Origin of the sequence: Desulfotruncus arcticus DSM 17038 (assembly GCF_900113335.1) — a bacterium.
In the GTDB taxonomy this organism is placed as follows: domain Bacteria; phylum Bacillota; class Desulfotomaculia; order Desulfotomaculales; family Desulfallaceae; genus Desulfotruncus; species Desulfotruncus arcticus.
The window spans coordinates 115,344-170,927 of the sequence record NZ_FOOX01000012.1; the positions used below are offsets into that span (position 1 = coordinate 115,344).

The window sequence follows — 55,584 nt, forward strand, 5'->3', positions numbered from 1 at the left end:
CCCGTTAAAGTTATTTGAAAAGGTATCTTCTATGATAATTTTATTAGGAATTCGCATACATCGTCACCCCTGCCAATCGAACGTTTAATCTCAACCTGTACCGTTTTTTTCGCTGCTTTGGAAAAAACCATCTCCATCATTCCCTGAGAGCAATAGCATTGGACAGGATGAAGATCGATCATTCCCGAACGAACAAGCGGGCAGCCACATTCGTAGAAGGTGCCTCGGACTATATCCCCTTCAAATTCCCATCTTCCTTTCAGGTTCCGTTTCTCTCGCAGAGTATTCCAACCATTTATAAGATCTTCAGTTGTAGCTATTTTATTTCTCAAATAGCTTTCACATAATGAGAATAGGTCTGAAGCGCACTGCATACCAGCTGGTTTCATAATTGCGGCTTGCAAATCTTTACCGAGTTGGTCAATGCTTTCGTGCAACCCTGTTATCCACCTTTTGTTTTTGTCAATAGGCATATGCATAGTCAATTGCTGCTCCCTTCAAGGGCCTGCTCCAAGTCTTGGATAAGATCGCTGGCGTCCTCAATTCCTACCGAGAGCCTCAATAAAGCGTCGGTAACCCCGATTCGTTCCCTCTCGGCGGCAGACATTTTCGCATGTGAGGTAACCGCCGGAGCACAAATAGTTGACTCCACACCTCCCAGGCTCACCGCTGGACTGATCAGGCGAAGCCGCTTGACAAATTTTGAGGCGTCCAGTTGTCTCTTGTCCAATTCAAAGGATAACATGCCGCCATAAGCCTTCATCTGTGATTTGGCGATTTCATGGCCGGGGGAATCGGGCAAACCGGGGTAATGCACCCTGCTTACACACTGATGTCCTTTGAGGAATCGGGCGATCCGCATAGCGTTCTCCGACTGGCGACCGACTCTCAAAGCCAGTGTTTTCAGACTTCGCTCAAGTAAATAGCAGGTCATGGCGTCAAGACTGCCACCCAGGTGCCGCGCCAAGGTGCGCACTCGCTCCGTTTTCTTTCGTGAAGTCACTACCAGGCCGCAGCACATATCGCTATGCCCACCCAGGTACTTGGTACCGCTGTGCACGATGATGTCTATACCGAGTTCGATGGGATTCTGATTCATCGGAGAGGCAAAGGTATTATCAATGATCGTTGTGATTTCCCGCTCCCTGGCAAACGCCGCCACTTTTCGAATGTCGATAACGCTCAGCAGGGGATTTGTCGGAGATTCGATTACGATTACCTTGGTGCGCTCCGTAGCCGCTGCGCATATTGATTCGGCGTCGGTTGATGCGAAAGAGTATCCAATCCCGATCCTTTGGAATTCACCGGTTGCAAAAGCGTGTGTTCCTCCGTATAACTCGTCCATCAACACGATATGGTCACCTGAGCCGGCAAACGAGAGAATCGCGGTGCTCATCGCCGCCATCCCCGAGCTGAAAACAACCCCGTCTTCGGCTCCCTCAAGGGCACATACCTTTTTCACAACCGCATCCTGGTTGGGAGTATTGAAGTAGCGCGGGTAGGGAGTGTCGTCCCGGTCCAAATAGTCAAAGGCCGAAGAGGTGAAAATCGGCGTATTGATTCCCCGTGTTACGCCGTCCCGGTAGCTGCCGCTGTGTACGCATTGGGTTTCTTTTTTCATAGATAATCCTCTCCTCGTACTTGTAATTAATACCTATTTCGTTAATTGGGAAAAAAACCTTTATTTTGCTTCAAAACATCCTTAGTATGTTATTGGGCGCAGCATGTTTGGATACCGGTTAAGGTTTGATTCAATCTATTATTTTTCGCTCTATTATTTTTATTGCCTCCTTCGCAGCATCCCGGGCAGCAAAAAAGTCATTTCCTAATGTTAAGGTGAATCCAAAAGTTATAAGAAATTAGCATTACAGGGTTATAATTACAGTAAAAAAGGTGAGGATTAAAAACATTGGCTATTAAGCAACATTATGATAACTTCCTGGCGAAATATTATTCCTGGATGTTCGGTGAATTTGACCTCAAGGTTAGGGAAAATATAGACTTATTTAAGGAATTTAAGCTAACTCCCTGCTTGAGCGGGCGTGCCCTCGACCTGGGTTGTGGTTCCGGGTTCCAATCTATAGCTCTGGCGACCCTTGGATTTAAAGTTCTCAGCATTGATTTGAGTTCGGTGCTGGTCACTGAACTGCGGGAAAGGTCAGTGAACTGTGATATTCAAGTTGCTCAGGACGATATTATTAACTTTCCGCGGTACCTTCAATGCGAACGAGTTGAAATTGTTGTTTGCATGGGTGATACTTTAACCCATTTGGAGACCTTTGATAAAGTTGTGGATTTACTCGAGAAAGTCTATCAAAGCCTTGAGAATAGCGGTAGTTTTATTTTAACCTTTCGGGATTATGGGGAAGAGCTTAATGGTGTAAACAGATTTATTCCTGTCCAAAGTGACGAGAATAGAATTTTGACTTGTTTCTTAGAATACCAATCCGGACATATAAATGTTTATGATATTATTTATACAAAAACTGAAATGGGATGGAAAATGACTGCTAGTAGTTATAAAAAACTTCGAATAGGTGTAGATTGGGTGAAAGAAAAGTTGCAAAAACTAGGTTTCCATTTATCCTATTGTGAATTGAGGAAAGGTTTAACTACCTTGGTTGCAGTGAAACAAAGTTGGAAACAAGGGTAGATAATAATATATAATCAATTTTCCTTTTAATTTGAAATTTAGCCGGTTTTCTATTTTAAGAGGATGTTCGAAAAGATCGCTCTCAGGCATGGTCCCTCCGCGCCCTTCTATCTGATCTCGTAAGTCCCGGGCGATTTCAGCAGCTGCCACGCCGGTGACAGGACCGGTATGCTAAGGTATATAAATTAGCCCTGGGAATTACAGAGGCAATGAAAATGATGCTAAAGATAATATCCTTTGGTTGTTTCAGAGGAACCGGGCAAAGCGTACCGTGAAATAGCAGAGCGGGATATGCGGGAGTTGATTGCCGGCACTCATACACTCGACCCCGGACGATTTCCATTAGGGTGACGGTTACAAGGGGAGAATAACCCGAACTTCCGTCCCCTGTCCGGGTGCACTGTCAATGATTAGCTGTCCCCGGTGCAGTTTAACGATTTCATCACAAATGGATAAACCAATTCCGCTGCCTGCCGACGCTGTTCCCTTGTAAAATTTTTGTTTCACTTTGGGCAGTTCCGTTTGTGGAATACCGTTTCCGGTATCGGCTATCCTGATTTGGATTTGCTCATCCCCGGCCCGGGCGCTAACCCTGACAGTTCCTCCGGAAGGGGTAAATTTAAAAGCATTATCCAACAAATTGATGAAGACTTGTTTCAACCTGTTGGAATCAGCCTTAACCACCGGTAAATCCTGCGGAGTTTCGCATAACAGGTTAATTCCCTGCCGCCGGGCTCTGGGATTTAATTGTTTTACGATGGAGTCCAACAGTTCCGGCAGGTAAACCGTATCCTGTTGCAGGGTAATTTTCCCCGCAGACAGTCTGGAGAAATCCAACAGTTCATCTACCAGCAGGGTTAGCCGGTCACTCTCTCTTTCAATAATGCTCAGCCCGTCGTTTAGCTCAGCCATGTTTTTTAATCCTCCGGACCTGAGGGTCACCGCCCATCCTTTTATGGATGTTAACGGGGTGCGCAGCTCATGGGAGATGGACGCAATAAACTGGTTTTTCAATTGATCGTAACGTACTATTTCTTCCGCCATGTAATTTAACGTATCGGCCAGCTTACCCACTTCGTCGTCATATTTTTTGACAGCCCGGGCACTAAAGCGGCCTGCGGCCATTTCCCCGGCCACCCGGGTAATTTTCTCCACCGGACCGGTGATGGTTGTAGACAACAGCACGCTGACCGCTGTGGCCAGGATCAGCACCAGCAGTCCCGTAACAATCAGTATTAAGGCTATATTCTTAACGACTCCGTGTATCCCGGTGAGGGATGTTACAAAGCGAACTGCTCCCACCACCTGGGCACCGGATTTCAGGGGATAGGCCACAGACATGGCGGGTTCGCCGGTAACCGGCAGGTTGCCTTGCCACTGACCCAATTCTCCCGCTAGGGCCCTTTGGGTATCGGCAAAAAGCGGGTTTGGGGCAGTTGGTGCGCCCTGTGAGTCGGCCAGTACCACTCCCGGGGCGTTGATAATTTGCACCTGGGCCGCGGTGGTTGAGGAAAAAATCTCCAAAAGAGCCCCGGCTTCTCTTGCCAGATCTTTATCGGACAGATAACGTCCGTAAAAACTGCCCGCTACCTCTGCTTGTTTTTTAAGTATATCCTGTACATTATCATAATAATATTGCCTGACCCCCAACAGCAAGAAGGTGTCCATTATGAGTACCGTGAGTAAAATCACCAGCAGGTAGCTGCCGACCAATCTTTTTTTAATGCCCTGCAATTTTATCCTCCTTCCGCCAACGGTAACCAAGCCCCCATACGGTTTCAATATAAGCCGGCTTGGCAGGGCTGTCCTCGATTTTTTCCCGCAACCTCCTGATATGTACGTCTACGGTCTTGGGATCGCCGACGAAATCTTCACCCCAGGCCAGATTCAACAATCGGTCACGGCTTAAGGCCCGGTTGCCGTTTTCCAGGAAAATCTTTAACAGGCAGTACTCCCGGGGGGTCAGGTCCAATTTCCGGTTATTTTTGTAGATGCGCCGGGCTTTGTCATCAAGTCGGAAGGGACCCTGGCAGAGAATTTGACTGCTTGCCGGCTGGACTATTTGCATCCGCCTGAGCACGGCCCGGATTCTGGCTACCAGTTCCAGCGGGTTGAATGGTTTTATTACATAATCGTCTGCCCCCAACTCCAGCCCCATCACTTTATCCATATCCTGACTACGGGCCGTCAGCATGATCACCGCTATGCCGGGAGACTCGACCCGCAGCCGGCGGCAAACTTCAAAACCGTCCATACCCGGCAGCATGATATCCAGCACCACCAGGTGAGGCTGGAATGTCTTAGCCCTGGCCAGGGCTTCTTCCCCGCTGGCAGCCTCCATAACCTGAAATGAATTTCGTTCCAGGTTAATGAGAATAAACCGGCGGATGGATTCTTCATCTTCCACCACGAGAATTCTTTCCTGCCCCTCCATTGTTTCACCTCGCTTATGAAAAATGGAAAACCTGTGTAAAAAGTTCACTGCTTTTTACACCAGGTTTCCCCTGCTAAAATTTGCATTAGCAACCGGCTATTTAATTAAGAAGACTTGGTTCAGGTGGGGTTTTGACCCCATCTGAACCTTGGTCGCACTTATTTCGAGCTTACAGGCTGTCTGAAGATAAACTTCCGGCTGATTACTTGTCACAAGCTATAACTTTTCTAAAGCGCGTTGCACCATTGGCTGCTGTGAATAGCCGGAGTAGTTGTACCGTTTTTCGTCCTGTTTAATGATCTCCAATGATTTTTCGTAAGCAGCTTTAGCCTTGTCAGTTTCCTTTAAGCCCGCATAGCTTTGCCCCAAATTAAAGTAGGCCATGCTTAGGTTGCCGTTTCCCTGCTCCAATACTTCGGCCGCATTGGTTAAGGTTGATCTGGCCTCCTCATATTTACCCAGCTTGTTCAGGGCTTCTCCCTTCACTATAAGCCAGTGTGAGTTCTTGGGGGCGTCGGATTTTATAGCTTCGCCTTCGGTGATGGATTTCAAGGCGTCTTCGGCTAAATTGGCCTTTACCTGGATACGGGCCAGGTTATACCAATAAAATGGATCTTCGGGTATTTCCTTGACGTTCTCCCGGTAGAAAGCGACGACTTTCTTATAATAATGGGGGTAAAGATCTTCGGCGGGCGCCCATCCTGTATCCGAGCCAAACTTTTCCCAGCGCAATACTGCACAACCGGGATAATAGTGTTCTTCTCCGGAATCAGAATTATAGACTTTTTCTCCGCGGGAATCAAGGTGGTGCCACAGGGCCAGAGCTGCCTTTTTGCCGGTATCTTCCTGGTCGGGTGCATTGAGGACATCCATTTTTTCATAACCCCTGCTAGATTCCTCCATAAGTGTCAGGGTGCCTTGCCATTGCCCGTTTCTAATCTCATTCCCGGCGGCGTCAAAAGCCACACCGCCCCCGCCACCCGACTCGTTGCCCTGCCAGGCAAAGATGTCCAGGCCACAGTGTTCCACGCCATTCGCATTTTGGGGGTCCATTGCCCAACCCAGCAGCAGTTCCGGCCGGCCGTCCCCGGTGATATCGGCAAAGCTGGCATGGTCTAGAGCAATTCCCAACGCCTCGTTTAGCTCCCAGACTTTTTGCCACTTGTTTTGCTGTTCCTGTAACAGAACCGCTCCCAATTCGCCGGGGTTTTGCCCCACGCGGTAGGTGGCCAGCAGTTCGGCCTTACCATCGCCATCCAGGTCCCGCTGCTGGATGGACTTGGTCCCGCCGGGATTTTTCGGCGTTTCCAGCTTGGCTCCGGACGGCAAAAACTTTTGCACCACGGTTTTTAACGGGTCGCTGTCCAGGGTTTGCGCGCCGGCCAACTGGGGCGCCATAATCGTACTTTCCGGCGACGGCAACATCGAGCAGCCGCTGACCAACAAGCCCCCTGATAATAGCAACCCTGACAGCAATAGTTTCCAGTTCATATGTATCCCCCTCTTAACACTATTTTTTCAAACTGACTTTCCGGTACCAGAAGTTACCTTAAGTATAAATCCTTTGAAGAAAAAAAGGGTTATGGAAGGGTTAAAAATGGTTACTAAAAGATTACACTGAGGCACCATGTCATATTTTTAATTAAGTAAAGTATTAAAAAACAAACCTTGACAGATCTATCCGGCCTTCATATAATGTTATGGATAAAAGCAGAACAATGGGCACTGCGAAAAGCTTTTTTTTGCAGTGCTTTTAAAATAATCTGGAAGTTTTAACCGCAGCATACTTTATTCTCCAGGTTTTTATAGAATAATTAAAAGCGAATAACATATATTGTTCTGTAAATTGACTTTAAGGAGATAGAATTTATGACCAACAAGGAAGTTATTCTCACTATAGAAGGCCTGAAAAAGCTTGAGGAAGAACTTGAAAGTTTAAAATCTGTAAAAAGGCGCGAGGTTGCGGCCAGAATCAAGCAGGCTATTGAATTTGGCGATATTAGTGAGAACTCTGAGTACGAAGACGCCAAAAATGAGCAAGCTTTTATCGAAGGCCGGATTTTAACTCTTGAAAAAATGCTGCGCAACGCTAAAATAATAGATGATGAAAATCTTGGCACCGAGGTTGTCTCCATCGGCTCCACGGTGCTTTTGCGCGATATGGAATTCGGCGAGGAATTTAAATGTACCATTGTTGGTTCGGCAGAAGCCGATCCCGGTAATAATAAAATTTCCAACGAGTCCCCGGTGGGCAAAGCCATACTGGGCATGCCCAAGGGTGAAACCGTAGAAGTTTCCGTACCGGCCGGGTTTTTGAAATATCAAATTGTTGATATTTTTTAATTTTTTCAGCTAAAGTTTGTGAACTACCGGAGGTTTTAGACAGATGTCCAAAGATAGCCCCAAGAATACCGGAACTGAGCAGGAATCGCTTGATTTTAACGAGTTAATGCGAGTAAGGCGGGAAAAACTAGCTGAGTTTAAACATCAGGGAATTAATCCGTTTGGTGAAAAATACGAGCGAACTCATACTGCCTCTCAGATTAATTTAAATTATGAAAGCTTTGAGGGAAAGATTGTATCCCTGGCCGGGAGAATAATGGCCAAGCGCGGGCATGGCAAGGCCGGTTTTGCCAATATACAGGACAGCACCGGTCTTATTCAGATATATGCCAGATTGAACGATGTCGGTGAAGAGACTTACGATTTGTTTACCAAACTGGATATTGGCGATATTATTGGCGTTACAGGCAAGGTTTTTAAAACCCGGACGGGGGAGACTACTGTTGCAGTTGAATCACTTCACCTGTTAAGCAAGTCAATGCGGCCGCTGCCGGAAAAATGGCATGGTTTAAAAGATGTTGACCTGCGCTACCGTCAGAGGTACGTTGATTTAATTGTCAATCCGGAGGTTAAGGAAACCTTTGTCAAACGCAGCAGGATCATCCATGCCATTAGGAATTACATGGAGCAAAAGGGTTTCCTGGAAGTTGAAACGCCGATGATGCATCCTATTGCCGGCGGGGCCACAGCCCGCCCGTTTGTAACTCACCATAACGCGCTGGATATGAATCTTTATTTGCGCATTGCACCGGAATTATATCTGAAACGGCTGTTGGTGGGAGGGTTTGAACGGGTATATGAGATTAACCGCAACTTCCGCAACGAGGGGATGGATACCAAACATAATCCCGAGTTTACCATGCTGGAATTATACCAGGCGTATGCTGATTATAATGATATGATGGATCTAGCCGAAGATTTGTTTGTCACCGTGGCCGAGGAGGTGCTGGGCACCACCACGATCCAATATGACGATCAACAAATTAAGCTGGCCAAGCCCTGGGCCAGGGTGCCAATGCTGGAAGCCGTCAGACAACACAGCGGCGTTGACTTTGAACAGCTGCGCACCGGGGATGAAGCCTATGAGGCTGTTAAGCATCTTAACCTGGAAGTGGAACGCGGTGAAAGCTGGGGTTCCATCCTAAATAAGGTTTTTGAAGAAAAGGTGGAGCCAAAATTAATTCAGCCTACTTTCATTTACGACTATCCGATTGATATATCACCGTTGGCTAAGAAGAAAGAGGACAGGCCCGACCTGACCTACCGCTTCGAGCTGTTTATTTATGGCCGTGAAATGGCCAACGCCTTTTCTGAGTTAAATGATCCGATGGATCAAAAGGAAAGATTTTTAAAGCAGCTGGAAAAAAGGCGGGCCGGTGACGATGAAGCCCATATGATGGATGAAGATTACGTCAATGCCCTGGAATATGGTATGCCACCAGCCGGTGGTATGGGAATTGGTATTGACCGGATGGTGATGCTGTTAACCGACTCCGCATCAATTCGTGATGTGATTCTTTTCCCGTTGATGAAACCCCGGGATATCTAGTGCAGCGATTACAAAAGTCCTGAAACGAAAACTAACGGCTTTAAAGCAAAAGTGATTTACGTATATAGCACTATCGGTTGATAACTAAATTCTCGTCAGGGCTTTTGTGTCAAAGCTGTACGTTCTCAATCGGACTAGTGCATTAGTTGGGGACATTCCTCCGACCTCAAAGCTATAACCCCGGAGAGGAGGTGTGTCCCCTATCCTTATTAATGAGTGTTTTACCTAATAAGATATAAACTAATTACATTGCCCAAAAGCGTGTGAGAATTTATATGTCAAGGCACTAGTGGCATAAACTGTTATTGACAACCCGGGTGCACTATGATAATATTTAAAACCGAGGCGCCAACAAGTTATCCCACCGTATGGGCGGGTAATGGCAACGGGTCCGGGCTTGTAGCTCAGCCGGTTAGAGCGCACGCCTGATAAGCGTGAGGTCGGTGGTTCGAGTCCACCCAGGCCCACCACACATTGGAAATTGGAGTTTGGAAGTTAGAAGTTAGAGATTGAGAATTGAAAATTGGATGTTGGATACTATAAATAGTGTCCGGCCCCGGTTACGGGGGTGTAGCTCAGTTGGGAGAGCACCTGCCTTGCAAGCAGGGGGTCACCGGTTCGAGTCCGGTCATCTCCACCATATTCCTCGATAGCTCAACGGTAGAGCATCCGGCTGTTAACCGGAGGGTTGCTGGTTCGAATCCAGCTCGGGGAGCCAAAAAAGAGAGATTAAAGGTTATTAACCTTTAATCTCTCTTTTTTTGTGCAATACTATAAACAAACCAATATATTGCAGCTGCTCGGCACCAGCGCGCGCAGGGAGTCCGGGAGCATCGGGTACAAGCAGCAGGAGAATTTTTCGGGATAAGACAGGTAATAATAAAAATAATTTACTGGCTTGAAAAACAATTAATAATATATTATGATTAAGGTTAGAAAAGGTCAAAGTCAAAGTCAGTTAAATGGTTCTGATTATTTCAGCAGAGGAGGTGGCTCCAAAAAACTTATGTCCAGTTTATCAAACTTAATTGAAAAATATTTAAATAAGCTGATTGAACACAGCAGTGGGCAGTTGATCGAGATACAACGAAATGAGCTGGCGGAAAAATTTAATTGTGCGCCTTCCCAAATTAATTACGTTTTAACCACCCGTTTTACCATTGAACGGGGATACATGGTGGAAAGCCGGCGGGGCGGCGGGGGGTTTGTCAGAATAGTGAAAGTTCCGCTGAGCACCGGAGAATTGGATCTGGTTAGTGAGGTGGTAAATCTGGTGGGTGATAGGATTTCCGAGCGTGGCTCAGATGCAATTTTAGCCAGATTAGCTGAAGAAGAAATTGTCACTCAACGGGAAACTGCTATTATTGGCGCAGCATTAAGCCGCAACGTCTTGCGTATCGGCCTGCCGGCCAGGGACCAGCTAAGGGCGAATATACTTAAAGCAGTTTTAATAACGGTTTTAAAAAATCAGGGAGACCGGTAATAGGGAGACCGGTAATTTTGATGGGGAGTGAGTACATTGATGTTATGTGAAAGATGCCAGGAAAGACCGGCAACAGTATTTTACACGGAAATAATCAATAATAAGCAGAAAAAAATGCAGCTTTGTGAAGTTTGTGCGGGACAAATGCAGGCCGAGGGTCTGGGCGGGTTGCCTCAGATGAATCTCCATAATTTTTTGGCCAGCTTTTGGAATCAGATGTCGGGAGTTCATCCCTTTGCTCCCAAAACAAAGGAAGAAACCTGTCCGTCGTGTGGAACCCCGGAAAGCCTGTTTGCTCAAAAAGGGTTGTTTGGGTGCGGTGATTGTTACAAGCACTTTGGTGAGCGATTAGAGCCGTTATTGCGCAGGATTCACGGTTCAAGTGCTCATACCGGCAAAGTGCCCCTGCGTTCGGGCGGCAAGGTGCTATTGGCCAGACAGATAGAAGAATTGAAGGCCGGTTTAAGGGATGCGGTAGTCCGGGAGGAGTTTGAAAAAGCGGCTGAACTGCGGGACAATATTAAAAAGCTGGAGCAGCAGCTTTAGGGGGGTTGGATGATGAGTATCAGGGAAACGGTAAACTCGGCTAAAAGCGGCTGGATGAAGGCGGATAGCCCGGCCGGTGATATAGTTGTCAGCAGCAGGGTAAGGGTGGCCCGCAATATCAATGGTTTTTCTTTTCCTCATCTGCTGGAGCAGGAAAAGGCGGAGCAGGTGATCCACGGGATTCAAACGGCATTGGACAATTCCAATCTTAAAACTGAACTGGAGCTAAACCGCATGACCGAATTGAGCCCCGTTGAAAGGCAGATACTAGTTGAAAAGCACCTGATCAGTCCCGATCTTTTGCACAACCATGAAAAGAAGGCTGTTACACTGCGTGATGATGAAGCTATCAGTGTGATGGTTAATGAAGAGGATCACCTGCGCATTCAGTGCCTCCTGCCCGGGCTGCAGCTGGAAAAAGCCTGGGAACTGGTTAACAGGGTTGACGACGGTCTGGAAAGTACCCTGGATTACGCTTTTTCGGAAAGATACGGGTACCTCACCGCCTGCCCAACCAATGCCGGAACCGGCATGAGGGCTTCCGTGATGCTGCATTTACCGGGCTTGGTGCTGATTAACCAGATCAAGGCGGTGATAAATGCTGTATCCAAACTGGGTTTTGCTGTGCGGGGTTTGTATGGTGAGGGTACGGAAGCTCATGGAAATTTGTTTCAGATTAGTAATCAGGTAACCATGGGCCATGCTGAAGAAGAAATAATTAACAGTTTAAATTCAGTTACAGGACAATTATTGGCCCAGGAAAGAGAGGCGCGCAAGGTGTTGATCAGAGAGCGCCGGGAGCAGCTGGAAGACAGGGTTGGACGCTCGTATGGGATTTTGAAATTTTGTCATGTCATATCCTCTGAAGAAACTATGCGGCGGCTGTCAGATGTGCGCCTGGGAGTTGATCTTAGTTTGATTAACGGTGTTAATCCCGATCAGCTGACCGAACTAATTGTTAAAACTCAGCCCGCCTACCTTTTAAAACAGCACGGCGGGGAGTTGTCGCCGGCCCAGCGCGATGTTTTAAGGGCGGAGATTATCAGAAAGGAATTCAACCGGGAGGGTTAAATTATGCTATTTGGAAGGTTTACGCAGAGAGCGCAAAAGGTGCTGATGTTGGCCCAGGAGGAAGCCAGGCGGCTATCCCATCCATATGTGGGCACAGAGCATATATTATTGGGGTTAATCAGGGAAGGGGAGGGTGTTGCCGCCAAAGCCCTGGCCGGCCTGGGGATTGATGCGGAAAAGGTTCGTGAGCTGGTGGAGAAGTCCATTGGCAAGGGCGAAGGTGCGGTGCAGGAAATGTCTTTGACGCCGCGGGTTAAAAAAGTGCTGGAACTATCGGTGGACGAGGCCAGACGTATGGGTACAAATTACGTGGGCACCGAGCACATATTGCTGGGTTTGATCCGGGAAGGCGAGGGAGTTGCCGCGCAGGTTCTGGGCGCTTTGGGTGTAGAACAGGAAAAAGTACGCCAACTTGTAATTAGTATGCTTGGCGGTCCCGGGGGGATGCCCCAGGGGCAGCAGTCGCAACCGGGCTGCGCCGGGGGTGCCTGCGGAGCCAAAACTGTGACGTTGGACCAGTTCGGCCGCGATCTCACCGCCCAGGCCCGGGAAGACCATCTCGACCCCGTGGTGGGGCGGGAAAAGGAAATTGAGCGGGTGGTTCAGATTTTGAGCCGCCGCACAAAGAACAACCCGGTTCTGATCGGTGATCCCGGGGTTGGTAAAACGGCTATTGTTGAGGGGTTGGCTCAGCGTATCGTAGCCGGCCAAGTTCCGGAAATACTCTCTGATAAACGGCTGGTAACGCTGGACCTGGCTTCCCTGGTGGCCGGCACCAAATACCGCGGTGAATTTGAAGACCGGCTGAAAAAAGTTGTGGATGAAATCACCACTGAAAAAAATATTATTGTGTTCATTGATGAATTGCACACGATCATCGGAGCCGGGGCGGCGGAAGGGGCCATAGACGCCGCCAATATTTTAAAACCGGCTCTGGCCAGGGGCGAGCTCCAGTGCATTGGTGCCACTACGCTTGATGAGTACAGAAAACACATTGAGCGTGATTCCGCGCTGGAAAGACGGTTTCAGCCCATTACCGTCGATGAGCCCGGCGCCGCCGAAGCGGTGGAAATTTTAAAAGGGCTGCGTGATAAGTACGAAGCCCACCACCGGGTACGGATCACTGATGATGCACTGGACGCAGCGGTGCGGCTCAGTGACAGGTATATTACCGACCGCTTTTTGCCGGATAAGGCCATAGACTTAATGGACGAAGCAGGTTCGCGTGTCCGTCTGCAGGCTTTTACGGCTCCGCCGGACCTGAAGGAATTAGAGAAGCGGATAGAAGAGGTGCGTAAGGAGAAAGAATCCGCCGTTAACAGCCAGGAATTTGAAAAAGCCGCTCAAATGCGTGATGAAGAAAATAAATTGCGTACTGAGTTGGATAATATGCGGGCCAACTGGCAGCAGCAGAAGGGTGGCGTGGAACTGGAGGTTACCGCGGAGGATATTGCCCAGATCGTAGCCAGTTGGACTGGCATACCGGTGCGCAAGCTTGCTGAAGAAGAATCCGAGCGCTTGCTGCGCATGGAGGAAATTTTGCACCGGCGGGTTATTGGGCAGGAGGAAGCTGTTTCAGCTGTGGCCCGGGCAATTCGCAGGGCCAGGGCGGGCTTGAAGGATCCTAAACGCCCCATTGGATCATTTATCTTTCTTGGCCCTTCCGGAGTGGGCAAAACCGAACTGGCGAGAGCCTTGGCCGAAGCTATGTTCGGTGATGAGGATGCCATGGTGCGGATTGATATGAGTGAGTATATGGAGAAATTTGCCGTAAGCAGGCTGGTGGGCGCCCCTCCCGGTTATGTGGGTTACGACGAGGGCGGGCAGCTTACCGAGGCTGTACGGCGCAAGCCGTATTCCGTGGTGTTACTTGATGAAATTGAAAAAGCCCACCCCGACGTATTTAATATACTGCTGCAGGTGCTGGAAGACGGCCGCCTTACCGACTCCAAGGGGCGCATTGTGGATTTTCGCAATACCGTTATCATCATGACCTCCAACGTTGGCGTAAGTACCATTAAGCGTGAGGCTACCCTGGGCTTTAAAACAGGTGATGATAAAAAATCCGGCTACGCGGATATGAAAAAGAAAATTACAGATGAACTGCGACGCACCTTCCGGCCGGAATTCTTGAACAGGGTTGATGAAATAATTGTTTTCCATCCATTAAGCCGGGAGCATATCAAAGACATAGTCGGCTTAATGGTGCAGGAAGTTGCCAGACGGCTCGCTGAAAATGAAATCGAGGTTGAAGTTGGCGAATCCGCGAGGGAGTATCTGGCCCGGGAAGGGTTCGACGAAAATTATGGGGCCAGGCCGCTGCGCCGGGCGATACAAAAAGAAATAGAGGACCGGCTGTCCGAGGAAATGCTGCGGGGCGCCATTAAAAAAGGCGACCGGGTGCGCATTGACGGTACGGCTGACGGAGACCTTAAAGTGGCAACTGTCTCAGGTAAGGATTAAAAAATCCTTACCTGTTTTTTCATGGCTTATTTATGTTATAATTATTAGATCAATTTTCGAAGGGATTTGCTATGTCTGCCAAAAAAACAAGATATTTTTGTAATGTTTGCGGGCATATAACCTCCCGCTGGCTGGGCCGCTGCGCCGGGTGCGGTGAATGGAATACTTATGTTGAAGAAGTAGTTGTTAGGGGGACAAGCCCAAGGAGCACTGAAGCCGGAGGCGGCAACCGCCCGCTGCCGGTTACTGAGGTAGCTCCGGTTGAGGGAGAGCGTAATTCCACGGGTATGGCTGAACTGGACCGCGTTTTGGGCGGCGGACTGGTTCCCGGTTCCCTGGTGCTGCTGGGCGGTGACCCGGGAATCGGAAAATCGACGCTGTTGCTGCAAGTTGCCGGGCTGGTCGGGGCTGCCGGAAAAAAAGTGCTATATGTATCCGGGGAGGAATCTGTGCGTCAGATCAGGCTCAGGGCCGATCGTCTGGAAATATCCTGCCCCGGGCTTTATGCCTATGCCGAGACGGACCTGCAAGTTATTGAAGAGCAGGTTAATTTGGTGGACCCGGCGCTGCTGGTGATAGACTCGATTCAAACTATGTACGGGCCGGATATAACGTCTGCTGCAGGCAGCGTCAGTCAGGTGCGGGAATGTACTGCAAGGTTGATGCGTCTGGCCAAAGAACGATCACTTTCCATATTTGTCATTGGTCACGTAACCAAAGAAGGCATGATTGCCGGTCCCAGGGTAATGGAACATATGGTTGATGTAGTTCTGTATTTTGAAGGGGAACGAAATCAGTCATTTAGAATATTGCGGGGTGTTAAAAACAGATTTGGTTCCACCAATGAAATAGGTATTTATGAAATGTCCGGTTATGGTCTTAAAGAAGTAATTAATCCATCTTCATTTTTTTTGGATGAACATGCCGGCAGGGACGTGGCCGGGGCGGTTGTGGTGCCGGTAATTGAAGGGACCCGGCCCCTGCTGGTGGAAATCCAGTCGCTGGTATGCCCGACTTCTTTTGGTGTGCCGCGGCGCATGACGGCCGGGGTGGATCATAACCGGACAGCCTTAATTATTGCTGTGCTGGAAAAAAGACTGGGATTAATGATGGGCAACTGTGACGCATATGTCAACGTGGTTGGCGGTGTTAAAATTGATGAGCCGGCTGCGGATTTAGGGGTTGCTGCAGCGCTAACCTCCAGTTTCCGGGAACGGGTTATTGATCATCATACTTGTGTCATGGGAGAACTGGGCTTAACCGGTGAATTGAGGCCGGTTGCGGCTTTGGACAAAAGGATTCGTGAGGCGGCGCGCCTGGGCTTTAAAAGGTGTATCGTGCCTCAGCAAAAGGGTATTCCGGATAACGTTAGTGAAGTAAAAATTTTTGAAGCCAAAACATTGGCTGATGCATTTGACCATATGTTTGTTTAAAGAATAGAATAAAATATACATAAAGCGTTTTGTGCTATATAAAGGGGGAGCAAAGTGGACAGCAGGTTGCTTAAGGTTTTGCGCACCGTCGCGCCGGGAACTCCGCTTCGGGAAGGGCTGGAGAATATATTACGGGCTAAAACCGGTGGATTGCTGGTAATTGGCGATAATCCCGAGGTTATGGAACTGGCGGAAGGCGGGTTTGCTGTGAATGCCGAGTTTACACCGGCAAACCTGTATGAGCTGGCCAAAATGGACGGTGCCATTATCATCAGTGAAGATATTTCCAAAATCATTGCCGCTAATGTCCAGTTGATTCCCAACCTTAGCATACCATCCAGTGAAACAGGTATCAGACATCGTTCCGCGGAAAGGGTTGCCAAGCAGACTAACGCGCTGGTAATTTCCATATCTCAGCGCCGCAGCGTAATAACAATTTATAAAGGTAATATTAAGTATGTCTTAAAGGATCTGGGGGTTATCTTAAATAAGGCCAACCAAGCCATACAGACCCTTGAAAAGTATCGTACCGTGCTGGACAGGGTGGTGACAAACCTCAGTATTCTGGAATTTGATGAGGCTGTAACCCTGTTTGACGTTACCAAAGCCATTCAGCGTACGGAAATGGTTTTGCGGGTGGTCAAGGAAATTGAAAGGTATATTAGTGAACTTGGGACAGAGGGACGTTTAATTACGATGCAGCTGGAAGAACTGATAGTCAGCGTTGAGGATGAGGGACGCCTGATGGTACAGGATTACGCCACTCAAATCGGGGATAAATCCCCCGCTAGTATTATGCAAATGATCGGCAGCTGGCCGGCGGAAGACTTGCTTGACCTGTCTTTAATCGCCAGGGCTCTTGGTTATCCCGGCGGTTCCGGCGTTTTAGATCAGAACGTGGCCCCAAGGGGTTATCGGATTTTAGAGAAAATCCCCAGGTTGCCCATGCAGGTGGTGGAGAATCTGGTACGGGAATTTGGATCACTGCGTAAAATAATAGGTGCCACTATTGAGGAGTTGGACGCAGTTGAAGGAATTGGTGAAGTGCGGGCCAGGTCCATTAAGGATGGATTGCAAAGGTATAGGGATCAGCTTACCCAGGAGCGGTATATCGTTTCATAATAAAATAAATGGGCGCTGTAATTGGCGCCCATAAAAATTTATTTATGTAATTTTAGACTAATATTGCCTTGGCTAATATTACATTGAAGGAAACAAAAGATATTTGTCGAAGTATAATATTATGCAAGATTATACAGCCCCAGGGTTTTAATGTGTTTTTGTTCTTTCAGCAGTATATCATACATGTTCAGATCTAATAGATTGCAAAGGGCGGCCAAATAAAAAAAAGTGCGGCCCATCTCTGTTTCTATGGCTTCCCTGCAATATTTGCATAACTCGCCTTCCAGATGTGACTCCAGCAGACTCTTCAGCTCTTCCAGAGGTATGTCGGTGGGGATTTTCTTTTTGTTGGCGTTTATTTTTAAACACCCGCAGCTGGTTACCGATTTAATTATAGCCTTATTTAACCTTGCATTAGTCTCCTGTGACTTGGCCAATAGATCCAGGATGCTTCTATTGCAGAGTAGTAATTCGGAAACCGTATCTTGAAATTCGTCATAAATGATATCTTTGAGCAAAACGGTTTCAACTCCTTTGCTATTAAACAACCTGCTGTAATTATAACGGTGAGCGGCTTGTCCTGTCAAACCAACAGCCTTTTAAAAATACTGTTGACATAGACTATGTGCTGTGCTAAAATATTAAGTTTCCTTGACAATGGTCGGCTTTTATGTTATATTTATTTATGAAAATGGTAAGGAGGTCCGGGAATTGTTTAAAATCGGAGACAAGGTTGTTTATCCCATGCACGGGGCCGGAATTATCGAAGCCATAGAGGAAAAGGAAGTACTTGGAGAGACTAGACAGTATTATATTCTTAGATTACCGGTTGGCGATATGAAAGTAATGATTCCAATCGCTACCTGCAAGGAAGTTGGATTGCGCGAGGTAATAGACGACGACGGAGTGGAGAGGGTCTTCGGAATACTGCGCGATAAATCCACCAACATGTCTGAAAACTGGAATAAGCGCTATCGAGCCAACCTGGAGAAGATAAAAAGCGGAAACATCTACGAAGTAGCAGAAGTAGTAAGGAATTTGATTAACAGGGACAGGGAAAAGGGGCTTTCATCCGGCGAGAGAAAGATGCTGGAGAATGCCAGGCAGATATTGATCAGCGAATTGGTCCTGGCCACGGAGATGGCGGAGGACAACGCCAAAACAATGGTAGAAAGTGCTTTCGCATAAAAATACGCCAGGTGGAAACTGGCGTATTTTTATTTAACGGAAAAATTATCCAAAAAGAGTTGAAACAAATATCGAGATCATTCATAATAGAATAAAATGCCTGTGTAAATAATAATTAACAGGAAATTAAAAGGAGGTGAGAACGTGGCCAGAAAAATGATTTATGTTTTAATCGCTGCACTTTTTGCCGCTACCGGGTTTTATGTTGGCATGTATCTTGTAGGCCAGGACCTGATTCCCCTACCGAAAGCTATACCTCAGCTTGGTCCCGGTTTTATTGGTTTGACTACCTTGGTTGGTATAGTTTTAGGTATTATCCTGACTCCCTGGATTATTAAAATTTCCCTCTGGCTGACTGCATTATTGGAACAAATGCTTAGCAGGACGCCTGTTCAGGACCTGGTAATGGGTTCAGTAGGGTTGATTATCGGACTCATAATAGCTAATTTATTGGGCACCATTTTTTCTTTTATGGGTTTTATTGGTAAAATTATCTGGATAATGGCAACGCTCCTGCTTGGTTATTTGGGGATGACTGTTAGTGTTAAAAAGCGTGAAGAAATTATTGGGGCTTTGGGCAGCATATCCAGGTTTGGCGGTTCAAAAGATAAGTCTGCTCAGGATGGAAAGCAGGTCGGGTCTCAAAAAATTCTCGATACCAGTGTCATAATTGATGGTAGAATAGCAGACTTATGCGCCAGCGGGTTCATCGAGGGTACCTTGCTGGTGCCTGGTTTCGTGCTGGAAGAACTGCGTCATATTGCAGATTCCTCTGATTTATTAAAGCGCAACAGGGGACGGCGGGGGTTGGACATATTAAATGACTTGCGGAAAGGTTCAAACGTCAAGGTGGCAATTTATGAAAACACCAAAGGCATTGACGAGAACGCTGAAGTTGACACAAAACTGGTCAAGTTGGCGCAAAAAATAGGCGCTAAAATTCTTACCAACGATTTTAACTTAAATAAAGTAGCCGAATTGCATGGTGTAAGAGTGCTGAACATCAACGAGCTTGCCAACGCTGTTAAACCGATAGTATTGCCCGGTGAAGAGATGGTAGTGCAGGTGGTTAAGGAAGGTAAGGAAAGCGGTCAAGGCGTTGCCTACCTTGATGATGGAACGATGATTGTTGTTGACGGCGGCAAGAGACACATGAACCAGGTTATTACCGTTACCGTCACCAGCGTGCTGCAAACGGCTGCGGGGCGAATGATTTTTGCCAAACCCAAAAGCGATAAAAGAAGTGATGTGCCGCACCCCGATGCTCAAAGATACAAAGAGGTGAACGTGCTTGGGTAGCGTTTACGCCATCGTGCCGGCTGCGGGCGGCAGCACGAGGATGGGTGGTGTCAATAAACAGTTGATCGACCTGGCAGGTCGTTTGGTAGTGGAATATAGTTTAAGGGTGTTGCTGGAAGTGCCGGTAGCGGGAATAGTGTTAGTGGTTCCACCCGGTGAAGAACAAAAGTTTTTGGATCAGCTCAAACATTTACTAAAAGACCAGAACATCCAAATTGTTGCCGGCGGTGCCAACAGGCGCGATTCGGTAGGGCAGGGCCTGTTGGCCCTGCCTGCTGGTGTTGAGATGGTTATCGTCCACGATGGCGCGCGGCCTTTGGCGCGGCGCGAACACATACAGGAGGCCGTACAGGCAGCCGCAGAGTGGGGTGCCGCTACATTGGCCGTACCCGTTAAGGATACCGTAAAATTAGCGGGCAGCGGCGGTTTGGTTCAGGAAACTTTGCCCCGGGAAGAACTGTGGCAGGTTCAGACGCCCCAGGTTTTTAAATTGCCGCTGCTGCTGGAGGCGCACCGGAAGGCTGCCGGGGATGGATTTATCGGAACCGACGACGCATCCCTGGTGGAACGGCTGGGTAAACCGGTCAAGCTGGTTCGTGGTGACTACTCCAATATTAAGATCACCACACCGGAAGATCTAATCATAGCCAAAGCACTTTTGGGGTCAGGCTTAAACCAATTATAATAAACGAGAAATTTAAATATTTTGATATAATAGTTATTATAGATAGTTTAGCCTGACCCCTTAACTGTGGGGGTGGGTTTAATTGCGGGTGGGAATAGGATATGATGTACACAGGCTGGTGACGGGTAGGCCGTTGATTCTGGGTGGGGTTGAGATACCTTACCACCTTGGATTGGACGGTCATTCCGATGCAGATGTTCTGGTTCATGCAGTAATGGATGCCTTACTGGGGGCCGTTGGAGCCGGTGATATCGGCAAGCATTTCCCGGATACCGATATCCGCTATAAAGGGATTTCGAGCCTGGTACTCCTGAAACGGGTTGTTGACCACATCAATTCGTTAGCGTGGGAAGTTGGCAACGTGGATGCCGTGGTAATTGCCCAGACTCCTAAATTATCGCCATACATAGAAGATATGGTGCGTAATATGGCCAGGGTAATGCATGTCGATCCGGGGATTATTAATGTCAAGGCAACCACTACCGAAAAACTTGGCTTTGAGGGACTGGGCGAGGGTATTGCCGCTCAGGCGATAGCGTTGGTTTTACGCCACCAATAGTAAGCAAACCGTATTCCCTCGGGATGCGGTTTTTGTATGTTAAAAGTTGCTAGCCTTAAACGGGCAGTGATATAATGAATTGTCGAAAAACGACATTGTTAAGGAGTGAACCTAGTTGAGTGATTTTAAAGAGATTAAAGTAAGATTTGCACCCAGCCCGACGGGGCCTTTACATATCGGCGGGGCCCGGTCCGCCTTGTTTAACTGGCTGTTTGCGCGCCGTTACGGCGGCAAGTTTATTGTCCGGATTGAAGATACAGACTTGGACCGCTCTTCCAGGGAATCCGAGGATAATATAGTATCCTCGCTGCGCTGGTTGGGTATGGATTGGGATGAGGGCATCTCAGTGGGAGGAACAGGCGGTCCCTACAGACAAACGGAGCGCCTGGACATTTATACCCGATATGCCGATCAACTGCTGGATCAGGGGTTGGCCTATAAGTGCTATTGCAGCGAAGAGGAACTGGCGGCTCAGCGGGAAGAACAGCTGGCAGCAGGAGAAATGGTGCGGTATACCGGCAAGTGCCGGGATTTAACGCCCGAAGACTGCGAACGCCTGGAAAAAGAAGGGCGCAAGCCTGTAATTAGATTTAAAGTTCCTTTGGGCGGAAATGTAGTAATCAACGATATTGTCAGGGGAGAAGTCAGTTTTGAATGTGACGGCATCGGTGACTACATTATTGTTAAATCCGATGGGATTCCCACCTATAATTTTGCTGTGGTGGTTGACGATCATCTGATGTCTATCAGTCATGTGATCAGGGCCGAGGAGCACCTTTCCAACACTCCAAGGCAGGTTTTAATTTATAATGCTTTAAACTGGCCTAAACCGGAATTTGCCCACGTTTCATTAATTTTGGGCAAAGACCGTTCAAAGATGAGTAAGCGGCATGGAGCCACCTCAATTGAGCAATACCGCCAATTAGGCTATTTGCCGGAAGCTATGGCCAACTTTCTGGCTTTGTTGGGCTGGTCTTCCGGCAAGGAGCAGGAGGTCTTTTCCCTGGCGGAGCTGGGCGGCCAGTTTTCTCTTGACCGGGTGGTAAAAAGCCCGGCGGTTTTTGACCTGGAAAAGTTAAACTGGCTGAATAGCCACTATATTAAAACCAGCTCCATAGAAAGAATTACTGAACTTGCCGTGCCTTTTTTGCAGAAAGCTGGATATCTATCTGAAAATGTTGATGACAAAACCATGGAAAAGGTACAGTTGGTGGTTGTAGCGGTTCGCGATTATCTGGAATACCTGGCCCAGATTAACGACCATGTTGCTGTGTTCTTTAATGATCCTGAATACGGTGATCCCGAAGCCCGGGAAGTTCTGTCCCAGGAAGAAACCCCCGCGGTGCTGCGGGCGGTCAGGGACAAGCTGGCGGCAATGCCTTCTGAACGTATGGATGAAGCTGCGGCAAAAGGCCTGCTGAAAAAGCTGCCCAAGGAGTTGGGGCTGGGGGGCAAGAAGGTCTATTTGCCTTTAAGGTCGGCCTTAACCGGTAAAACCCGTGGGCCCGAATTGTATCACCTGCTCCCCGCCCTGGGCAACAGTGCGGCGATTCGCAGGCTGGAAAAGGCGTTGGACGCTGCGGGGCGCTGATTGGAGGGATATACTTTGCTCGGTCGGATCCGAAAAGAGATAAATGCGGTGTTTGAGCGGGACCCGGCCGCCAAATCATTGCTGGAAGTATTGTTTTGTTATCCCGGGCTGCACGCGATAATACTGCACAGGGTGGCTCATTTTTTCTACTGCCGTCAATTTTTCTTTATCGCACGGTTGATTTCTCAGATAGCCAGAGCCCTTACTCAAATTGAAATTCACCCCGGAGCCAAAATTGGCGAAGGTCTTTTTATTGACCACGGGGCCGGGGTGGTAATCGGGGAAACTGCAGAAGTAGGCAATAACGTTACCATTTATCAGGGGGTAACCCTGGGCGGTACGGGCAAGGAAAAGGGGAAACGGCACCCGACCATCGAAGACAATGTGGTGATCAGCACCGGGGCCAAAATACTTGGCTCCTTTACCGTGGGGAAAAACAGTAAAATCGGTGCCGGTTCTGTGGTATTGAAGCCGGTGCCTCCCAATAGTACAGTTGTAGGGGTGCCCGGCAAAGTGGTTATCCGGGACGGTGAAAAGGTAGAAACGGCTCGAATGGAGGCGATAGACCTGCGGCATGATTTGCTGCCGGACCCCGTTGCAGAGACTATACTTAGCCTGCAAAAAAATATTGAGGTGTTGGAAAAACGATTATTGGAAATAGAAAAGAGCTCAAACTCAAAGGACGGTTCAGATAAGTGTGTTAAAAAAATAGGAGTCAGGAGACAGTAGTCAGAAATCAAAAGAAGTCAGAATGGTAAAATCAGACATAACAATAGATGAACAGATTTCCGGAAACATATTCCAGAGGTATTCTAACTACTGAATTCTGACTACTGACTCCTGACGACCTGATTTATAAAAGGGGGATTAGGAGTCGTGTTGATATATAATACCCTGTCCAGGCGCAAGGAAGATTTTGTGCCGCGGGAACCCGGCAAGGTGACCATGTATGTATGCGGGCCGACCACATACAATTTCATCCATCTTGGGAACGCGCGTCCAATAGTTGTCTTTGATACGGTACGCCGCTATTTAAAGTATAAAGGCTACAATGTTTTATACGTGCAAAACTTTACAGATATAGACGATAAAATTATCAACCGGGCCCGGGAGCTGGCAGAAGAACCGCTGAATCTGGCGTCCCGCTATGTAGAAGAATACTTTAAAGACGCTGACGCTTTACATGTTATGCGCGCTGATATTCACCCCAGGGTATCAGGGCACCTGTATGAAATACTCAATATGATAAAAACTCTTGTGGACAAAGGCTATGCCTATGCTGTGGACGGAGATGTTTATTACGAAGTTCGCAAATTTGCGTATTATGGCAAGTTATCGGGCCGGACCCTGGAAGATATGCAGGCGGGAGCCAGGGTTGATGTCAATGAACGGAAGCGGGACCCCATGGACTTTGCCCTATGGAAAGCCGCCAAGCCGGGAGAACCGGCCTGGGACAGTCCCTGGGGTAAAGGCAGGCCGGGCTGGCATATTGAGTGCTCCGCCATGTCCCTGAAGTATTTAGGTGAAAACTTCGACATCCACGGCGGCGGTTTTGACTTGATTTTCCCTCATCACGAGAATGAAATTGCCCAGTCCGAGGCGGCATCGGGCGCTCCTTTTGCCCGGTATTGGATGCATAACGGATTTATTACCATCAACCAGGAAAAGATGAGCAAATCTCTGGGCAACTTCTTTCTGGTGCGCGATATATTGGAAAAATTTGATCCGGAAGTGGTTCGTTTTTACCTTTTGGGTACGCATTACCGCAGCCCGCTGGACTTTGATGATGAAAAATTAACCGCCGCCTCCAGGGGGCTGGAGCGGCTGAAAACCAGCTTTACCCTGCTTGAAGAGGCTTTGGCGGGTTATGATGCAGGGGCGGGCGGAAGGCCGGACCCCACGCTTTCATTGCGACTGGATGAATTGCGCGGCGAGTTTGAAGCAGCTATGGATGATGATTTTAACACCGCTCTGGCCATCGGCACCTGGTTTGACCTGGCTCGTGATATTAATTCCAGTCTAAATAAAGATACTTTTGCCGGGGAAGCTGAAAAGAATGCCGCTTTATCCAAAGCCCGTGAATTATTCAATGACTTTAACCGTGTTTTAGGTGTATTTAGAATTGAAAACGGGAAAATTGCCATACAAAGCTCCGGTGGTGAAAGTGAAGGTTTGGTAGAAGGTCTGGTTGATTTAATTATTGAAATAAGGCAGGAAGCCAGGAAAAAGAAAGATTGGCCCACCGCAGACCGCATTCGTGACCGCTTAAAGGATTTAAATATCATCCTGGAAGACACTCCTTCCGGGGTGCGTTGGAAAAAGCAAGGGTAATATGTTCGGATTTATCGATTCAAACGTTAAGCCGGAAGAGCTTTCCGCCCTGGTGCTTGCCTATGTCGGTGATGCGGTATACGAGTTGGCGGTTCGGGAATACCTTGTCGGACGTGGTCCGGCTAATGTGAATAAACTCCACCGGGAAGCGGTCCGTCGTGTTCGTGCTTCTACTCAGGCTATGATTTTTCACGCTCTTGAAGGACGCCTCAGTAAAACCGAAGAAGCTGTGGCCCGTCGCGGCAGGAATGCCAAATCCGGCCATGGCCCCCGGGGAGACAGTATCCTCGAATATCGTCATAGCACTGGTTTTGAAAGTCTGGTGGGCTATCTTTATTTAAGCCGGGACTGGGTCAGGCTTGAAGAAATATTGGTACTCGCCCGGCAGGTTATAGAGAGTGAACTGGAATCAAACGCGCCAAATCAGTAAAAATTATTTGGCGCGTCTTCACAAGCTTGCTAAATATATGGAATAGAGAGGTTTCCCGCAGTCTTTTAACTCAAATTACTGATGGCACAATTGCCAAAATAGAAGAGTGAGGCAATTTATTATGAGCAAAGCTGATAATATTTTCATTGCCATGTGTAAGGATATCCTTAAAAAAGGTATTTCTTCTGAAGGGCAAATTGTAAGAGCTAAATGGGAGGATGGTACCCCAGCTCATACAATTAAAAAGTTTGCTATTATTAATAGATATAATCTTTCAGAAGAATTTCCTATCCTTACATTAAGGCCGACAAATTTCAAGGCTGCTATTGATGAAATACTTTGGATATGGCAAAAGAAATCAAGTAATATTAAAGATCTTAATAGCCGTATCTGGGATAGTTGGGCTAATGAGGACGGTTCAATTGGCAAAGCATATGGCTATCAATTAGGTATAAGGCATGAATATCCCGAGGGGGAATTTGACCAAGTAGATAGGGTGCTATACGACCTAAAGCATAATCCTTATAGTAGACGGATTATCGTTAATATGTATAATCATAATGATCTACATGAAATGAACCTGTATCCTTGTGCGTATAGTATGACATTTAACGTGACTGGTAAAAAACTTAATGCCATACTGAATCAAAGATCACAAGACGTTCTTGTTGCAAATAATTGGAATGTAACACAGTATGCAATTTTGGTGCACATGTTTGCTCAAGTAAACAACCTTGAGCTGGGAGAACTCGTTCATGTTATTGCAGATGCGCACATATACGATAGACATATACCGCTGATTTCTGAACTGATTAAAAGAACCCCATTCCCAGCCCCTAAATTATTAATTAACCAAGAAAAGAAAGATTTTTATGATTTTAAGCTAGAAGACTTTGTTTTAGAGAACTATCGATGTGGTGTACAGATAAATAATATTCCTGTTGCTTTGTAAAATGATAAAAATGAAAATTATTGTTGCTGTTTATTAAAGGGTGAAGTAGGTGAATGATTTGGACCGGGAAACCCTGATAAATAAAGTATCTGAGGCGCTGTATGAGGATAGGGGGATAATTTTCGTAGGTAGTGGTGTATCATTTCCCTCAATAAATGTCGATTGGTTTAATTTATTAGACCCCTTTGCCAAGGATTTGGGTATAGAACTTGATAAAAACTATGATGATCTTCCATTAATTGCTCAATTTATTGTTAATGAATACACTGGCAATCGTGGACCTTTGTTGAATGTAATATCAAAGATATTTTAACCAAAGCTTATCAATAAATAATTATCATATTGCTTTATCGACTACTAAAGTTTCTACAATCTGGACTACAAACTATGATACTTTACTTGAGAGGGCATTTTCGGAATTTTTGGTAGATGCTAAAGTCAATGACGACGCTATATCTAGAAATGTTGTAAATTCTGATATTGAGATTTTGAAGATTCATGGATGTATATCCAGGTCTCACCATAAAGATATAATTATTACACAAGAGGATTACGAAGATTTCTTAATCAAAAGACCGGCAATGTCTCAGCGATTATGTAATGACCTTTTAAAAAAATCATTTTTGTTTATTGGCTATAGTTACAGAGACCCTAACATCAGAAATATTATGATTGAAGCACGAAGATTAGCCCAAAAAACAACTCAAGAGCATTATTTAATTACTGCTATACCAAAAGATGATAATCCGGAATTTTTGGTGCAAAAAAAGAGAAGGCAGGAACTATGGTGTAAAGATTTAAAGAGACTAGGTATTTCAACCTTGTTAATAGAAAACCATGATCAACTTGAAAAGATATTGTTTGCAATAAGCCAAAAGTCAAGGGGTAAGACTATTTATGTAACAGGTTCCCATGAGAAAAATAGTCGGGTTGCACAACAATTAGGTAAGTTACTAGCAAAAGAAAATGAAATTATTCTTATCAGTGGACAATCTACAGGAATTGGGTCCAATGTTGTTTCTGCTTTTACGGAACAGTGTATTAACGATAAACAGGATATTCATGGTAGACTTCAAATATTTCCGAACCCATATGCTGCCAATCCTAACTTTTCAAATGACCCAGCACTTTTACCGGACTTAAAAAGATGTAGATCAAAACTTATGAATTCAACACAAGTGGTTATAGCTTTTAGCGGTGGAATGGGAACAGAAGCCGAAATAGAGGTGGCGAAAAATAGAAACTGTAAAATAGTACCTGTGGTATTGGATAATAATGACCTGCAAAATAAGGTTATAAAAAAGGTTTTGGATGACGCTGCTAGATCATGTAATTTAAATGAACTTCCTAATGAGTATTATAACAAGTTAATGGCTGGTGGTGTTTCGGCTGAGGATGTAATGGCGTGTATAAAGATAATTCTAAGGTAGGGGGACTCTGAAATAAAAGTTATTAAGCTTAAAACCAGCGGCAGCTTATATAGAAGCCGGATATGGGAAGAGAACCCTTGTAAACAGTTTAATTGGTTTTAATCATAAAAGCGAATATAACTATGAGCTTCAAAAATTGAATGCCATTATTACCTTAAAGGAAAAGCCGGATATCATAACGGACCTTTCCACTATGCGAATTAGCAGGAAGAATGCGTTATGGTATAAAATAGCAACGAAACAGGGTGTGTTGCTGCAACCGTTCCGGCGTACTTGGCACATTCTAAGAATGGTATTATTGATGCAAATCAACTATTAGAAATAATAATTGAGCAGATGGAGTTCGGTGTTGGCCTAATCACAATTCACCCAACTGCAAATATAGAAATTTTTAACGAATCAAAAAATAGAATGGTACCAATAACCTCACGTGGTGGTGGCATCGTACTACGAGATTTGATAGCTAATGAGTTTAAGTACGAGAATGTATATATAAAAATACTACCTCAAATTATTTCATATGCGCGAAAGCATAGGGTTATTTAAAGCATCGGAACAACATTTAGGTCGGGTAATATATTTGACAGTAATGATGAAGCGCAAAGAATGGAAATTAGTTTACAGATATCACTAGCCGAGCTAATTTTACAGCAAGGTGTTGGGGTAATCATAGAATCACCTGGACATGCTAGACCTAAAGATATTAGGAATATTTCATTACTGCTGAAAAATGCAGGTTTTCCTGTTATGCCGTTGGGACCAATTCCAACAGAAGTTGCAGTAGGTATGGATCATGTATCAAGTGCAATCGGGGCTGTCATTATGGGATTAGAAGGTTGTGCCAGTATTCTGGCCACTGTAACTCGACAAGAACATACGGGTGGTAGACCTACCATAGAGTCTACTATCGAATCAATAAAAACTGCAAAGATAGCTGCTCATATTATTGATATACATAATTTAGAGGATACTTCAATAGATATGGAAATTGCACATTCTAGAGCAGTGTCTAGAACCTGCGTATTAGGCAAGGGTACAAAATATTGTGATCGATGTAAAGACTTATGTCCTTTAATGATCAGGTGATCACTACTATGGCAATGTTAATATATAGACTTTGATGCCTAATATAATCTAAACCGAACTGGTTGTTGCTTAAATATAACAATAATGATAATTGTGCTAACCTTTAATCCGATGCTGCCTAAACTTTGGAGAATCAGGTTGGCCTGTCAAGGTGTGAGGTAATGGAAGAAACTATCGCCGGCCGGAACCCGGTTTGTGAAGCTTTGAAATCGGGAAGGCCCATTAACAAGATTCTGTTGGCCCGTGGTTTAAAGCCCGCCACGGTTGCGGAAATTACCCGGTTGGCCAGAGAAAAGCAAGTACCTGTTCAGCAGGTGGAAAAGAATTTTTTGGATCGCTTGCTGCCTGACACTAACCACCAGGGGATTGTGGCCCGGGTAGCTCCCCATGAATATGCTGACTTGGAGGATATACTAGATCATATTAAAGAAGCAGATCCCCTGTTAATATTGCTCGACGAGGTTACTGATCCTCACAATCTTGGCGCGGTAATTCGCTCTGCATGTGCGGCCGGAGCCCATGGCATGATTATACCCAGGCGGCGTGCCGCTGCTCTAACCCCCGCTGCGGTAAAAGCCTCTGCAGGCGCTGTGGAGTTTTTGCCGGTGGCAAGAGTGAATAATATGGTTCAAACAATAAATCTCTTAAAAGAGCGCGGTATCTGGGTGGTGGGAGCCGACGCCGCAGCGTCTCAGGTAATTTGGGAGGCTCCTCTGGACGGGCCGCTGGCAATTGTAATTGGCGGTGAAGACAAAGGCTTGGGGCGTTTGGTGAAAGAAAAATGTGACATACTGGTTAAATTTCCCATGTTGGGAAAGGTTAATTCGCTGAATGCCTCGGTAGCCGCAGCACTTGTTTTGTTTGAAGCGGTGCGCCAGAGAAGTGGAAGGTAAAATGAATGAGTACATCGTGGTGGACGGGTATAATGTGATATACGCCTGGGCCGATCTGTCTCAATTAAAGGAGGAAAGCCTGGAGCACGCCAGGGACCGGTTGGTGGATATACTGGCGGATTACGCCGGTTTCAGCGGGGACAGAGTGATAGTGGTATTTGATGCCCACCGGTCCAGGCACAGCGAAGAAAGTCATTTAGATGTCAACGGCGTACAGGTTTTTTATACCCGGGAAGATGAGACTGCGGATTCGCTGATCGAACGTTTGGTTGGTGAAATGCCCAGGGACGGGTATATCAGGGTGGTTACCTCGGACTGGGATGAACAGCGCATAATATTTGGACGGGGTGCTTACCGCATGACTCCCAAAGAGCTTCGTAAGCGAGTTCAACAGGTTAAAACAGAGGGAAAGGAACCGTTCAGCCAAAGAAACCCCACCGAGGGTTATCTTGAAAACCGTTTAACAGGCCGTGTGCGCGAGATCTTTGAACAGTGGAGAAGAAAAAAAGAATAGGCCTAATCTGGATGTACAGGCAGCAATTTAACTTGACGAGCCTTCCCCCTGCAGTTATAATATAGCTTGTAAATATAGAAATTGATTAACTATTTAGTTTTTTGCCCCATCATTTGACTGGGCTGGTGCCTGGAAAATAATATTATTAAATAGATGCGGGCGATTTTTGTTTTGGGTTTTTTCGGGGAAATTTAGGCGGGGGGGTATACTGTTGAATTTGAACGCCCAAAGAGAGGCTTCCTGCGATTTTCAGTTGATGATCGATGAAGAGGTCGTGGAATTTGCTCGCGAGGGTGACGACATTGCACTTGAGTATTTAATTAATAAGTACAAGAATTTTGTTCGTGCCAAAGCCCGTTCCTACTTCCTAATAGGGGCGGACCGGGAAGATATTATCCAGGAAGGTATGATCGGTCTTTATAAGGCCATTCGCGATTTTCGCATGGACAAGTTGTCGTCTTTTAGGGCTTTTGCGGAGTTATGCATTACCCGTCAAATAATCACGGCAATTAAAACAGCTACCAGGCAAAAACATATCCCGTTAAATTCGTATGTGTCCCTGAACAAGCCCATTTACGATGAGGATTCCGACCGTACCCTGCTGGATGTTATATCCGGATCAAAAATTTCCGACCCTGAAGAATTGATCATCAGCCGGGAAGAATTTGACGATATCGAAGAGAAGATGGGCGAAATTTTAAGTTCTTTGGAATGGAAAGTTTTAATGTCTTATTTGGAAGGAAAGTCCTACCAGGAAATTGCCGAAGATTTAAAACGGCATGTTAAGTCTATAGATAACGCACTGCAAAGGGTAAAACGTAAGCTTGAACGTTATCTGGAAAAACGGGAAGCGTAATATTAAACCGGGATACTAAACGTACCCCGGTTTTGTTTTGAAAATTATCCTGGTTGGTTTCCCAGTGATTTCTACTAAATCACTTATTGACATCCATATGCATATAACTTATAATAGATTTTGTCGCAAGTGCCGGCGTAGCTCAACTGGCAGAGCAGCTGACTTGTAATCAGCAGGTTGCGGGTTCGAGTCCCATCGCCGGCTCCAGTATATAATCCGGTTCGGCCGGGTTAAATAAACAACGTGGAGAGGTTCCCGAGTGGCCAAAGGGAGCAGACTGTAAATCTGCCGGCGACGCCTTCGCAGGTTCGAATCCTGCCCTCTCCACCAATAACCTGAAATTGGGTTTGACTTGGTTTCTCCAGTATGGTATAATGAATTTTGTTGACGCGGGGTGGAGCAGCTGGCAGCTCGTCGGGCTCATAACCCGAAGGTCGGGGGTTCAAATCCCCCCCCCGCAACCAAAAATGCCGCTATAGCTCAGTAGGTAGAGCGCATCCTTGGTAAGGATGAGGTCACCGGTTCAAACCCGGTTAGTGGCTCCATATTAGAATTTAAAAGTTGGAAGTTAGAGGCTCGATAAATTAGGAATTCGGCACGCCGAATTCCTTCATTTGACTCCAGCGGCCAACATCCAATATCTAACCTCCAATACGTGGCGGCGTAGCTCAGATGGTTAGAGCATGCGGTTCATACCCGCAGTGTCCGGGGTTCAAATCCCTGCGCCGCTACCACCTTAGAAACCAGCTTTAATAGCTGGTTTTTTATTTTTTCAATTTCGCTCTTTTTCTTTATTTTACCGGAAGGAATTCTATTAAATGTATAGAATAAAATGGTGTTATTTGGGATGGTGGATATAAAAAGTAGGTAAAGTGGAAATAATTAATAGTTAGGTGAAAACTAACCGGTTAATCAAGACGTGCAAGTGAGGAGGAATCAATAAAACATGGCAAAAGCTAAATTTGAGCGGAACAAACCGCACGTAAACATTGGCACCATCGGACACGTAGACCACGGCAAAACCACCCTGACCGCCGCCATCACCACCGTATTATCCACAGTTGGTCAGGCTTCAGTTAAGAAATACGACGAAATCGACAACGCCCCGGAAGAAAGAGAGCGCGGTATCACCATCAACACCGCCCACGTAGAATACGAGACCGGCAACCGTCACTACGCGCACGTAGACTGCCCGGGCCACGCCGACTACGTCAAGAACATGATCACCGGCGCGGCCCAGATGGACGGCTCCATTTTGGTCGTATCGGCGGCAGACGGCCCGATGCCCCAGACCCGTGAGCACATCCTGCTCTCCCGTCAGGTGGGCGTGCCCTACATCGTAGTATACCTGAACAAAGCCGACATGGTAGACGACCCCGAACTGCTCGAACTGGTCGACATGGAAGTGCGGGAACTGCTCTCCGTATACGAATTTCCCGGCGACGACACCCCCATCATCACCGGCTCGGCCTTAAAAGCGCTGGAATGCGGCTGCGGCAAACGCGAATGCGAATGGTGCAAGAGCATCTGGGAACTGATGGACGCCGTAGACGAATACATTCCCACCCCCGAGCGTGACATCGACAAACCGTTCCTGATGCCCGTGGAAGACGTATTCACCATCACCGGACGCGGCACCGTGGCCACCGGCCGTATCGAGCGCGGCGCGGTAAAAGTTGGCGAAGAAGTAGAAATCGTAGGCTTAAATGAGAAACCGCGTAAGACCGTCGTAACCGGCGTAGAAATGTTCCGCAAGATCCTGGACCGCGGCGAAGCCGGCGACAACGTAGGCTGCCTGTTGCGTGGCGTAGACCGTAAAGAGATCGAGCGCGGCCAAGTGCTGGCCAAACCAGGCAGCATCAAGCCCCACACCAAATACCACGCTGAAGTATACGTACTGACCAAAGAAGAAGGTGGCCGTCATACCCCGTTCTTCAACGGCTACCGTCCGCAGTTCTACTTCAGGACCACCGACGTAACCGGAGTAGCCCAGTTGCCCGAGGGTGTAGAAATGGTAATGCCAGGCGATAACATTAAAATGGATATCGAACTAATTACACCGATCGCCATTGAAGAAGGTCTGCGTTTCGCCATCCGTGAAGGCGGCCGCACCGTGGGCGCCGGCGTTGTCACCGGCATCAACGAGTAAATAGTAACCTCTTCTTTGAGCGAAAGGAGGTCAGTGCATGAAGAATCAAAAGATTCGCATCCGGCTAAAGGCGTATGATCATAACATGCTGGACCAATCGGCCCAAAAAATTGTTGATACCGCGCGTCGTACCGGTGCAAATGTGGCAGGCCCCGTGCCTTTGCCCACAGAAAAAAATATATATACCATCCTGCGTTCCCCGCACGTCAACAAAGACTCCCGGGAACAGTTTGAGATGAGGACCCATAAGCGGTTGATTGACATTATTGAACCAACACCCAAAACGGTAGACGCGCTAATGCGCCTTGACCTGCCCGCCGGGGTGGATATTGAAATTAAACTTTAATCAGGAATCGTCTCGAAGGCTAAGTTCACTGGCAAGTGAACCTCTGGCGGCATCTGAAAGCCTTGGAAGCAGCAGACTTCGAGAGGGCCAGGGAGGTGCAAACAATGAATAAAGCCATACTTGGCACAAAGGTGGGCATGACCCAGGTTTTTACCGAAACCGGGTTAGCTGTGCCCGTAACCGTGATTGAAGCCGGGCCATGTGTTGTAGTGCAAAAGAAAAACACTGAAAATGACGGTTATAACGCCATTCAGGTAGGGTTCGGCGAGAAACGGGAAAACCTGTTTAACAAACCATCAAAAGGCCACTTTGAAAAAGCAGGGGTAAAACCCAAACGTTACCTCAGGGAATTTCGCTTTGAAGATGTCACCGCCTATGAGGTAGGGCAGGAAATCAAGGCTGATGTATTTGCTCCCGGTGAAAAGGTTGACGTGGTTGGAACTACCAAGGGACACGGTTTTTCAGGCGGCATCAAACGTCACGGGTTTCACCGCGGGCCCATGGCGCACGGCTCCAAATACCACCGCAGGCCCGGTTCTCTGGCGGCCAAAGGCCCTGCCAGGGTATTCAAAGGAAGAAAATTACCGGGACATTACGGTGTGGAACGGGTAACTGTTCAGAACCTGGAAATTGTTCGGGTGGACGCCGAGCGGAACATGCTGGCCATCAAGGGAGCGGTCCCGGGACCGCGGGGCGGCCTGGTAATAATCAAGGATTCGGTTAAAACCAGGTAGCGGTGGTGCAGCGAAAGGAGGAAGTCATTCATGCCCAGAGTTGCCATATATAACATAAACGGTGACCAGGTTGGGGAAATAGACTTAAAGGATGAGGTTTTCGGCGTGCCGGTGCACCAGCAGGCTCTGCATGATGCCGTAACCATGCAACTGGCCGGCAGGCGGCGGGGCACCCACGACACCAAAACCAGGGCTGAGGTCAGCGGCGGCGGCCGCAAGCCGTGGCGCCAAAAAGGGACCGGCCGCGCGAGGCACGGGTCCATCCGTTCACCCATTTGGCGTGGCGGCGGTATTGTTTTCGGACCTCATCCCAGGGATTACAGCTTTAGAATCCCCAGAAAAGTTCGCCGTTTGGCTATGAAATCGGCACTTTCATCCAAAGTGGATAATGGGAGCATTATCGTTTTGGATGAGTTAACAATTAATGTTCCTAAAACCAAGGAAATGGTCAAAATACTGCAAAACTTAAAGGTTGACAAAAAGGCTCTCGTGGTAACCGCCGAAAAGGCGGAGGCTGTTTTTAAATCGGCACGCAATATACCCGGTATCAAGCCATTAAGTGTTCCCGGCCTGAATGTGTATGATTTACTGGCTCACAACACACTGGTTATTACCAAAGATGCAGTGACCAAGGTCGAGGAGGTGTTCGCATAATGAAAAATCCTCGGGACATATTGATCAAGCCGGTAGTCACTGAAAAGAGCATGTCCATGCTGGAAGAGAACAAATACACTTTTATCGTCGACCTGAAGGCTAATAAAATAGAAATTCGTCAGGCCGTGGAAGAATTGTTTAATGTCAAGGTGGATAAAGTGCGAACCATGCGGGTAAAGGGCAAGTTTAAGCGGGTTCGCAATCGCCCGGGCAAAACTCCTGATCGGAAAAAGGCGATTGTCACCTTGAAACAAGGCAATAAAATTCAGCTTTTTGAAGGCGTATAGTAGCTAAAAGGCCTGCCTGAAGTGTTTGGGCGGGTGCAATAAGGAGGGAAGTCCAGATGGGGATTAAGAAATTTAAACCGACATCTCCGGGCCGGAGGTTCGTAACCGTATCAACCTTTGAGGAAATTACTTCTACCGAGCCGGAAAAGTCCCTGCTGGAACCGCTTAAGAGAAAAGGCGGCAGAAACGCCGGCGGCAATATAACGGTTAGACACCAGGGTGGCGGTCACAAACGCAAGTATCGGATTATCGATTTTAAAAGAGATAAAGACGGTATTCCGGCTAAAGTAGCAACGATAGAATATGACCCCAACCGCTCGGCCAGGATTGCGCTGCTTCATTATGCCGATGGCGAAAAACGCTATATTTTGGCTCCGGTTGGTCTAAAAATCGGTCAGCAGGTAGAGTCGGGCCCCGAGTCGGATATTAAGGTTGGCAACGCGCTGGCGCTGCGCAATATTCCTGTGGGTACAATGATCCACAATATTGAACTCCATCCACGGGGCGGCGGCCAACTGGTGCGTTCAGCCGGTACGGCGGCGCAACTGATGGCCAAGGAAGGCAAATACGCGCACGTAAGGATGCCTTCCGGTGAAATGCGCTTAATCTTACAGGATTGCCGGGCTACCATCGGTCAAGTGGGCAATGTTGATCACGAAAACATATCCATCGGTAAAGCAGGGCGGTCACGCTGGCTGGGCAAACGCCCGACAGTGCGCGGCGTGGTCATGAACCCGGTTGATCACCCCCATGGTGGTGGTGAAGGCCGTTCACCTGTCGGCAGGAACCCCGTTACTCCCTGGGGTAAACCTGCTCTTGGCGCTCGCACCAGGAAAAATAAACCAAGCGATCGCTTAATTGTTAAGCGCCGCGGTAAAAAATAATTAATGCTTGAAGGATGCAGAAAGGAGGCCAGTCTATGGGTCGTTCCCTCAAAAAAGGCCCGTATTGTGACGAGAAGCTCCTTAATAAAATAAAGGACATGAACGATAAGGGTGACAAAAGGGTCATTAAGACCTGGTCACGTCGCTCCACCATTTTCCCGGAAATGATCGGGCATACATTAGCAGTTCATGACGGGAGAAAACATGTTCCGGTATATGTTACCGAGGACATGGTGGGTCACAAATTAGGCGAATTCGCTCCAACCAGACTTTTCAGGGGGCACGGATCGCATACTGAAAGGTCAACGTCATTGAAGTAACCTGAAGAAAAGGGGATGAAATCATGCCAGAAGCAAAAGCGGTTGCAAGATTTATCCGCATCTCCCCGCGCAAGGTGCGTTTAGTAGTGGATCTCATCAGGGGTAAGGATGTTAAAGAGGCACTGGCAATTTTAAAATACACGCCCCAACGGGCATCGGTACCTGTGGCCAAGGTGGTAAAATCAGCTGCTGCCAATGCAGAGCATAATTATGACATGGATAGTGAAAACTTGGTTGTAGCTGCTTGCTATGTGGATCAGGGACCGACCATTAAAAGGTGGCAGCCGCGTGCGATGGGACGTGCCGATGTGTTGCGTCACCGTACCAGTCACATCACTGTCATAGTACAAGAAAAGAAGGAGGGCTAGCGTGGGCCAGAAGGTAAACCCCAAAGGGTTGCGCATTGGCATCATCAGAGATTGGGATGCTAAGTGGTTTGCCGATAAAAAGAGTTTCGCCGGTCTCTTGCTTGAAGATCAAAAGGTCCGGAAATTTATCAAGCAGAAGCTTTACGCTGCCGGCATATCCCGCATCCAAATTGAGAGGGCGGCAAACAAGGTCAAGATTTCCATTTATACAGCTAAGCCTGGTATAGTAATTGGGCGAGGCGGCGCTGAGGTGGAAAACCTGCGCAAGCAGTTGGAAAAAATGACTGGCAAGCAGGTTAATATAAATATCGTTGAAGTAAAGGTTCCCGAAGTTGATGCCCAACTGATGGCTGAAAACGTGGCTTCGCAGCTGGAAAAAAGAATAGCTTTCCGCCGGGCCATGAAACAAAGCGTCGGCCGCGCCATGAAAATGGGCGCCAAAGGGATTAAGATTGCCTGCAGCGGCAGGTTGGCCGGTGCGGAAATCGCCCGGACCGAGTGGTATAGCGAGGGTAAAGTACCCCTGCATACATTACGGGCCGATATTGATTATGGCTTTGCAGAAGCTAACACAACCTATGGTAAAATTGGTATTAAAGTTTGGATTTATAAAGGAGAAGTTTTGCCGGAAGTCAAGAAGACCGCTGCCGGTAAAGGAGGCGAATAGGCTCTATGCTCATTCCGAAGAGGGTTAAATACCGCAAGCAGCGTCGCGGAGGAATTCCTGGTGGTAAATCCAAGGGCGGCAATGAGGTTCATTTCGGTGAATACGGTCTGCAGGCTTTAGAGGCCGGTTGGATTACCAACCGCCAAATTGAGGCCGCGCGTATTGCCATGACTCGTTACATCAAGCGTGGCGGTAAGGTCTGGATTAAAATATTCCCGGATAAGCCCGTAACCAAGAAGCCTGCTGAAACCCGTATGGGTAGCGGCAAGGGCGCTCCCGAATGGTGGGTTGCGGTGGTTAAGCCGGGGCGGATATTATTTGAATTGGCCGGTGTTACTGAAGAAGTAGCCAGGGAAGCGATGCGCTTAGCTGCTCATAAACTGCCCGTCAAAACCAAATTTGTTAGACGTGGGGAAGTAGGTGAGGCAAGTGAAGGCTAATGAGTTGCGTGACATGACCGATCAAGAATTGGTCAAAAAATTAAGCGATGCCAAAGACGAACTGTTTCGTTTGCGCTTTCAGCTGGCTACCGGTCAGCTGGATAATGCCATGAGAATAAAGGAAGTGCGCCGGAGCATTGCCCGCGTCAAGACCGTAATCAGAGAGAGGGAAATCGGGCTAAGCAGAGCCTAGTACGATATCCCGGCAAGATAAAAATATTCAACCCGCTAACGGAAGGGGGTAGCTAGATTGTCTGAGCGCAAAATGCGCAAAACCCGTACGGGTACTGTGGTGAGCAACAAGATGGATAAAACTGTGGTGGTCGCTGTGGAAACAATGGTTAGCCACAAATTGTATGGACGGACCATCCGGCAAACCAAAAAATATAAGGCGCATGACGAGGAAAATTCATGCAACGTCGGCGACAGGGTAAAAATAATGGAAACCAGACCCCTGTCCAAGGATAAGCGGTGGCGCGTGGTTGAAGTTGTGCGCAAGACAGAGCAGATTCTTTAGCCGCCGGTTAACCGCAGTCTGTCACTGAAAGGGAGGATGTCTGGTGATTCAAATGCAAACGATGCTCAGGGCGGCAGACAACACTGGAGCTCGTAAAATGATGTGCATCAAGGTTATGGGCGGGGCGTTGCGTCGTTATGCCAGCCTTGGCGATATAATTATAGCTTCTGTTAAAGAAGCTACACCAGGCGGCGTTGTTAAGAAGGGCGACGTAGTCAGGGCCGTTATCGTTCGCACCAAAAAAGAGGTGCGGCGTCCGGACGGTTCATATATTAAATTTGATGAAAATGCCGCCGTTATTATTAAAGACGATGGTACTCCCAGGGGTACCAGGATATTCGGGCCCGTTGCCCGGGAGCTGCGCGATCATGATTACATGAAAATCGTCTCCCTGGCTCCGGAAGTCTTGTAATGACTGCCGCTACAGGAGGTGTAACGGATATGACCAAGCCCAAAGTACACGTAAAAAAAGGTGATACCGTACTTGTTATTCGCGGCAAAAACGCCGGCAAAAAGGGCAAAGTGCTGGAAGTAGACCCTGCCAAAAGCCGCGTGGTGGTTGAGGGCGTAAACAAAATGAAGCGCCATACCAAACCTACCAGAAGTACGCCCCAGGGCGGGATTATGGAGAGAGAAGCACCATTGCACAGCTCAAATGTGATGCTTTTCTGCACCAAGTGTAACAATCCTACCCGGATAAGTAAAAGATTATTGGAAGACGGCAAAAAGGTCCGTCAGTGCAAAAAATGCGGGGAAGTGCTGAGCTGACTCGGCGGAAGGAGGGAAGCGATGTGCCTAGGCTGAAGGAAAAGCACAATAGCGAAGTAATTAAGGCTATGATGGATAAATTCGGTTACAAGAATGTCATGCAAGTACCCAGGCTGGAGAAGGTCGTCATTAACATGGGTGTTGGTGAAGCCATTCAAAACAGTAAGGCCATTGATGCGGCGGTAAATGATTTGATGATTATAACCGGCCAGCGTCCGGTGGTTACCAAGGCTAAAAAATCCATAGCGGCTTTCAAGCTGCGCCAGGGAATGACCATAGGCTGCAAGGTAACTTTGCGCGGTGACCGGATGTACGAATTTGTGGATAGGCTGGTCAACATTGCCCTGCCGCGGGTGCGCGACTTCCGCGGGGTTTCGCCCAAGTCATTTGACGGGCGCGGCAATTATAGCATGGGGATCAGGGAACAGCTTATTTTTCCTGAAATTGATTATGATAAAATCGATAAAGTCAGGGGAATGGATATTATTTTTGTAACTACTGCCAAAACTGACGAGGAAGCAAGAGAGCTGCTCCGTCTTATGGGCATGCCATTTAAGGCAGCATAAATGTCTACCCCACCGGCAAAGGAGGGAATTAAGTGGCCAAAAAGGCAATGATTAACAAATCTCAAGGCCCCCAGAAATACCACGTAAGGGCTTACAACAGATGCAATATCTGCGGCCGTCCTCGCGCCTACATGCGTAAATTTGGAATCTGCCGGGTATGTTTCCGGGAGTTGGCATATAAGGGCGAAATACCCGGGCTGAGGAAGGCCAGTTGGTAAAAGGAAGGAGGTATGAACGGGATGGTCATGACTGATCCTGTTGCCGATTTTTTAACCCGTATCCGTAATGCCAATATGGTTTATCATGATAAAGTAGAGGCTCCTGCTTCCAGAATGAAACGGGCCATAGCCGACATATTGAAGGAAGAGGGCTTTATCAGAGACTACGAATATATTGAAGATGGCAAGCAAGGTGTTTTGCGGGTTTACATGAAGTATGGTTCGGGTAAAGAACGCGTTATTACCGGACTTAAAAGAATCTCGAAACCCGGTCTCAGGGTATATTCCCGCAAGGATTCCATACCCAAGGTACTGGGTGGTCTTGGTATAGCGATCATATCCACATCCAGAGGTATAATGACTGACAAAAATGCCCGTCAGCAGAACCTTGGTGGAGAGGTTGTATGCTACGTATGGTAGTGCAAGGGGCACAGGAGGTGTAAAAGATGAGCAGAATCGGTAAGAAACCCGTCCTGCTTCCCGACAACGTTAAGGCTGTAGTGGAGGGTAACACCGTCCGGGTTGAAGGCCCCAAGGGGAAGCTGGAAAAAACGTTTCACCGGGAAATGATCATTGAACAAGTGGATGACAGTACTATTTTAATTAAAAGACCTACCGACAATAAGCTGCACAGATCCTTGCACGGCTTAACCCGTACGCTTTTGAACAACATGGTGCAAGGCGTGTCGGCCGGATTTCAAAAGAACCTGGAACTGGTAGGCGTCGGCTATCGCGCCGCTATGCAGGGCTCAAAACTGGTACTGACCGTCGGTTACTCTCACCCGGTAGAGATAGTTCCCCCGGAAGGGATTACAATTGAAGTACCCGCCGCTACTAAAATATCGGTTAAGGGAATTGACAAGGAAACAGTGGGCGCTATAGCTGCCAATATTCGTGCTGTTCGCGAGCCTGAGCCGTACAAAGGCAAGGGTATCAAGTACGAGGGCGAAGTTATTCGCCGCAAGGTAGGCAAGGCCGGCGCCAAACGTTAAACCAGGGGGAAGGAGTGAAGTGGCATGATTACAAAACCAGACCGCAATGAGCTGCGTAAAAAAAGGCATTTGCGTGTGCGCAACAAGGTTAATGGTATTGCCGAACGTCCAAGGTTGAACATTTACCGCAGCATCAACAATATTTATGCCCAGATCATAGATGATGATCTCGGTCAAACCCTTGTGGCCGCGTCATCCCTTTCGCCCGATCTAAAAGGAGAAAATACGGGCGGTAATAAGGATGCGGCTGCAGCAGTGGGTAAATTGATCGCCGCCAAGGCGTTGGAAAAAGGAATAACCAAGGTCGTATTTGACCGGGCCGGTTATATTTACCACGGCCGGGTCAAGGCTCTGGCTGATGCAGCCAGGGAGGCAGGACTTGAATTTTAAGAAATGAACCGGTTGTAAAAGGAGGGAAAATGGTGTCAAAGTTTGAACCGGTTAAATCCGAGTTTTCCGAAAAAGTTGTATTTATTAACCGCGTGGCCAAAGTTGTTAAAGGCGGAAGACGGTTTAGTTTTTCGGCTTTGGTGGTTGTCGGCGACGGTAAAGGACGGGTAGGGGCCGGAATGGGCAAGGCCGGTGAGGTGCCCGAAGCAATCCGCAAGGGCGTTGAAGACGCCAAGAAGAACCTGATTAATGTGCCACTTGCCAAAACTACAGTACCACATGAGGTAATCGGCATATTCGGCGCCGGCAAAGTTATGTTAAAACCGGCTGCACCCGGTACCGGTGTTATTGCAGGCGGTCCTGTAAGGGCCATTATGGAATTGGCGGGTGTCAGGGATATCCTTACTAAATCGCTGGGCTCAAACAATGCCAATAACGTTGTGCGGGCTACACTTGAGGCCATTAAAAACCTAAAGACGCCGGAGCAGGTTGCCAGGTTACGTGACAAAAAAGTGGAAGAACTGCTGGGTTAGGGGGTATTATTATGGCCAAGCTAAAAATTACCCTGGTCAGAAGCCTGATCGGGCGGCCGGAAACGCAGAGGAAAACGGTTCGTGCCATGGGCTTGACTAAACTTAATCATTTCGTTATCCGTGAGGATTCACCCCAGGTCAGGGGAGTAATAAATAAAATTCCGCACTTGCTAAAGGTGGAGGAAGTTTAAGGAGGTGCAATATGAACCTGCACGAGTTACAACCTACACCCGGTTCCAGGCATAAGGCCAAACGCAAAGGTCAGGGCGTCGGATCAGGGTGGGGTAAGACCGCCGGACGCGGGCACAAAGGTCAAAACGCGCGTAGCGGAGGGGGTGTCAGGCCCGGTTTTGAAGGTGGCCAGATGCCTTTGCAGCGCCGCATGCCCAAGCGGGGATTCACCAATGCACCTTTTAAAAAGGAAATAATTGCGGTAAATCTGGAAAAATTAAATCGCTTTGAAAACGGTGTTGAGGTAACTCCCGAAACTCTATTACAAGCCAAAGTAATTAGTAAAATTGGTGACGGGGTCAAGATTCTTGGTGAAGGGAACCTGGAGAAGTCGCTTACGGTGAAAGCCAATGCCTTCAGTAAAAGCGCGGTGGATAAAATCCAATCTGCCGGCGGCAAGGCTGAGGTGATATAAGTGGCAACGATACTGGATGGACTGAAGGGCGCCTTTAAGGTCAGCGAATTAAGAAACAAGATACTTTTTACCCTGGCCATGATCTTTATCTTCAGGCTGGGTACCCATGTTCCTGTGCCCGGTGTCGATGTCGCTAAGTTTCAAGAGTTAATCGGCCAAGGAATGCTGTTCGGATTCTTTGACGTTATTTCAGGTGGCGCATTCAAAAGCTTTTCAGTGTTTGCCATGAGCATAGTGCCATACATCAACGCATCTATCATTATGCAGCTGCTTACGGTAGTAATACCTCACCTGGAGAAATTAGCCAAAGAGGGTGAAGAAGGCCGTAAAAAGATTAGCCAGTATACCCGCTATTTTACAGTGGTTTTGGCTTTTTTGCAGGCTATCGGTATGAGCGCGGTGATGGGACGCTCGGGTACTTTGCATAATCCCGGTTTTACCAGTTACGTTGTTATAGTTATCACCCTGACAGCCGGTACCGCTCTATTGATGTGGATTGGCGAGCAAATTACCGAGTACGGCATCGGCAATGGTATTTCGCTGCTAATTTTCGCGGGTATCGTGAGCAGGCTGCCGGCCGGAATTAATAACTTAATTATGCAACTGCAGGCTGGCACAATTAATATACTTAGCCTGTTGATTCTGGTAGTGATTGGTGCGCTGGTAATTGCCGCAGTGGTTGCGGTTCAGGAAGGGCAAAGACGAATTCCGGTGCAATACGCCAAAAGGGTTGTGGGCAGAAGAGTGTATGGCGGGCAAACAACTCACCTGCCGTTAAAGGTAAACCAGGCCGGTGTTATTCCCGTAATTTTTGCTTCTTCACTGCTGATGTTTCCGGCCCAGATCGCTCAGTGGTTTCAAGGCTCCGCTGTAGCTGATTTCTTCACCAGATATTTTGGCTGGGGTACAGCGGCGCACACAGTTGCATATGCTCTATTGATTATAGGTTTTACTTACTTCTATACGGCTGTAATTATGAACCCGGTTGATGTCGCTGAGAATATTAAAAAATATGGTGGTTTCATTCCGGGTATCAGGCCTGGCAGGCCAACTGCCGAGTACATTGCCCGGGTGATGAATAGAATTACCCTGGCAGGTGCGGTGTTTCTGGCTCTTATTGCCATATTGCCCAACTTTATATTGCTGGCCACACGAATTCCCAACATTTATTTTGGTGGGACGGCTTTGCTTATTGTAGTTGGCGTGGCCTTGGACACCATGAAGCAAATTGAGTCACATCTCCTGATGCGGAGCTACCAGGGCTTTATTAAGTAGCCGAGGTGTTGCCGTATGATTATATGTAAATCCGAACGGGAAATTAGGTACATGCGCGAAGCCGGTCGGGTGGTGGCGGGGGCCCTGGCCGAGGTGGCGAAAGCGATCAGGCCGGGCGTTACTACCGCTGAAATTAACCGGGTAGCCGAAGAATATATTTTAGCTAAGGGTGCCAAGCCTGCTTTTAAAGGTCTTTATGGCTTTCCCGCTGCTGTTTGCGCTTCGGTCAACGAACAGGTGGTGCATGGTATCCCTGGTTTAAAAAAATTGGAAAATGGGGATATTATCAGTATTGATGTTGGAGCGGAAATAAATGGTTTTTTCGGGGATGCCGCCCAGACGTTTCCCGTAGGTGAAATTACGCCGGAATTGCAAAAAATAATTGATGTTACCAAAGAAGCTCTGGACAGAGGCATTAAAATGGCCAGGAACGGTAACCGGCTATCAGATATCTCTCATGCTGTGCAGAGTTTTGTGGAAAAGAACGGTTATTCCGTTGTCAGAGATTATGTTGGGCACGGTATCGGCAGCAAAATGCACGAGGATCCTCAGGTACCCAATTTCGGTAGGCCCGGTCGCGGGCCGCGCCTGAAGACGGGAATGACATTAGCGATTGAACCAATGGTGAACATGGGCACTTACGAAGTGCTAACTCTTCCGGATAACTGGACGGTGGTTACCCGGGACGGCAAGCCTTCCGTGCATTTCGAACACACAATAGTAATTACCGACGGCGATCCTGTCATACTAACCATGCTTTAAAAAGTAGCCGGTAAGCGGTAATTAGTGGTCGTTGATAGTTATGTGTATCGGGACACGCGGTCGAACAAGAAATTGCTACACCCTTACGGGGAGGGTGAAGGAAATGGAGGTTAGGGCGGTTCCGGGGCAACTGGTGGAATCCAGGTCCGGGCGGGATAACGGTAGAATTTATCTGGTAATGGAAAGAGCAGGCGATAATTATGTTTATGTTGCTGATGGTACAATCAGACGGGTGGAAAATCCCAAGAAGAAAAATATCAAGCACCTAATTTTTCATTCCCGGGTAGCCGTTCAAATTGCCGAAAAAATAAAGGACAGTCAGCGCATTACCAATCAGGAAATGCGCCGGACCATACAGGAACTACTGGAGCAGCCGGAAGAGCGGCCATTTTAAAGGAGGTTGGTTTGATATCTAATGTCAGGTAAGGATGTAATTGAAGTAGAAGGAACTGTATTGGAACCGCTACCGAATGCAATGTTTCGGGTGGAATTAAAAAACGGTCATAAAGTTCTGGCTCATGTAAGCGGGAAAATAAGGATGAACTTTATTAGAATTTTGGCCGGTGACAGAGTGATGGTTGAGTTATCGCCCTATGATTTAACCCGGGGCAGAATTGTTTACCGGTATAAATAAACCAGGCCCGACGGGGGCCGGGGAGGTTGAATTATGAAAGTCAGGCCTTCTGTTAAACCAATCTGTGAAAAATGTAAGATCATTAGACGCAAAGGCAAAGTTATGGTTATTTGTGAAAACCCCAAGCATAAGCAGCGTCAGGGGTAGAATTGGAGGTGTTTTTTAGGAATGGCACGTATCGCGGGTGTTGATTTACCGCGGGATAAAAGGGTAGAAATCGGCCTTACCTATATTTACGGCATCGGCAGACCCACCTCGCAAAGGATTTTGAATCAGTCGGGAGTCAATCCCGATACCAGAATCAGGGATCTGACAGAAGAAGAGGTTAACAAGTTAAGGGACATAATTGAAAAGAATTTCCGGGTTGAGGGCGACCTGCGCCGTGAAATCGCTCTCAATATCAAGCGCCTAATGGAAATAGGCAGTTACAGGGGACTGCGCCACCGTCGCGGCCTTCCGGTGCGCGGTCAGAATACCAAAAACAACGCCAGAACCCGCAAAGGACCCAAACGTACTGTTGGCGTCCGCAGGAAGGCTAAATAAGGGGGGAACATTAGTTGGCTCGAAGAGTTGCCAGAACCAGAAGGCGGGAACGTAAAAATATCGAGCAAGGTGTGGCACATATTAAATCCACCTTTAATAATACCATCATTACCATCTCCGATACGAAAGGTAATGCCATTTCGTGGGCTAGTGCCGGCGGAGTCGGGTTTAAAGGCTCTAGAAAAAGCACACCGTTCGCCGCCCAAATGGCTGCCGAGAAGGCTGCCCGTGAGGCTATGGAGCACGGAATGAAAGAAGTCGAAGTTACGGTTAAGGGCCCCGGGGCGGGCAGGGAAGCGGCTATACGTTCCTTGCAGGCTGCTGGTTTGGAAGTAAATATGATTAAAGATGTTACTCCAATCCCGCATAACGGCTGCCGGCCGCCAAAACGCCGGAGAGTATAAGGAGGTGTTTTTAGCAGCTTATGGCAAGATATACAGGTGCAGTGTGTAAGTTATGCCGTCGTGAAGGCCAAAAGCTTTACCTGAAAGGGGATCGCTGTTACACCGGAAAATGTGGTATTGACCGGCGCAGCTATGCTCCGGGTCAGCATGGACAGGGTAGAAAAAAGGTTTCCGAATACGGCCTGCAGTTAAGAGAAAAACAAAAAGCGCGTCGTTTTTACGGCGTATTGGAAAAACAGTTTAGAAATTATTATGATAAAGCCTCAAGGCAACCGGGTGTTACCGGGGAAAATTTGTTGAGATTGCTTGAGCGCCGCCTTGATAACGTGGTTTACCGCCTGGGTTTGGCGGCTTCCCGTAATGAGGCCCGCCAGCTGGTGCGGCACGGGCATTTCAGAGTCAACGGACGCAAAACCAATATTCCCTCATTCCTGGTTAGGGTAGGCGATGAAATTACTGTTAGGGAAAGAAGTCTTGAGTCGCCGCGGGTCAAAGAGTTACTGGAACGCGCTGCAGACAACACGGCACCGGCATGGCTGGAATATGACGCCAACCAGGTTAAGGGCCGGGTGGTGGATCTTCCCTCCCGGGATCAAATAGACGCCCCCGTTCAGGAAACCCTTATCGTGGAGTTGTACTCCAAATAATCCGCGGGAGCAGTATCAATCCCATTCCGTCCCAAGGAGGGGGTATGTTCGAGTTATGTTGGAAATAGAAAAGCCGAGAATTGAATGTATTGAAACTAATGAAGAGCAGAATTACGGTAAGTTTGTGGTTGAGCCGCTGGAAAGAGGCTATGGTATTACTTTGGGCAATTCGCTCAGAAGGATCCTGCTCTCATCCCTACCGGGTGCTGCTGTCACGACGGTTAAAATTGATGGTGTTTTGCACGAATTTGCCACAATTCCCGGAGTTAAGGAAGATGTTACCGAAATAATACTCAACCTCAAAAATCTATGTATTAAGCTATACAACATGGACGAAGAGCGGACTCTTAGAATAGAGGCCCAGGGAGAGGGAGAAGTAAAGGCCGGAGACATTACTTCCGATGCTGATGTGGAAATATTGAATCCTGATTTGCATATTGCAACCCTGGCTGAAGGGGCCAGGTTGTATATGGAAATGACTGTATCCAGGGGACGGGGTTACGTATCGGCTGAGCGCAACAAGCAAGGAGATCATGTGATTGGTATTATTCCGGTCGATTCAATTTTTACTCCCGTCAGAAAAGTTAATTACAATGTTGCAAACACCAGGGTAGGGCAGCGTACGGATTTCGACAAACTCACTCTGGAAGTATGGACTGACGGCAGTATTCAACCTGATGAGGCAATTAGCTTAAGCGCTAAAATATTAAGCGAGCATCTCCGGCTTTTTATCAAGCTCACCGAATCTACAGACGATGTTGAGATAATGGTGGAAAAAGAAGAAGAACAAAAGGATAAAATTCTGGAGATGCCGATAGAAGAGCTGGATTTGAGTGTGCGCTCCTATAATTGTCTGAAGCGTGCCGGAATCAATACTGTGGAAGAATTGATTCAACGCAACGAAGAGGACATGATGAAGGTGCGCAACCTGGGCAAAAAATCCCTGGAAGAAGTTATGCACAAGTTATCTGAATTAAATTTAGGTTTGCGCAAGGACGATGAGTAAGGAGGGATGACGGTGGCGTACGCAAAATTGGGTCGTAATACAGGCCATAGAAAGGCTATGTTGCGTAACCTGGTGACTTCTTTATTGCGCGATGAACGCATTACCACCACCGAAAGCCGGGCCAAAGAAGTTAAGAGAATAGCCGAAAAAATGATTACCCTGGCTAAAAAGGGGGACCTTAATGCGAGACGGCAGGCACTGGAGTATATCTATGAAGAGAAAGTGGTGCGCAAGCTGTTCGATAACTATGGTCCTAAATATGCTGATCGCCAGGGTGGATATACCCGGATAATCAGAATTGGTTACAGGCGTGGTGACGCCGCGCAGTTGGTGCTGCTTGAACTTGTTTAATTAAAAATTGCTGGCCGGGAAATCGCCTTTGCGGTTTCCTCTTGGCATTTTGGGGTCTGTACTGAGTGAGGGGTTTTGGTGGCTAACGAATCCACTATTGCATTAAGAAACCTGGCCTTTAAGTACCCTGGCAGTGATCGTCTTATTTTGAATGAGATTAATGCTCTGATTAGGAGCGGGGAATTTCTGGCCGTGATCGGCCCTAACGGCAGCGGTAAGTCCACACTGGCGCGCTTAATATGCGGACTTCTCCGTCCCACTCAGGGGCAGGTGCTGGTGGACGGTTTATCTTCAGCTGACTCACGAAATCAAATTGAAGTCAGAAGACAGGTTGGGTTGGTCTTGCAAAACCCGGACAACCAGATTGTAGCTGCCCGGGTGGAGGAAGATGTTGCCTTTGGGCCGGAAAACCTAAACCTGCCGTCCACAGAAATTCATTACCGGGTTAACCATGCCCTGGAGAAAGTGGGTTTGGGCCATTTAAAGGACCGGCCGCCCCATCTTCTGTCAGGAGGAGAAAAGCAGCGGCTGGCCACAGCCGGACTACTGGCTTTGCGGCCGGCTTTTCTTATTTTGGATGAACCGACCTCAATGCTGGATCCCATAGGCCGGCGCGGGGTACTGGAGGTGCTGCGCGGTCTGGCTGCCGAAGGAACGGCAATTGTGTTAATAACCCATAATATGGATGAGGCGGTTGTAGCAGACCGCATCTGGGTTTTACGCAGCGGCCAACTGGTGGCCGATGGCGCGCCGGGCAGCATATTCGGCGATCCGGTGGTGAGCGAAAAATTAGAGTTTGAATTACCCCGGGTTACAAGGCTGTCCAATGCGCTGGCCGGTTACGGGCTGAATGTTCCCGCCGGGATTGTTAATACGGATGACATGGTGTGTTTTTTATGCCGTTTGTTCAAACAAACAAGTTGACCCATGTATATTTTAAGGGCACACCGTTGGAAACGGTGGCTCTGAAGGATATAGATTTAGAAATACCCAGGGGTGAATTTTTGGCCCTGCTCGGTGCTTCCGGCAGTGGGAAATCCACTTTGGTTCAACATTTCAACGGATTGTTGCAGCCAACATCAGGGCAGGTATCCGTGTTTGGTGTTGATGCAGCCTCCCGTAGGAACCGGAACAGCCTATGGCGCAAAGTGGGACTGGTGTTTCAATTTCCCGAGCGGCAAATTTTCAGTTCCACCGTGTATGAGGACATAGCCTTTGGACCACGTAACCTGGGGCTTGACGAGAAAGAGGTCAGGCACCGGGTGGTGGAGGCCTTGACGGATGTGGGTCTGGCAGAGGATATGTTACAATGTGACCCGATAACCCTCAGCGGAGGGCTCAGCCGGAGGGTGGCTATTGCCGGAGTTCTGGCGATGCAAACTCCAGCGTTGATTCTTGACGAGCCGGGGGCAGGTCTGGACCCGCAGGCCAAAAAACAAATTCTGCAAGCTCTCAAACGCCGTCAGCTGAAAAAGGGAACTACAATTGTTGTAATAACCCATTACCTTGAAGATGCAGTTGAGTTTGCGGGGCTGGTGGCAGTTTTAAGCAGCGGTGAGTTAATAGCAGCCGGACCGCCGCAGCAGATTCTCAGCCAGCCTGAATTACTGCTTGGCGCCGGCCTTGAACCGCCGTTTCCAGTGGAACTGACCCATAAATTAAGTGTTAATGGTGTCCGGTTAATGGGGGCACCGATAACTATTGATGATCTTGCCCGGGTGCTTCACCGGACATATTTAAAAACTAAACCGGGAGACGGGTAATGTTAAATTCAATTACCATGGGACAATACCTTCCGGTAGACTCTCCGGTGCATAAAATGGACCCCAGAGCCAAGCTCCTGGTTACAGCGCTAACAGCCATCTCGGTGCTGGCTGCCGCAAGTTGGCCGAGCCTGTTGGCGGTATCACTCTGGATAGGGCTGGTGCTGGCTGCCGCACGGATTAAGTTGGGGCTTTACTGGCAGATTTACAAACCGTTGTGGCTGCTTTTATTAATAAGCCTTATGCTGCAAAGTGTTTTTACCCCCGGGGAGCCAATACAGCTAATTGGTCGCTTATATCTTTCAAAAACCGGATTGGCAGCCGGTGGGCGCATGTTATGGCAGATGGCCGGTTTACTGCTCGTGGCCGCGGTATTAACGTTTAGCACTACCCCGATACAACTATCCACAGCTTTGGAGCGTTTGCTGTTGCCGCTGTCTAAATTAAGGGTTCCGGTTAGGGAATTTGCCATGGCTATTAATTTAGCCCTGCGGTTTGTACCTACTCTTTTTGATGAGGCAAGGCTTTTAATTGCTGCGCAGCGAGCCCGGGGAGCTGATTTTACAAGCGGTGGCATAAGGCAAAGGGTCAGGGGACTGATACCATTTATGATTCCGCTATTGACCAATATATTTCGCAGGGCCGATGAGCTTGCTGTGGCCATGGAAATAAGATGTTATCGCACAGGGGCGGAACGGTCAAGTATTACTGAATTAAAGCTTAAGCTGCCTGATTATCTGGCCATGTCTATAGCTATGATTATATTATTTATTACACTTTATACTAAAAGCTTATCCAGGTAGAACTGCCTTCTTTCGGGGTGGTAAGTTGCGAAATATCAAGCTTACAATAGCATACGACGGAACCAATTACCACGGCTTTCAGGAGCAACGGGGTACGGGTCTGCTTACAATACAAGAAGCCATGGAAGACTGCCTGACCCGTTTAGCCGGTGAAAGAATTCAGGTGGTAGGGGCGGGACGTACCGACGCGGGTGTGCACGCCCGGGGTCAAGTGATAAATTTTCGTAATCCAAATTGGCCGATACCAATTGGGCGTATTCCCTTGGCCTTAAACGGCATACTGCCTGACGACATTGTAGTGCTGTCGGCGGAAGAGGTCCCGGAAGAATTTCATTCCAGGTTTTCAGCCAAAGCTAAAACGTACAGTTATTGCATTTGGAACGACAGAATTCCTTCGCCTTTTTATCGCCTTTATAGCTATTTTATGCCTGTTCCGCTGAATGTTAAAGACATGGAGCAGGCCGCTCTAAACCTGCTGGGAAGTCACGATTTTAAATGCTTCCAGGCTTCGGGGTCTACCGTTAAAAATACGGTGCGGACATTATACCAGGCTGATATTCTCACGGACGGGCCGTTGGTAAAGCTTGTGTTTACCGGTGACGGATTCCTTTATAATATGGTTAGAATAATGGTTGGGACACTCGTACAGGCAGGTTTGGGAAAAATCAAACCCGGACAGGTTGTAGAAATTTTACAAGCCTGTAACAGGGTTATGGCGGGACCAACGTTTCCACCACAAGGCCTTTGCATGGAACAAGTGGTGTATTGAGTTGGAACTAATTATATAAGTTACCACCTTTGCCGGGTTTTTTGAGATAAAACCGGCAGCAGTAAGGGTAAAAGCCTTGACATTGGCAATCCTATGTAATAAAATAATGCATGTGTGACCTGATGGCAACCGCTTAGCCCCCGGTTTGCCAGGGTTTCCTTTCTGTCACGGGAGGTATAATTAATGAGAACGACGTATATGGCTAAGCCAAACGAGCTTCAGCGCAAATGGTACATTATTGACGGTGAAGGCAAGGTGCTGGGACGCTTGGCGGTTGAAGCCGCCAGGTTATTAAGGGGTAAACATAAGCCTGAGTATACCCCTCATATCAACTCCGGCGACCATGTCATAATTATTAATGCCGATAAGGTGATTTTAACAGGAAAAAAACTGCAGCAGAAAATGTTGTATCGTCATTCCGGATATCCAGGTGGTTTAAAGCAAATCAGGTATGACAAACTGATGCAAACCAGGCCTGAACTTGCTGTCTATAAGGCAGTTACCGGTATGCTACCTCATAACACTTTGGGTAGAGATATGGCGACCAAGTTACGTATTTATCGCGGCAGCGACCATCCCCATCAGGCCCAACAGCCTGAAGTTTGGGAAATGTAGCAGGCTAAAAGGAGGGTCATTGAGTGGCTCAGGTCCAGTTTTACGGTACAGGACGGAGAAAAAATTCTGTGGCGAGAGTTTTCTTACGTCCCGGAGAAGGCAAATTCCTGGTAAACGATAAGAATATTGCCGATTATTTTGGTAGAAAAACTCTGGAAATTATCGCACGTCAACCGTTGGAGCTTACTAACACAGGCGGCCGTTTTGACGTCATTGCCAAAGTGCTGGGCGGCGGAATCAGCGGGCAGGCTGGAGCTATAAAAATGGGTATTGCCAGGGCGTTGATTGTTGCTGACCCCAACATGCGCTCAGTGCTTAAAAAAGCGGGATTTCTTACCCGTGACCCACGGATGAAGGAAAGACGCAAGTACGGCTTGAAAAAAGCCCGTCGCGCTCCTCAATACTCCAAGCGTTAATCAGAGCTTTAAAAATGTTATAAAAAAAGCACCGCTGCTAATGGCCGGTGCTTTTTTTTAGTAGTCAGGAGTCAGAATGAGAAAGTGTTTATCGTTTTTTACTATCCTGAAAAAAGTTTTTAGTTACTTGTATCTGGCGCTCCGGTAGTTCTCTCCGTGCGCTCCGCAATTTTCCTTGTATCTTTTATAGTTACCTATAGCTAACGCTTACACCAGGCAGCTTGGTGAAACTTTACGCCCTTTTGGGGTCAAGCTTTGGGGCTATGGACCGCATGCAGTGCTCCGCTTACTCCGGGAAACCACCGGATCACCTTGTCACTGGTATCTATTTCTCATCCTTCTGCTGGTGCCGCGCCAACTGCATGGGCGTCTATTCTGAATTCTGACTCCTGAATTCTGAATACATTAGTAAGAGCCGTGTTGGTTGCCACACGGCTCTTACTTTAATATCTGCATTATTTGACCGTAGGTGTTAGTCTTCTACCAATTTCACTTAATTCCCGGGCGAAGCTGGAAACCGGCTTGCCTTGGGAAATCCCCTGGGCAACTTTTTTGAGTCTTGTAACCGTATCCACATCTGAACTTACATAAACAGTATTGATGGTGGGTTCAACATTTTTGATCCTGTTGCTGACCTCGTTTTCCACTGCCTTGGTTTGATTCTTTTCTATGTTGGCGTTAATGTCAATCCCCACATAAGCTTTGCTTCCCGCCACCACGACAGTCGACTTTGTAACACCGTCGACCTTGTCAGTCTCACTGGCAATCCGCTTTGCTTTTGCAGTATCGGTATTATTAGTGGTCATTGTATTGTTGGGGGCCGTTTGGTTAGGGCTTGTAGTATCAGGTGGCGGCGCCGGCTTTCTGGCGGCAGTGGTACAACCGCTAAATGCCAATACCGTAAACAACATAATCAAAGCCATCAGTAAAGTAATAAAATTTTTTTTCTTCATTTTCACCAACCCTTTCAAAATATTTTTCTAATAGCATTAAAATTCCCGGTGAATGTGTAGTTTATTCCGAAAGCTAACCTGGAGCTTTTGCTTTTGGCGATAAAAAAACAATTAAAACAGTTTGGGTAGAGGGCCTTTAATTCTCATATTAAAGTATCTGGCGGCATATTTTTTTACGAGGTGTGTATTGCTACCGCAAAATGCCGGGAGGGGTTTGAATGATTCGAGTTTTTAGATTGAAAATACGTTATATTTTACTGACGGCTGTTTTATTATTAGCTATAGCAAGTGCTTCTAATAAAGTAATGGACTTGCTTGAAAACCGGAAAGTGTCGGTGTTGTCCTGGTCGGTGGCAAACAAGGTAATTGTTATTGATCCCGGGCACGGTGGCATAGATCCCGGCTCTAAGGGATCAAACGGCACCATAGAAAAAGAAATAACCCTGGAAATGTCAAAAAAACTAGCCGCTGTTTTAGGCCAGGCGGGGGCCATAGTTATTATGACCCGTGAGACTGATACTGATCTAAGTGATCCCGGCGGCGGGAAGTTAATTACACGTAAGAGGCAGGATCTTTCCAGAAGGGTTGGTTTAGCCAATGACCGGGACGCTGACGCCTTTATCAGCATTCACGTCAATAGTTTTAAGTCCGGAATCAGAGAGCACGGAGCCCAGACGTTTTACCAGCCCAACTCCGCTGAGGGGGCCAAGCTGGCAAAATGCCTCCAGGGAGAGCTGGTTAGGTTAATGAAAAACACCAATCGCAAGGCTAAGGCTGTAGACTACTATGCCACCCGCAATGCTGAAATGCCCGCGGCTATCGTTGAAATAGGGTTTATCAGCAACCCCAAAGAAGAAAAACTAATGTGCGAGGAGGATTATCAGGGGAAACTTGCCTACGCCATTTATTCAGGTATAATCAAGTATTTTGCAGAACATACGACTCCGACAGATGGGAATATAGACAAGGATAAAGCTATTGAGACCTTTATGAATAACAGGGGAGAAGTATTTGATGCACCCTAAAGAAATATTGTGTTGAATAGCTGCTCACCAAAGTTGGTCTTCCCGCAGCGTTCAATGGATTGCCAAAGCACTCCTCGTAACAAGGGGTGCTTTATCTCGTTAACCCGCCGCTAAGACTCCCACCTCTATAGGCGGGAGTCTTAGCGGCGATAAACTCGAAATAAGTGCGACTAAGGTTCAGGCGGGGTCGAAACCCCACCTGAACCAAGTCTCCTTTATAATAATGGGTCAAATGTCAACCTTTATTATATTTGGGGTTTACAATGCCATTGTGCTTTGGTAATATTTAAAAAACGTTAACCTTGTTTTTTGGAATGGTTTACATCTCAAAAAATCATGTTTAGTAATAAAAAATAATCAATACGCCGGGGTCCGGTCAAAGGGGAGTTTTTGCGGTAGGAGTAATCGCGGATTTAAAAAGGAGTATAGCAGTGATGGAATTTTTAGCTAAAGATTTATCCAACCTTAGGCAGCATAACCTTTATCGCCACCTGAACACAATGAATGAGGCCCAGACCGCCCGTACAATAGTTAACGGCAAAAAGTGTATTTTATTGTCATCCAATAACTATCTCGGGCTTACCGAGCATCCGGAATTGATATCGGCGGCCAGGGATGCTATTAGTCTTTGGGGCACCGGCGCGGGTGGTTCACGGTTAACCACGGGTAATTTCAGGCTCCATGAAGAATTGGAAACAGCCATCGCTAATTTTAAAAATACCGAAGCGGCCGTTGTGTTTAATACCGGCTACATGGCTAACCTTGGAACGATAACCGCACTGACCGGAAAAGAGGATGTCATCTTCAGTGATGAACTTAATCACGCCAGTATTATCGACGGGTGCCGGCTCAGCCGGGCCAAAACCGTGGTTTATCCCCATAAAAATATCGGCGCCCTGGAAAAATTGCTGCAACAAGCTTCAGGCTGGCGCCGTCTGCTTATCGTCACGGACGGAGTTTTTAGCATGGACGGCGATCTGGCCCCATTACCTGGTTTGGTGGAGTTGTCGGAAAAATACCATGCTCTGCTAATGGTGGACGATGCCCATGCCACAGGAGTATTAGGTGACCGCGGCGCCGGGTCGGCCAATCATTTTGGCCTGGAGGGCAAAATTCCGATCCAAATGGGTACCCTGAGCAAGGCGATAGGCAGTGCGGGCGGCTATGTCGCCGGGTCCCGTGATTTAATTGATTACCTGAGAAACAAAGCGCGCAGTTTTATTTTTTC

71 protein-coding genes, 8 tRNA genes and 1 pseudogene (1 of these 80 cut by a window edge) are annotated in these 55,584 nt (G+C 47.5%); 72 read left to right on the top strand and 8 right to left on the bottom strand.

The genetic code is table 11. The features are described from left to right. Positions 1-29: 29 nt before the first annotated feature. Together BM056_RS15940 and BM056_RS15945 are read right to left on the bottom strand one after the other, a co-directional pair. Positions 30-479 carry a DUF6144 family protein gene (locus BM056_RS15940; RefSeq protein ID WP_492207421.1) on the bottom strand — a complete coding sequence of 150 codons (450 nt, stop codon included), beginning with the start codon at positions 477-479 and terminating at the stop codon, positions 30-32. 2 nt (positions 480-481) lie between these two features. After that, positions 482-1,621, bottom strand: coding sequence for a trans-sulfuration enzyme family protein (locus tag BM056_RS15945; protein WP_092472423.1), 1,140 nt, complete (start codon positions 1,619-1,621; stop codon positions 482-484). A 288-nt stretch (positions 1,622-1,909) separates the two neighbouring features. Between BM056_RS15945 and BM056_RS15950 the strand changes: the two genes are divergently transcribed. Then, entirely contained in the window at positions 1,910-2,653 is a 744-nt protein-coding gene (locus BM056_RS15950; protein ID WP_092472424.1) for a class I SAM-dependent methyltransferase, read from the top strand. A gap of 354 nt (positions 2,654-3,007) precedes the next feature. Here the strand turns inward: BM056_RS15950 and BM056_RS15955 are convergent, their stop codons facing one another. From BM056_RS15955 to BM056_RS15965, 3 genes are all read right to left on the bottom strand, one after another. Beyond that, the gene (locus tag BM056_RS15955) at positions 3,008-4,387 is read right to left on the bottom strand and encodes a sensor histidine kinase (protein ID WP_092472425.1); all 1,380 of its coding nucleotides are present in this window, start codon (positions 4,385-4,387) and stop codon (positions 3,008-3,010) included. Next, entirely contained in the window at positions 4,374-5,087 is a 714-nt protein-coding gene (locus tag BM056_RS15960; protein ID WP_092472426.1) for a response regulator transcription factor, read from the bottom strand. Before BM056_RS15960 ends, BM056_RS15955 begins: the two co-directional genes overlap by 14 nt. 216 nt (positions 5,088-5,303) lie before the next feature. After that, complete coding sequence (locus tag BM056_RS15965) at positions 5,304-6,578, bottom strand: tetratricopeptide repeat protein (RefSeq protein ID WP_092472427.1); 1,275 nt, start codon at positions 6,576-6,578, stop codon at positions 5,304-5,306. A 378-nt stretch (positions 6,579-6,956) separates the two neighbouring features. On the opposite strand from BM056_RS15965, the gene greA reads away from it, so the two are divergent. The 5 genes from greA (at position 6,957) to BM056_RS15990 (ending at position 9,697) form a co-directional block, all read left to right on the top strand. Then, on the top strand, positions 6,957-7,430 hold the full coding sequence (gene greA, locus BM056_RS15970) for a transcription elongation factor GreA (protein ID WP_092472428.1): 474 nt from the start codon (positions 6,957-6,959) through the stop codon (positions 7,428-7,430). 43 nt (positions 7,431-7,473) lie between these two features. Continuing rightward, positions 7,474-8,979, top strand: a complete 1,506-nt coding sequence (lysS, locus tag BM056_RS15975) for a lysine--tRNA ligase (RefSeq protein WP_092472429.1) — start codon at positions 7,474-7,476, stop codon at positions 8,977-8,979. Between the two features lie 393 nt (positions 8,980-9,372). After that, positions 9,373-9,449: transfer RNA gene (locus BM056_RS15980), tRNA-Ile, on the top strand. A gap of 94 nt (positions 9,450-9,543) precedes the next feature. After that, positions 9,544-9,619 (top strand) — tRNA-Ala (locus BM056_RS15985). 3 nt (positions 9,620-9,622) lie between these two features. Beyond that, positions 9,623-9,697, top strand: a tRNA-Asn gene (locus tag BM056_RS15990). A 21-nt stretch (positions 9,698-9,718) separates the two neighbouring features. On the opposite strand, the gene BM056_RS15995 is transcribed toward BM056_RS15990, so the two are convergent. Continuing rightward, positions 9,719-9,925 (bottom strand): hypothetical protein, encoded by a 207-nt coding sequence (locus BM056_RS15995; RefSeq protein ID WP_092472430.1) that lies wholly within the window; start codon positions 9,923-9,925, stop codon positions 9,719-9,721. A gap of 60 nt (positions 9,926-9,985) precedes the next feature. On the opposite strand from BM056_RS15995, the gene BM056_RS16000 reads away from it, so the two are divergent. The 6 genes from BM056_RS16000 to disA all read left to right on the top strand — a co-directional run bounded on the left by BM056_RS16000 (position 9,986) and on the right by disA (position 17,097). Next, positions 9,986-10,462: a CtsR family transcriptional regulator gene (locus BM056_RS16000; RefSeq protein WP_092472431.1), complete on the top strand. Its 477-nt coding sequence runs from the start codon at positions 9,986-9,988 to the stop codon at positions 10,460-10,462. Positions 10,463-10,501: 39 nt separating this feature from the next. Next, positions 10,502-11,008 (top strand): UvrB/UvrC motif-containing protein, encoded by a 507-nt coding sequence (locus BM056_RS16005; RefSeq protein ID WP_092472432.1) that lies wholly within the window; start codon positions 10,502-10,504, stop codon positions 11,006-11,008. A 12-nt stretch (positions 11,009-11,020) separates the two neighbouring features. Then, a complete protein-coding gene (locus BM056_RS16010) occupies positions 11,021-12,079 on the top strand; it encodes a protein arginine kinase (RefSeq protein WP_092472433.1) in 1,059 nt (352 codons plus the stop codon). Between the two features lie 3 nt (positions 12,080-12,082). Continuing rightward, positions 12,083-14,542, top strand: coding sequence for an ATP-dependent Clp protease ATP-binding subunit (locus tag BM056_RS16015; protein ID WP_092472434.1), 2,460 nt, complete (start codon positions 12,083-12,085; stop codon positions 14,540-14,542). 71 nt (positions 14,543-14,613) lie between these two features. After that, complete coding sequence (gene radA, locus BM056_RS16020) at positions 14,614-15,975, top strand: DNA repair protein RadA (protein WP_092472435.1); 1,362 nt, start codon at positions 14,614-14,616, stop codon at positions 15,973-15,975. 54 nt (positions 15,976-16,029) lie between these two features. Then, positions 16,030-17,097, top strand: a complete 1,068-nt coding sequence (gene disA / locus BM056_RS16025; protein ID WP_092472436.1) for a DNA integrity scanning diadenylate cyclase DisA — start codon at positions 16,030-16,032, stop codon at positions 17,095-17,097. Positions 17,098-17,216: 119 nt separating this feature from the next. On the opposite strand, the gene BM056_RS16030 is transcribed toward disA, so the two are convergent. After that, positions 17,217-17,615, bottom strand: coding sequence for a DUF1573 domain-containing protein (locus BM056_RS16030; protein ID WP_092472499.1), 399 nt, complete (start codon positions 17,613-17,615; stop codon positions 17,217-17,219). A 193-nt stretch (positions 17,616-17,808) separates the two neighbouring features. Between BM056_RS16030 and BM056_RS16035 the strand changes: the two genes are divergently transcribed. From BM056_RS16035 to rpsI, 58 genes and pseudogenes are all read left to right on the top strand, one after another. Then, entirely contained in the window at positions 17,809-18,285 is a 477-nt protein-coding gene (locus BM056_RS16035; protein WP_092472437.1) for a CarD family transcriptional regulator, read from the top strand. 144 nt (positions 18,286-18,429) lie between these two features. Further along, positions 18,430-19,584: a PIN/TRAM domain-containing protein gene (locus BM056_RS16040; RefSeq protein ID WP_174549966.1), complete on the top strand. Its 1,155-nt coding sequence runs from the start codon at positions 18,430-18,432 to the stop codon at positions 19,582-19,584. After that, on the top strand, positions 19,577-20,269 hold the full coding sequence (gene ispD / locus BM056_RS16045) for a 2-C-methyl-D-erythritol 4-phosphate cytidylyltransferase (protein ID WP_092472438.1): 693 nt from the start codon (positions 19,577-19,579) through the stop codon (positions 20,267-20,269). The genes BM056_RS16040 and ispD overlap by 8 nt, the downstream gene beginning before the upstream one ends. Positions 20,270-20,351: 82 nt before the next feature. Next, on the top strand, positions 20,352-20,828 hold the full coding sequence (gene ispF / locus BM056_RS16050) for a 2-C-methyl-D-erythritol 2,4-cyclodiphosphate synthase (RefSeq protein WP_092472439.1): 477 nt from the start codon (positions 20,352-20,354) through the stop codon (positions 20,826-20,828). A 115-nt stretch (positions 20,829-20,943) separates the two neighbouring features. Continuing rightward, positions 20,944-22,419 (top strand): glutamate--tRNA ligase, encoded by a 1,476-nt coding sequence (gene gltX, locus BM056_RS16055; RefSeq protein ID WP_238456496.1) that lies wholly within the window; start codon positions 20,944-20,946, stop codon positions 22,417-22,419. A 15-nt stretch (positions 22,420-22,434) separates the two neighbouring features. Continuing rightward, a complete protein-coding gene (gene cysE / locus BM056_RS16060) occupies positions 22,435-23,148 on the top strand; it encodes a serine O-acetyltransferase (protein ID WP_092472440.1) in 714 nt (237 codons plus the stop codon). A 147-nt stretch (positions 23,149-23,295) separates the two neighbouring features. Beyond that, positions 23,296-24,750, top strand: coding sequence for a cysteine--tRNA ligase (gene cysS / locus BM056_RS16065; RefSeq protein ID WP_092472441.1), 1,455 nt, complete (start codon positions 23,296-23,298; stop codon positions 24,748-24,750). A gap of 1 nt (position 24,751) precedes the next feature. Continuing rightward, positions 24,752-25,180: a Mini-ribonuclease 3 gene (locus BM056_RS16070; protein WP_092472442.1), complete on the top strand. Its 429-nt coding sequence runs from the start codon at positions 24,752-24,754 to the stop codon at positions 25,178-25,180. Positions 25,181-25,301: 121 nt separating this feature from the next. Then, positions 25,302-26,132, top strand: a complete 831-nt coding sequence (thyA, locus tag BM056_RS16075; RefSeq protein WP_092472443.1) for a thymidylate synthase — start codon at positions 25,302-25,304, stop codon at positions 26,130-26,132. A 49-nt stretch (positions 26,133-26,181) separates the two neighbouring features. Next, a complete protein-coding gene (locus tag BM056_RS26935; RefSeq protein WP_238456497.1) occupies positions 26,182-26,445 on the top strand; it encodes an SIR2 family protein in 264 nt (87 codons plus the stop codon). 58 nt (positions 26,446-26,503) lie between these two features. Then, positions 26,504-27,562, top strand: coding sequence for an SIR2 family protein (locus BM056_RS16080; RefSeq protein WP_337833516.1), 1,059 nt, complete (start codon positions 26,504-26,506; stop codon positions 27,560-27,562). Between the two features lie 264 nt (positions 27,563-27,826). Next, positions 27,827-28,648, top strand: a pseudogene (locus BM056_RS16085) (phosphomethylpyrimidine synthase ThiC); the annotation flags it as partial. A 161-nt stretch (positions 28,649-28,809) separates the two neighbouring features. Then, entirely contained in the window at positions 28,810-29,541 is a 732-nt protein-coding gene (rlmB, locus tag BM056_RS16090; RefSeq protein WP_092472444.1) for a 23S rRNA (guanosine(2251)-2'-O)-methyltransferase RlmB, read from the top strand. 1 nt (position 29,542) lies between these two features. Further along, on the top strand, positions 29,543-30,055 hold the full coding sequence (locus BM056_RS16095) for an NYN domain-containing protein (RefSeq protein ID WP_092472445.1): 513 nt from the start codon (positions 29,543-29,545) through the stop codon (positions 30,053-30,055). Between the two features lie 211 nt (positions 30,056-30,266). Next, positions 30,267-30,911, top strand: a complete 645-nt coding sequence (sigH, locus tag BM056_RS16100) for an RNA polymerase sporulation sigma factor SigH (RefSeq protein WP_092472446.1) — start codon at positions 30,267-30,269, stop codon at positions 30,909-30,911. Positions 30,912-31,042: 131 nt separating this feature from the next. Continuing rightward, positions 31,043-31,118: transfer RNA gene (locus BM056_RS16105), tRNA-Thr, on the top strand. 38 nt (positions 31,119-31,156) lie between these two features. Further along, a tRNA-Tyr gene (locus tag BM056_RS16110) sits at positions 31,157-31,241 on the top strand. A gap of 58 nt (positions 31,242-31,299) precedes the next feature. Further along, positions 31,300-31,375: transfer RNA gene (locus BM056_RS16115), tRNA-Met, on the top strand. A 5-nt stretch (positions 31,376-31,380) separates the two neighbouring features. Then, positions 31,381-31,456, top strand: a tRNA-Thr gene (locus BM056_RS16120). Positions 31,457-31,568: 112 nt separating this feature from the next. Next, positions 31,569-31,645: transfer RNA gene (locus BM056_RS16125), tRNA-Met, on the top strand. Positions 31,646-31,857: 212 nt separating this feature from the next. Continuing rightward, the gene (tuf, locus tag BM056_RS16130) at positions 31,858-33,060 is read left to right on the top strand and encodes an elongation factor Tu (protein WP_092472447.1); all 1,203 of its coding nucleotides are present in this window, start codon (positions 31,858-31,860) and stop codon (positions 33,058-33,060) included. Between the two features lie 37 nt (positions 33,061-33,097). After that, on the top strand, positions 33,098-33,406 hold the full coding sequence (gene rpsJ, locus BM056_RS16135; RefSeq protein ID WP_092472448.1) for a 30S ribosomal protein S10: 309 nt from the start codon (positions 33,098-33,100) through the stop codon (positions 33,404-33,406). A 104-nt stretch (positions 33,407-33,510) separates the two neighbouring features. Then, on the top strand, positions 33,511-34,140 hold the full coding sequence (gene rplC, locus BM056_RS16140; RefSeq protein ID WP_092472449.1) for a 50S ribosomal protein L3: 630 nt from the start codon (positions 33,511-33,513) through the stop codon (positions 34,138-34,140). 30 nt (positions 34,141-34,170) lie between these two features. Continuing rightward, positions 34,171-34,794 (top strand): 50S ribosomal protein L4, encoded by a 624-nt coding sequence (gene rplD, locus BM056_RS16145; RefSeq protein WP_092472450.1) that lies wholly within the window; start codon positions 34,171-34,173, stop codon positions 34,792-34,794. Continuing rightward, on the top strand, positions 34,794-35,081 hold the full coding sequence (rplW, locus tag BM056_RS16150; protein WP_092472451.1) for a 50S ribosomal protein L23: 288 nt from the start codon (positions 34,794-34,796) through the stop codon (positions 35,079-35,081). The genes rplD and rplW overlap by 1 nt, the downstream gene beginning before the upstream one ends. A 56-nt stretch (positions 35,082-35,137) precedes the next feature. Beyond that, positions 35,138-35,965 (top strand): 50S ribosomal protein L2, encoded by an 828-nt coding sequence (gene rplB / locus BM056_RS16155; RefSeq protein WP_092472452.1) that lies wholly within the window; start codon positions 35,138-35,140, stop codon positions 35,963-35,965. A 35-nt stretch (positions 35,966-36,000) separates the two neighbouring features. Then, a complete protein-coding gene (gene rpsS / locus BM056_RS16160) occupies positions 36,001-36,285 on the top strand; it encodes a 30S ribosomal protein S19 (RefSeq protein WP_092472453.1) in 285 nt (94 codons plus the stop codon). A gap of 23 nt (positions 36,286-36,308) precedes the next feature. Next, complete coding sequence (gene rplV / locus BM056_RS16165; RefSeq protein WP_092472454.1) at positions 36,309-36,653, top strand: 50S ribosomal protein L22; 345 nt, start codon at positions 36,309-36,311, stop codon at positions 36,651-36,653. A gap of 1 nt (position 36,654) precedes the next feature. After that, the gene (gene rpsC, locus BM056_RS16170) at positions 36,655-37,320 is read left to right on the top strand and encodes a 30S ribosomal protein S3 (protein WP_092472455.1); all 666 of its coding nucleotides are present in this window, start codon (positions 36,655-36,657) and stop codon (positions 37,318-37,320) included. 5 nt (positions 37,321-37,325) lie between these two features. After that, positions 37,326-37,760 (top strand): 50S ribosomal protein L16, encoded by a 435-nt coding sequence (gene rplP / locus BM056_RS16175; RefSeq protein WP_092472456.1) that lies wholly within the window; start codon positions 37,326-37,328, stop codon positions 37,758-37,760. Then, positions 37,750-37,953 (top strand): 50S ribosomal protein L29, encoded by a 204-nt coding sequence (rpmC, locus tag BM056_RS16180; RefSeq protein ID WP_092472457.1) that lies wholly within the window; start codon positions 37,750-37,752, stop codon positions 37,951-37,953. The genes rplP and rpmC overlap by 11 nt, the downstream gene beginning before the upstream one ends. Before the next feature lie 57 nt (positions 37,954-38,010). After that, a complete protein-coding gene (gene rpsQ, locus BM056_RS16185; RefSeq protein ID WP_174549967.1) occupies positions 38,011-38,277 on the top strand; it encodes a 30S ribosomal protein S17 in 267 nt (88 codons plus the stop codon). Between the two features lie 52 nt (positions 38,278-38,329). Then, positions 38,330-38,689, top strand: coding sequence for a 50S ribosomal protein L14 (gene rplN / locus BM056_RS16190; protein WP_435050974.1), 360 nt, complete (start codon positions 38,330-38,332; stop codon positions 38,687-38,689). A gap of 29 nt (positions 38,690-38,718) precedes the next feature. Further along, the gene (gene rplX / locus BM056_RS16195; protein WP_092472459.1) at positions 38,719-39,045 is read left to right on the top strand and encodes a 50S ribosomal protein L24; all 327 of its coding nucleotides are present in this window, start codon (positions 38,719-38,721) and stop codon (positions 39,043-39,045) included. A gap of 23 nt (positions 39,046-39,068) precedes the next feature. Further along, positions 39,069-39,611 (top strand): 50S ribosomal protein L5, encoded by a 543-nt coding sequence (rplE, locus tag BM056_RS16200; RefSeq protein WP_092472460.1) that lies wholly within the window; start codon positions 39,069-39,071, stop codon positions 39,609-39,611. Between the two features lie 32 nt (positions 39,612-39,643). Continuing rightward, positions 39,644-39,829, top strand: coding sequence for a type Z 30S ribosomal protein S14 (locus BM056_RS16205; RefSeq protein WP_092472461.1), 186 nt, complete (start codon positions 39,644-39,646; stop codon positions 39,827-39,829). A gap of 21 nt (positions 39,830-39,850) precedes the next feature. After that, positions 39,851-40,249 (top strand): 30S ribosomal protein S8, encoded by a 399-nt coding sequence (rpsH, locus tag BM056_RS16210; RefSeq protein WP_092472462.1) that lies wholly within the window; start codon positions 39,851-39,853, stop codon positions 40,247-40,249. A 26-nt stretch (positions 40,250-40,275) separates the two neighbouring features. Further along, the gene (rplF, locus tag BM056_RS16215) at positions 40,276-40,821 is read left to right on the top strand and encodes a 50S ribosomal protein L6 (RefSeq protein WP_092472463.1); all 546 of its coding nucleotides are present in this window, start codon (positions 40,276-40,278) and stop codon (positions 40,819-40,821) included. A 24-nt stretch (positions 40,822-40,845) separates the two neighbouring features. After that, the gene (gene rplR, locus BM056_RS16220; RefSeq protein ID WP_092472464.1) at positions 40,846-41,211 is read left to right on the top strand and encodes a 50S ribosomal protein L18; all 366 of its coding nucleotides are present in this window, start codon (positions 40,846-40,848) and stop codon (positions 41,209-41,211) included. A gap of 29 nt (positions 41,212-41,240) precedes the next feature. After that, complete coding sequence (gene rpsE / locus BM056_RS16225; protein ID WP_174549968.1) at positions 41,241-41,744, top strand: 30S ribosomal protein S5; 504 nt, start codon at positions 41,241-41,243, stop codon at positions 41,742-41,744. 11 nt (positions 41,745-41,755) lie between these two features. Further along, positions 41,756-41,935, top strand: coding sequence for a 50S ribosomal protein L30 (gene rpmD / locus BM056_RS16230; protein ID WP_092472466.1), 180 nt, complete (start codon positions 41,756-41,758; stop codon positions 41,933-41,935). An 11-nt stretch (positions 41,936-41,946) separates the two neighbouring features. Continuing rightward, positions 41,947-42,390 (top strand): 50S ribosomal protein L15, encoded by a 444-nt coding sequence (rplO, locus tag BM056_RS16235; RefSeq protein WP_092472467.1) that lies wholly within the window; start codon positions 41,947-41,949, stop codon positions 42,388-42,390. A 9-nt stretch (positions 42,391-42,399) separates the two neighbouring features. Next, positions 42,400-43,665: a preprotein translocase subunit SecY gene (secY, locus tag BM056_RS16240; protein ID WP_092472503.1), complete on the top strand. Its 1,266-nt coding sequence runs from the start codon at positions 42,400-42,402 to the stop codon at positions 43,663-43,665. A gap of 15 nt (positions 43,666-43,680) precedes the next feature. Further along, positions 43,681-44,427 carry a type I methionyl aminopeptidase gene (gene map / locus BM056_RS16245; RefSeq protein WP_092472468.1) on the top strand — a complete coding sequence of 249 codons (747 nt, stop codon included), beginning with the start codon at positions 43,681-43,683 and terminating at the stop codon, positions 44,425-44,427. Positions 44,428-44,530: 103 nt separating this feature from the next. After that, positions 44,531-44,821: a KOW domain-containing RNA-binding protein gene (locus tag BM056_RS16250; protein WP_092472469.1), complete on the top strand. Its 291-nt coding sequence runs from the start codon at positions 44,531-44,533 to the stop codon at positions 44,819-44,821. 21 nt (positions 44,822-44,842) lie between these two features. Then, positions 44,843-45,061: a translation initiation factor IF-1 gene (gene infA / locus BM056_RS16255; RefSeq protein WP_092472470.1), complete on the top strand. Its 219-nt coding sequence runs from the start codon at positions 44,843-44,845 to the stop codon at positions 45,059-45,061. A gap of 33 nt (positions 45,062-45,094) precedes the next feature. Next, the gene (gene rpmJ, locus BM056_RS16260; protein ID WP_057900126.1) at positions 45,095-45,208 is read left to right on the top strand and encodes a 50S ribosomal protein L36; all 114 of its coding nucleotides are present in this window, start codon (positions 45,095-45,097) and stop codon (positions 45,206-45,208) included. A 21-nt stretch (positions 45,209-45,229) separates the two neighbouring features. After that, positions 45,230-45,604, top strand: a complete 375-nt coding sequence (gene rpsM, locus BM056_RS16265; RefSeq protein WP_092472471.1) for a 30S ribosomal protein S13 — start codon at positions 45,230-45,232, stop codon at positions 45,602-45,604. 14 nt (positions 45,605-45,618) lie between these two features. After that, positions 45,619-46,008: a 30S ribosomal protein S11 gene (gene rpsK / locus BM056_RS16270; protein WP_027365208.1), complete on the top strand. Its 390-nt coding sequence runs from the start codon at positions 45,619-45,621 to the stop codon at positions 46,006-46,008. 20 nt (positions 46,009-46,028) lie between these two features. Beyond that, positions 46,029-46,655 carry a 30S ribosomal protein S4 gene (gene rpsD, locus BM056_RS16275; RefSeq protein ID WP_092472472.1) on the top strand — a complete coding sequence of 209 codons (627 nt, stop codon included), beginning with the start codon at positions 46,029-46,031 and terminating at the stop codon, positions 46,653-46,655. A 55-nt stretch (positions 46,656-46,710) separates the two neighbouring features. Further along, complete coding sequence (locus tag BM056_RS16280) at positions 46,711-47,661, top strand: DNA-directed RNA polymerase subunit alpha (protein ID WP_092472473.1); 951 nt, start codon at positions 46,711-46,713, stop codon at positions 47,659-47,661. 6 nt (positions 47,662-47,667) lie between these two features. Beyond that, complete coding sequence (gene rplQ, locus BM056_RS16285; RefSeq protein ID WP_092472474.1) at positions 47,668-48,012, top strand: 50S ribosomal protein L17; 345 nt, start codon at positions 47,668-47,670, stop codon at positions 48,010-48,012. A 78-nt stretch (positions 48,013-48,090) separates the two neighbouring features. Then, positions 48,091-48,936, top strand: a complete 846-nt coding sequence (locus tag BM056_RS16290) for an energy-coupling factor transporter ATPase (protein ID WP_238456499.1) — start codon at positions 48,091-48,093, stop codon at positions 48,934-48,936. Further along, positions 48,909-49,775 carry an ATP-binding cassette domain-containing protein gene (locus tag BM056_RS16295; RefSeq protein ID WP_092472476.1) on the top strand — a complete coding sequence of 289 codons (867 nt, stop codon included), beginning with the start codon at positions 48,909-48,911 and terminating at the stop codon, positions 49,773-49,775. The genes BM056_RS16290 and BM056_RS16295 overlap by 28 nt, the downstream gene beginning before the upstream one ends. Continuing rightward, positions 49,775-50,578, top strand: a complete 804-nt coding sequence (locus BM056_RS16300; protein ID WP_092472477.1) for an energy-coupling factor transporter transmembrane component T family protein — start codon at positions 49,775-49,777, stop codon at positions 50,576-50,578. Before BM056_RS16295 ends, BM056_RS16300 begins: the two co-directional genes overlap by 1 nt. Positions 50,579-50,603: 25 nt before the next feature. After that, a complete protein-coding gene (gene truA, locus BM056_RS16305) occupies positions 50,604-51,347 on the top strand; it encodes a tRNA pseudouridine(38-40) synthase TruA (protein ID WP_092472478.1) in 744 nt (247 codons plus the stop codon). A 183-nt stretch (positions 51,348-51,530) separates the two neighbouring features. Next, positions 51,531-51,962 (top strand): 50S ribosomal protein L13, encoded by a 432-nt coding sequence (rplM, locus tag BM056_RS16310; protein ID WP_092472479.1) that lies wholly within the window; start codon positions 51,531-51,533, stop codon positions 51,960-51,962. A 23-nt stretch (positions 51,963-51,985) separates the two neighbouring features. Beyond that, positions 51,986-52,378 (top strand): 30S ribosomal protein S9, encoded by a 393-nt coding sequence (gene rpsI, locus BM056_RS16315; RefSeq protein WP_092472480.1) that lies wholly within the window; start codon positions 51,986-51,988, stop codon positions 52,376-52,378. Between the two features lie 455 nt (positions 52,379-52,833). On the opposite strand, the gene BM056_RS16320 is transcribed toward rpsI, so the two are convergent. Continuing rightward, positions 52,834-53,331, bottom strand: coding sequence for a YhcN/YlaJ family sporulation lipoprotein (locus BM056_RS16320; protein WP_238456500.1), 498 nt, complete (start codon positions 53,329-53,331; stop codon positions 52,834-52,836). A 218-nt stretch (positions 53,332-53,549) separates the two neighbouring features. Between BM056_RS16320 and cwlD the strand changes: the two genes are divergently transcribed. Further along, entirely contained in the window at positions 53,550-54,356 is an 807-nt protein-coding gene (cwlD, locus tag BM056_RS16325; RefSeq protein ID WP_092472481.1) for an N-acetylmuramoyl-L-alanine amidase CwlD, read from the top strand. A gap of 434 nt (positions 54,357-54,790) precedes the next feature. After that, positions 54,791-55,584, top strand: partial view of an 8-amino-7-oxononanoate synthase gene (gene bioF / locus BM056_RS16330; RefSeq protein WP_092472482.1) — the 5' portion only. The gene runs 376 nt beyond the window's last position; only the first 794 of its 1,170 coding nucleotides appear in the window; its start codon is at positions 54,791-54,793; its stop codon lies off the right edge, out of view.

Coding starts and splice junctions, on each gene's coding strand:
- rpsJ (WP_092472448.1), top strand. CDS start 33,098: ATGAAGAATCAAAAGATTCGCATCCGGCTAAAGGCGTATGATCATAAC.
- BM056_RS15940 (WP_492207421.1), bottom strand. CDS start 479: ATGCATATGCCTATTGACAAAAACAAAAGGTGGATAACAGGGTTGCAC.
- BM056_RS16250 (WP_092472469.1), top strand. CDS start 44,531: ATGGAGGTTAGGGCGGTTCCGGGGCAACTGGTGGAATCCAGGTCCGGG.
- rplO (WP_092472467.1), top strand. CDS start 41,947: ATGAACCTGCACGAGTTACAACCTACACCCGGTTCCAGGCATAAGGCC.
- rplQ (WP_092472474.1), top strand. CDS start 47,668: ATGACGGTGGCGTACGCAAAATTGGGTCGTAATACAGGCCATAGAAAG.
- rplR (WP_092472464.1), top strand. CDS start 40,846: ATGATTACAAAACCAGACCGCAATGAGCTGCGTAAAAAAAGGCATTTG.
- rlmB (WP_092472444.1), top strand. CDS start 28,810: ATGGAAGAAACTATCGCCGGCCGGAACCCGGTTTGTGAAGCTTTGAAA.
- BM056_RS16295 (WP_092472476.1), top strand. CDS start 48,909: ATGCCGTTTGTTCAAACAAACAAGTTGACCCATGTATATTTTAAGGGC.
- BM056_RS16280 (WP_092472473.1), top strand. CDS start 46,711: ATGTTGGAAATAGAAAAGCCGAGAATTGAATGTATTGAAACTAATGAA.
- tuf (WP_092472447.1), top strand. CDS start 31,858: ATGGCAAAAGCTAAATTTGAGCGGAACAAACCGCACGTAAACATTGGC.
- rpsM (WP_092472471.1), top strand. CDS start 45,230: ATGGCACGTATCGCGGGTGTTGATTTACCGCGGGATAAAAGGGTAGAA.
- rpsE (WP_174549968.1), top strand. CDS start 41,241: ATGGTGTCAAAGTTTGAACCGGTTAAATCCGAGTTTTCCGAAAAAGTT.
- rpmJ (WP_057900126.1), top strand. CDS start 45,095: ATGAAAGTCAGGCCTTCTGTTAAACCAATCTGTGAAAAATGTAAGATC.
- rplW (WP_092472451.1), top strand. CDS start 34,794: ATGAAAAATCCTCGGGACATATTGATCAAGCCGGTAGTCACTGAAAAG.
- rplV (WP_092472454.1), top strand. CDS start 36,309: ATGCCAGAAGCAAAAGCGGTTGCAAGATTTATCCGCATCTCCCCGCGC.
- rplD (WP_092472450.1), top strand. CDS start 34,171: ATGCCCAGAGTTGCCATATATAACATAAACGGTGACCAGGTTGGGGAA.
- BM056_RS16070 (WP_092472442.1), top strand. CDS start 24,752: ATGTTCGGATTTATCGATTCAAACGTTAAGCCGGAAGAGCTTTCCGCC.
- map (WP_092472468.1), top strand. CDS start 43,681: ATGATTATATGTAAATCCGAACGGGAAATTAGGTACATGCGCGAAGCC.
- BM056_RS16005 (WP_092472432.1), top strand. CDS start 10,502: ATGTTATGTGAAAGATGCCAGGAAAGACCGGCAACAGTATTTTACACG.
- BM056_RS16010 (WP_092472433.1), top strand. CDS start 11,021: ATGAGTATCAGGGAAACGGTAAACTCGGCTAAAAGCGGCTGGATGAAG.
- rplN (WP_435050974.1), top strand. CDS start 38,330: ATGCAAACGATGCTCAGGGCGGCAGACAACACTGGAGCTCGTAAAATG.
- rplC (WP_092472449.1), top strand. CDS start 33,511: ATGAATAAAGCCATACTTGGCACAAAGGTGGGCATGACCCAGGTTTTT.
- rpmD (WP_092472466.1), top strand. CDS start 41,756: ATGGCCAAGCTAAAAATTACCCTGGTCAGAAGCCTGATCGGGCGGCCG.
- lysS (WP_092472429.1), top strand. CDS start 7,474: ATGTCCAAAGATAGCCCCAAGAATACCGGAACTGAGCAGGAATCGCTT.
- thyA (WP_092472443.1), top strand. CDS start 25,302: ATGAGCAAAGCTGATAATATTTTCATTGCCATGTGTAAGGATATCCTT.
- rplB (WP_092472452.1), top strand. CDS start 35,138: ATGGGGATTAAGAAATTTAAACCGACATCTCCGGGCCGGAGGTTCGTA.
- cwlD (WP_092472481.1), top strand. CDS start 53,550: ATGATTCGAGTTTTTAGATTGAAAATACGTTATATTTTACTGACGGCT.
- rplX (WP_092472459.1), top strand. CDS start 38,719: ATGACCAAGCCCAAAGTACACGTAAAAAAAGGTGATACCGTACTTGTT.
- BM056_RS15960 (WP_092472426.1), bottom strand. CDS start 5,087: ATGGAGGGGCAGGAAAGAATTCTCGTGGTGGAAGATGAAGAATCCATC.
- greA (WP_092472428.1), top strand. CDS start 6,957: ATGACCAACAAGGAAGTTATTCTCACTATAGAAGGCCTGAAAAAGCTT.
- infA (WP_092472470.1), top strand. CDS start 44,843: ATGTCAGGTAAGGATGTAATTGAAGTAGAAGGAACTGTATTGGAACCG.
- BM056_RS16000 (WP_092472431.1), top strand. CDS start 9,986: ATGTCCAGTTTATCAAACTTAATTGAAAAATATTTAAATAAGCTGATT.
- rplF (WP_092472463.1), top strand. CDS start 40,276: ATGAGCAGAATCGGTAAGAAACCCGTCCTGCTTCCCGACAACGTTAAG.
- BM056_RS16320 (WP_238456500.1), bottom strand. CDS start 53,331: ATGAAGAAAAAAAATTTTATTACTTTACTGATGGCTTTGATTATGTTG.
- rpsD (WP_092472472.1), top strand. CDS start 46,029: ATGGCAAGATATACAGGTGCAGTGTGTAAGTTATGCCGTCGTGAAGGC.
- rpsS (WP_092472453.1), top strand. CDS start 36,001: ATGGGTCGTTCCCTCAAAAAAGGCCCGTATTGTGACGAGAAGCTCCTT.
- rpsH (WP_092472462.1), top strand. CDS start 39,851: ATGGTCATGACTGATCCTGTTGCCGATTTTTTAACCCGTATCCGTAAT.
- rplP (WP_092472456.1), top strand. CDS start 37,326: ATGCTCATTCCGAAGAGGGTTAAATACCGCAAGCAGCGTCGCGGAGGA.
- BM056_RS16300 (WP_092472477.1), top strand. CDS start 49,775: ATGTTAAATTCAATTACCATGGGACAATACCTTCCGGTAGACTCTCCG.
- radA (WP_092472435.1), top strand. CDS start 14,614: ATGTCTGCCAAAAAAACAAGATATTTTTGTAATGTTTGCGGGCATATA.
- BM056_RS15965 (WP_092472427.1), bottom strand. CDS start 6,578: ATGAACTGGAAACTATTGCTGTCAGGGTTGCTATTATCAGGGGGCTTG.
- rplM (WP_092472479.1), top strand. CDS start 51,531: ATGAGAACGACGTATATGGCTAAGCCAAACGAGCTTCAGCGCAAATGG.
- BM056_RS16095 (WP_092472445.1), top strand. CDS start 29,543: ATGAATGAGTACATCGTGGTGGACGGGTATAATGTGATATACGCCTGG.
- BM056_RS15945 (WP_092472423.1), bottom strand. CDS start 1,621: ATGAAAAAAGAAACCCAATGCGTACACAGCGGCAGCTACCGGGACGGC.
- BM056_RS16015 (WP_092472434.1), top strand. CDS start 12,083: ATGCTATTTGGAAGGTTTACGCAGAGAGCGCAAAAGGTGCTGATGTTG.